Annotated in this window: 38 protein-coding genes and 1 pseudogene; 28 read left to right on the top strand and 11 right to left on the bottom strand. The window is 60.5% G+C overall.

Annotated elements, in window-relative coordinates; all coding sequences use genetic code 11:
• Nucleotides 1–491: 491 nt before the first annotated feature.
• The 5 genes from cobJ to ACQKPC_RS26230 all read right to left on the bottom strand — a co-directional run bounded on the left by cobJ (nt 492) and on the right by ACQKPC_RS26230 (nt 5,648).
• On the bottom strand, nt 492–2,195 hold the full coding sequence (cobJ, locus tag ACQKPC_RS26250) for a precorrin-3B C(17)-methyltransferase (RefSeq protein WP_427627401.1): 1,704 nt from the start codon (nt 2,193–2,195) through the stop codon (nt 492–494).
• Nucleotides 2,195–2,926 carry a precorrin-2 C(20)-methyltransferase gene (locus tag ACQKPC_RS26245; protein ID WP_030128260.1) on the bottom strand — a complete coding sequence of 244 codons (732 nt, stop codon included), beginning with the start codon at nt 2,924–2,926 and terminating at the stop codon, nt 2,195–2,197. The genes cobJ and ACQKPC_RS26245 overlap by 1 nt, the downstream gene beginning before the upstream one ends.
• Complete coding sequence (locus tag ACQKPC_RS26240; RefSeq protein ID WP_427627399.1) at nt 2,926–3,552, bottom strand: precorrin-8X methylmutase; 627 nt, start codon at nt 3,550–3,552, stop codon at nt 2,926–2,928. The genes ACQKPC_RS26245 and ACQKPC_RS26240 overlap by 1 nt, the downstream gene beginning before the upstream one ends.
• Nucleotides 3,545–4,846 (bottom strand): precorrin-3B synthase, encoded by a 1,302-nt coding sequence (cobG, locus tag ACQKPC_RS26235; RefSeq protein WP_427627397.1) that lies wholly within the window; start codon nt 4,844–4,846, stop codon nt 3,545–3,547. Before cobG ends, ACQKPC_RS26240 begins: the two co-directional genes overlap by 8 nt.
• Before the next feature lie 145 nt (nt 4,847–4,991).
• Nucleotides 4,992–5,648 (bottom strand): hypothetical protein, encoded by a 657-nt coding sequence (locus ACQKPC_RS26230; RefSeq protein ID WP_427627395.1) that lies wholly within the window; start codon nt 5,646–5,648, stop codon nt 4,992–4,994.
• A gap of 241 nt (nt 5,649–5,889) precedes the next feature.
• Here ACQKPC_RS26230 and cbiE point away from each other — a divergent pair, with 241 nt between their 5' ends.
• The 25 genes and pseudogenes from cbiE to ureC all read left to right on the top strand — a co-directional run bounded on the left by cbiE (nt 5,890) and on the right by ureC (nt 29,553).
• Nucleotides 5,890–7,101, top strand: a complete 1,212-nt coding sequence (cbiE, locus tag ACQKPC_RS26225) for a precorrin-6y C5,15-methyltransferase (decarboxylating) subunit CbiE (RefSeq protein ID WP_427627393.1) — start codon at nt 5,890–5,892, stop codon at nt 7,099–7,101.
• On the top strand, nt 7,094–8,191 hold the full coding sequence (locus tag ACQKPC_RS26220) for a cobalt-precorrin-5B (C(1))-methyltransferase (protein ID WP_427627391.1): 1,098 nt from the start codon (nt 7,094–7,096) through the stop codon (nt 8,189–8,191). The genes cbiE and ACQKPC_RS26220 overlap by 8 nt, the downstream gene beginning before the upstream one ends.
• On the top strand, nt 8,188–8,916 hold the full coding sequence (locus ACQKPC_RS26215; RefSeq protein WP_427627390.1) for a cobalt-precorrin-6A reductase: 729 nt from the start codon (nt 8,188–8,190) through the stop codon (nt 8,914–8,916). Before ACQKPC_RS26220 ends, ACQKPC_RS26215 begins: the two co-directional genes overlap by 4 nt.
• 194 nt (nt 8,917–9,110) lie before the next feature.
• Nucleotides 9,111–9,413, top strand: coding sequence for a type II toxin-antitoxin system RelE/ParE family toxin (locus tag ACQKPC_RS26210; protein ID WP_008011206.1), 303 nt, complete (start codon nt 9,111–9,113; stop codon nt 9,411–9,413).
• Between the two features lie 3 nt (nt 9,414–9,416).
• On the top strand, nt 9,417–9,707 hold the full coding sequence (locus ACQKPC_RS26205) for an addiction module antidote protein (protein ID WP_074873403.1): 291 nt from the start codon (nt 9,417–9,419) through the stop codon (nt 9,705–9,707).
• Between the two features lie 99 nt (nt 9,708–9,806).
• Nucleotides 9,807–10,205, top strand: coding sequence for a DUF2946 domain-containing protein (locus ACQKPC_RS26200; RefSeq protein ID WP_427627387.1), 399 nt, complete (start codon nt 9,807–9,809; stop codon nt 10,203–10,205).
• Nucleotides 10,206–10,253: 48 nt separating this feature from the next.
• Entirely contained in the window at nt 10,254–10,733 is a 480-nt protein-coding gene (locus tag ACQKPC_RS26195) for a copper chaperone PCu(A)C (protein WP_427627385.1), read from the top strand.
• Between the two features lie 21 nt (nt 10,734–10,754).
• Nucleotides 10,755–11,198, top strand: coding sequence for a DUF2946 domain-containing protein (locus ACQKPC_RS26190; protein ID WP_427627383.1), 444 nt, complete (start codon nt 10,755–10,757; stop codon nt 11,196–11,198).
• Between the two features lie 265 nt (nt 11,199–11,463).
• Nucleotides 11,464–13,581: a TonB-dependent copper receptor gene (locus ACQKPC_RS26185; protein WP_427627381.1), complete on the top strand. Its 2,118-nt coding sequence runs from the start codon at nt 11,464–11,466 to the stop codon at nt 13,579–13,581.
• A gap of 124 nt (nt 13,582–13,705) precedes the next feature.
• On the top strand, nt 13,706–15,085 hold the full coding sequence (locus ACQKPC_RS26180) for a PepSY-associated TM helix domain-containing protein (RefSeq protein ID WP_427627379.1): 1,380 nt from the start codon (nt 13,706–13,708) through the stop codon (nt 15,083–15,085).
• Nucleotides 15,086–15,322: 237 nt separating this feature from the next.
• Entirely contained in the window at nt 15,323–16,111 is a 789-nt protein-coding gene (locus ACQKPC_RS26175; protein WP_427627377.1) for an ABC transporter ATP-binding protein, read from the top strand.
• On the top strand, nt 16,108–17,055 hold the full coding sequence (locus ACQKPC_RS26170; RefSeq protein ID WP_427627375.1) for an ABC transporter substrate-binding protein: 948 nt from the start codon (nt 16,108–16,110) through the stop codon (nt 17,053–17,055). Before ACQKPC_RS26175 ends, ACQKPC_RS26170 begins: the two co-directional genes overlap by 4 nt.
• On the top strand, nt 17,052–18,062 hold the full coding sequence (locus ACQKPC_RS26165; protein ID WP_427627373.1) for a FecCD family ABC transporter permease: 1,011 nt from the start codon (nt 17,052–17,054) through the stop codon (nt 18,060–18,062). Before ACQKPC_RS26170 ends, ACQKPC_RS26165 begins: the two co-directional genes overlap by 4 nt.
• Nucleotides 18,063–18,489: 427 nt before the next feature.
• Nucleotides 18,490–18,862: pseudogene (locus tag ACQKPC_RS26160) on the top strand (DUF6124 family protein).
• Between the two features lie 406 nt (nt 18,863–19,268).
• On the top strand, nt 19,269–20,534 hold the full coding sequence (gene urtA, locus ACQKPC_RS26155) for an urea ABC transporter substrate-binding protein (protein WP_007907378.1): 1,266 nt from the start codon (nt 19,269–19,271) through the stop codon (nt 20,532–20,534).
• Nucleotides 20,535–20,674: 140 nt separating this feature from the next.
• Nucleotides 20,675–22,177, top strand: a complete 1,503-nt coding sequence (urtB, locus tag ACQKPC_RS26150; protein WP_427627371.1) for an urea ABC transporter permease subunit UrtB — start codon at nt 20,675–20,677, stop codon at nt 22,175–22,177.
• The gene (gene urtC / locus ACQKPC_RS26145; RefSeq protein WP_427627369.1) at nt 22,177–23,256 is read left to right on the top strand and encodes an urea ABC transporter permease subunit UrtC; all 1,080 of its coding nucleotides are present in this window, start codon (nt 22,177–22,179) and stop codon (nt 23,254–23,256) included. The genes urtB and urtC overlap by 1 nt, the downstream gene beginning before the upstream one ends.
• A gap of 11 nt (nt 23,257–23,267) precedes the next feature.
• On the top strand, nt 23,268–24,137 hold the full coding sequence (urtD, locus tag ACQKPC_RS26140; RefSeq protein WP_427627367.1) for an urea ABC transporter ATP-binding protein UrtD: 870 nt from the start codon (nt 23,268–23,270) through the stop codon (nt 24,135–24,137).
• 168 nt (nt 24,138–24,305) lie between these two features.
• Nucleotides 24,306–25,004, top strand: a complete 699-nt coding sequence (urtE, locus tag ACQKPC_RS26135) for an urea ABC transporter ATP-binding subunit UrtE (protein ID WP_007907370.1) — start codon at nt 24,306–24,308, stop codon at nt 25,002–25,004.
• A gap of 30 nt (nt 25,005–25,034) precedes the next feature.
• Nucleotides 25,035–25,874, top strand: a complete 840-nt coding sequence (locus ACQKPC_RS26130) for an urease accessory protein UreD (protein WP_427627364.1) — start codon at nt 25,035–25,037, stop codon at nt 25,872–25,874.
• A 158-nt stretch (nt 25,875–26,032) separates the two neighbouring features.
• Nucleotides 26,033–26,335 carry an urease subunit gamma gene (ureA, locus tag ACQKPC_RS26125; protein WP_007907366.1) on the top strand — a complete coding sequence of 101 codons (303 nt, stop codon included), beginning with the start codon at nt 26,033–26,035 and terminating at the stop codon, nt 26,333–26,335.
• A gap of 9 nt (nt 26,336–26,344) precedes the next feature.
• Nucleotides 26,345–26,878 carry an N-acetyltransferase family protein gene (locus tag ACQKPC_RS26120; protein ID WP_427627362.1) on the top strand — a complete coding sequence of 178 codons (534 nt, stop codon included), beginning with the start codon at nt 26,345–26,347 and terminating at the stop codon, nt 26,876–26,878.
• Nucleotides 26,879–26,883: 5 nt separating this feature from the next.
• Entirely contained in the window at nt 26,884–27,417 is a 534-nt protein-coding gene (locus ACQKPC_RS26115; RefSeq protein WP_007907362.1) for a GNAT family N-acetyltransferase, read from the top strand.
• Complete coding sequence (locus tag ACQKPC_RS26110) at nt 27,417–27,725, top strand: urease subunit beta (RefSeq protein ID WP_427627360.1); 309 nt, start codon at nt 27,417–27,419, stop codon at nt 27,723–27,725. The genes ACQKPC_RS26115 and ACQKPC_RS26110 overlap by 1 nt, the downstream gene beginning before the upstream one ends.
• A 127-nt stretch (nt 27,726–27,852) precedes the next feature.
• Nucleotides 27,853–29,553, top strand: coding sequence for an urease subunit alpha (gene ureC, locus ACQKPC_RS26105; protein WP_427627358.1), 1,701 nt, complete (start codon nt 27,853–27,855; stop codon nt 29,551–29,553).
• Between the two features lie 68 nt (nt 29,554–29,621).
• Here the strand turns inward: ureC and ACQKPC_RS26100 are convergent, their stop codons facing one another.
• On the bottom strand, nt 29,622–34,880 hold the full coding sequence (locus ACQKPC_RS26100) for a dermonecrotic toxin domain-containing protein (protein WP_427627356.1): 5,259 nt from the start codon (nt 34,878–34,880) through the stop codon (nt 29,622–29,624).
• A 242-nt stretch (nt 34,881–35,122) separates the two neighbouring features.
• Between ACQKPC_RS26100 and ACQKPC_RS26095 the strand changes: the two genes are divergently transcribed.
• Nucleotides 35,123–36,250: a sensor histidine kinase gene (locus ACQKPC_RS26095; RefSeq protein WP_427627354.1), complete on the top strand. Its 1,128-nt coding sequence runs from the start codon at nt 35,123–35,125 to the stop codon at nt 36,248–36,250.
• 153 nt (nt 36,251–36,403) lie between these two features.
• Here the strand turns inward: ACQKPC_RS26095 and ACQKPC_RS26090 are convergent, their stop codons facing one another.
• Complete coding sequence (locus tag ACQKPC_RS26090) at nt 36,404–36,709, bottom strand: chaperone modulator CbpM (protein ID WP_427627352.1); 306 nt, start codon at nt 36,707–36,709, stop codon at nt 36,404–36,406.
• 23 nt (nt 36,710–36,732) lie between these two features.
• Nucleotides 36,733–37,680 carry a DnaJ C-terminal domain-containing protein gene (locus ACQKPC_RS26085; RefSeq protein ID WP_427627351.1) on the bottom strand — a complete coding sequence of 316 codons (948 nt, stop codon included), beginning with the start codon at nt 37,678–37,680 and terminating at the stop codon, nt 36,733–36,735.
• 297 nt (nt 37,681–37,977) lie between these two features.
• Between ACQKPC_RS26085 and ACQKPC_RS26080 the strand changes: the two genes are divergently transcribed.
• A complete protein-coding gene (locus tag ACQKPC_RS26080) occupies nt 37,978–39,252 on the top strand; it encodes an Hsp70 family protein (RefSeq protein WP_192345911.1) in 1,275 nt (424 codons plus the stop codon).
• A 137-nt stretch (nt 39,253–39,389) separates the two neighbouring features.
• On the opposite strand, the gene ACQKPC_RS26075 is transcribed toward ACQKPC_RS26080, so the two are convergent.
• The 3 genes from ACQKPC_RS26075 to ACQKPC_RS26065 all read right to left on the bottom strand — a co-directional run bounded on the left by ACQKPC_RS26075 (nt 39,390) and on the right by ACQKPC_RS26065 (nt 41,736).
• Nucleotides 39,390–40,403, bottom strand: coding sequence for an AI-2E family transporter (locus tag ACQKPC_RS26075; protein ID WP_063341719.1), 1,014 nt, complete (start codon nt 40,401–40,403; stop codon nt 39,390–39,392).
• Between the two features lie 166 nt (nt 40,404–40,569).
• Entirely contained in the window at nt 40,570–40,875 is a 306-nt protein-coding gene (locus tag ACQKPC_RS26070; protein WP_038978747.1) for a PsiF family protein, read from the bottom strand.
• 72 nt (nt 40,876–40,947) lie between these two features.
• Nucleotides 40,948–41,736 carry an AraC family transcriptional regulator gene (locus ACQKPC_RS26065; protein WP_008068941.1) on the bottom strand — a complete coding sequence of 263 codons (789 nt, stop codon included), beginning with the start codon at nt 41,734–41,736 and terminating at the stop codon, nt 40,948–40,950.
• A 97-nt stretch (nt 41,737–41,833) separates the two neighbouring features.
• On the opposite strand from ACQKPC_RS26065, the gene ACQKPC_RS26060 reads away from it, so the two are divergent.
• Nucleotides 41,834–42,351, top strand: a 518-nt coding sequence (locus ACQKPC_RS26060; protein ID WP_427627347.1) for a DMT family transporter, incomplete at its 3' end; no start/stop codon positions are given.

Raw genomic sequence — 42,351 nt, 5'->3', positions numbered from 1 at the left:
ATAAATAAAGCGAAGAAAGCGCCGCCGTTCCAAGACGGGCATCGAGCATCAATACATTTAGAGGTATATCGCCGAAGCGTCACACAACCTCTTTAAAATCGACCAACACCAATAAAGCACACGTTAAAACTAACCCGACACTCAATACCGCTCAACCAACAAGGAATTCAATTAATTACAAAACAAACATTACATCCAACGTTACAGACTTATGCACTTTTACTCGTTTAGTCATGACTCACAAGCCAAAATACTGGAAAGCCCTTTATAGGCCGGACCTCAGAACAAGCGCCTGAAATAATGATTCGTCACACCCTGAAAAATCCGGAAATCAAAGTAGAACGTCCTACAAAGCAGAATAAAAATTCTTCGTGGCAGGTAACAAAATCCCACTCAAACAACCGAACAGGCTTACACGCACAAATGCCGAAACAATCGAGAGAAATAACCGGACTGAGGTGATGAAGGCGGCCCGGGCGGGCCGCCAGATTTCAGCAGAGGGGTTTGCTGCCATACCAGCGCGGCGTGTACACCCAGTCACCGCCTTCGGCGCGGGGGAACACGCAAGTGGTGGACGAGCCGATCAGCACCATGGTGCGCATGTCCACTTGCTCCGGCGTGAGCGCGCCGAGTGTAGTGGTCCGCAGCGTCTGACCGGGCCGACCGATATCACGTCCCAGCACCACCGGGGTTTCAGGGGTACGGTGCTGTGCCACGATCTCCAGCGCACGGCCCAGCTGCCATGGCCGCGAGCGGGAGATCGGGTTGTAGAAGGCCAGCGCCAGATCGGCTTCGGCGGCCAGGTCAAGACGCTTTTCGATGATCGACCACGGCTTGAGGTTGTCCGACAGGGACATCACGCAGAAGTCATGCCCCAACGGCGCACCGGCCTGAGCGGCCGTCGCCAGTGAAGCGGAAACCCCCGGCAGAATCTCCAGATCGACGCTGTGCCAGGCCGGGTCAGTCGACTCGTGCAAGGCTTCCAGCACGGCGGCGGCCATGGCGAACACGCCGGGATCACCGGACGAGACCACGATCACCGACCGCCCCTGGGCCGCCAGTTCGAAGGCGTGACGGGCACGCTGCATCTCTTCGCGGTTGTCGGTGCAGTGCAGCACTTGATCCGGGCGAAACGGGCCGGCCATGCGCACATAGGTTTCGTAACCGAGCACATCAGTGGCTCTGGCCAGTTCAGCCTTCACCGCAGGCACCATCAATTCGGCAGCGCCCGGGCCCAGGCCGATCACCGCCAGTCGACCGCGTGGCTGGCCGATCTGCGCAACGTTCAGCGGCTGTTCGACGATTGCCAGCGCCAGGTTCGCGTCGATCGGGATAATCGTCGCGCCGGGAATAGCCTCGCGAGCCAACTCGCTGGCATCGCTGGCAGCCGACGCAAAACGCAGCGGCACACCCAACTCAAGCGCCGCTTCGCGCAACGTCGAGTTGGCCATCTCAGTGACCGGCGCCAGCAAGCACGCCAGCGATTGAACGGCGACTCGCGCCTGACGTAGCGCCGCGCGAATCGCCTGGGGCAAATCCGCCACACTGGCGCTGACCGCCAACAACACACTGCGCGGGTAGATCAACAGTTCATTGGCGGCCGGCGTCCGTTCGGCGCTGCCGACATGGATCGACAAATGAGCCTCGGGATCCTGCGGTAACTGTGCTTGCGCCAACCAGGGCGCAGCGCCTTCGATGCGCACGTGTTCGCCAGCCAGCAAGTCCGAGACAAAGCGCTTGCCCAGCTCCAGATCGCCCAAGGCATAGCCGCTGGGGGGATTGAGCAGGCACGTGCCGAAACGCAGCTCACCGCTGGTGGTAATCGCCGCCGCGACGTCGAGGCCGGCGGCAATCTCGCGCGCCATGACATTCACCCCACCGAGGCCGCCGAGCAGCGGCACCACGGCGCTGCCGTCTTCGGCCACGGCCAGCACCGGTGGCTCAGCACCTTTTTCCAGCAGCAACGGCGCCAGGGTGCGGATCACAATCCCGGCGGCGCACAGCGCGATGATCGGCGTGTCCTGTTGATAAAGCTCGCGCAGGGTCGCGCCGAACTCGTGATAAACAAGGTCCGCGCCATCGACCCGTTCGGCCAATCCATGGATCAATGCGCCCGGATACACCTGCTGAATTTTGCGTGCGGTCGCGAGGCTGCCATTACCGAGGATGACAATCGCCGGAGCGGAATGGGCCATCAGCCTTGCCACCTTTCACCAGGAACGATGATCAGCGAGAAATAAGGCGAGGACATCGGCTCGACCTGATCCAGCGGCACGATTTTCTGATTGGCCATGGTCGCGCGTTCCACGTACAGCGCACGCTCGGCCAGACCGAGTTCTTCGAGCACCTGACGGACCTTGGGAAAATTGCGCCCCAGTTTCATGATCACCGCGGCATCGGCATCGGCCAGCCGACGCTTGAGGTCTTCGTGGGGCAACACCCCCGACAACACCGACAGGCTCTGATTGCGATACACCAGCGGCGCACCGAGTACCGACGCACCGCCGAGCATCGAGCAGACGCCCGGCACCACTTCGGCTTCATAGCGTTCGGCCAGACGATCGTGCAGGTACATGTAAGAGCCGTAGAAGAACGGATCGCCTTCGCAAATCACCGCCACGTCACGGCCGGCGTCCAGATGCGCAGCGAGTTGTTCGCCAGCCGCATCGTAGAAATCGCTGATCACTTGTTCGTACGACAACGGCGCCGGCAGCGCTTCAGTGGTCACCGGGTAAACCAGCGGCAACAAGGTTTGTGCGTCCTGCAGGTGCGCTTCGATGATGCCGAAGGCGTTGCCCTTTTTGCCCTTGGCGACGAAGTACGCCACCACTGGCGATTCGCGCAACAGGCGCAAGGCTTTGACGGTAATCAGTTCCGGATCACCGGGGCCGACACCCAGGCCGATCAAACGTCCAGGTTGCTGCATCATTCGATCTCCGTAGCAAGGGCGTTGACGGCGGCGGCGGCCATGGCGCTACCGCCCAACCGGCCTTGCATGATGACAAAAGGCACGCCACGGCTGTCCGCCGCGAGCATCGCCTTGGATTCGGCGGCGCCGACGAAGCCCACCGGGAAGCCGAGGATCAGCGCCGGTTTCGGGGCGCCGGCGTCGAGCATTTCCAACAGATAAAACAGTGCGGTCGGCGCATTGCCGATCACCACCACGCTGCCTTCCAGGTGCGGGCGCCACAGTTCCAGCGCGGCGGCGGAACGGGTATTGCCCAACTCACGGGCAAGGTCCGGCACGCTGTCATCGCGCAGGGTGCAAATCACCGGATTGTTGGCCGGCAAACGCGCGCGGGTCACGCCTTCGCTGACCATCCGCGCGTCGCACAGAATCGGCGCGCCAGCCGCCAGCGCATCACGCCCGGCCTTGCCTGCGCCTGCGGAAAATTGCAGCCCGTCGATGGCCTCGACCATGCCGCAGGCGTGGATCACCCGCACCGCGAGTTTCTCCAGATCGGCCGGGATGCGCTCGAGGTTGGCCTCGGCGCGAATGATCGCGAAGGAGTTGCGATAGATCTCCTGACCGTCGCGGATGTAATCAAGCATCAAGGGAACTCCGTGGGCGGGCGTCGAGCAAGGCGCCGACCGCTTCAATAGTAAGATTGCGTGCGTGCAGGGCGCCGAAGCCCGGCTGCCCCGCATCGCGAAAATAGAGGTCGTAATAACCGGGGGCGACGGCCAATAACGTGACCGGCACCCCATGGGCGGCGGCGCAGGAACGCTGGCAACCGGACAAATGCACTGTTTGATCGTGGCGTTGCAACAGCGCAGCCAATTGCAAGGCGTCGCTCTTGGTATCGGCCAGGCCTTTACCGCAGCCAGCAGAACCAGTGCAGGCGATCAATCGTGACAAGGGCTGATCGGCGTCACACTGCAGGCCCAGTTGTTCCAGACGTCGAACGACTTCGGGCGCCCGTTCTTTTCCAACAGTGGGTAGCAACAGACTTTGCCATGGGGTGAAACGCAGGCTCCCGTCGCCGCACTCGCGCGCCAGTTGCGCCGCGCCTCTGAGCATGACGGGATCGAGCCGCCCCAAAGGAGGTACGGCACCGATATAGACATATTCGGTTCCAGCCTGCGGATGAGCGCCGATGTGCAGAGCATCCGGAGTCAACGAGCGCCGCCAATCCGTGATCGACTTCAAGGGCACACGCTCGGCCAGGCGAGCGAGAAAATCCGCGGCCGGGATTTCGGCCAGCACATGACGCATCCGTGTTTGATCGGGCCGCGCCAAATCGAGAAACAACTCCAGCACTGCAACGACCAACGCGTGTCCTTGCTCAAGTGACACTGAACCTGCGGGCGTGTCCGTGGGGCAACCCGCCAGACCGAATGCCAGCAACTGTTCGCCCTCTCGCTCAGCAGCAGACAACCACAAATCATGGGGGTGTTCGAGCATCGCCAACGCCTCGCCGCCGTCGAGTTGCACGGCAAACTTGGCGCTGAGCTCGTGGAAGCGTTCGTGGCTTTGCAGGGTGGCGAGAATCTGTTCAGCCAGCGGGCGCGTGTCGAACAGCATATGCCGATCAATCCCGGCGCTCGGGCTGAGCATCAGGTTGCGCACATCGTCGCCAGCGGCGGTACGCGGGCCCAATCCGGCGGCGAGCAGGCTGTCGATCAGTGCCGTCTGCTCGCTACCGATCCCGCGAATCTGCAGATTGGCCCGGTTGGTCGCCTCGATCACGCCCTCGGCAAACCGTTCGGCCGCGCTGGCCACCGCTTCAGCCTGGGCAGTGTTGATCGAGCCGCCGTTCAATTTGATCCGACAGATGCCGCCATCCAGTGCCTGGACGATACGCAGCAACCCCGGGCAGGCCGAGGGGCGTAAAGCGGTGGACATCGGGCGTTCGTTCAAAGGGGTGACCGGCTGGCTGGCAGCGCTGTGGTGGGCGAAAGGTCGCCATTATGCCTGCTTTGCCCGAGCGCATGAAAATGCCTGCCGGTCGGAAACTGCCAAGGCTACAAATTACGCAGCCTGGCGCTGTTCAGAGTTCGTACTCTTCGAGCTTGAAAGGGATCTCGCGAAGGGCCTGCTCGACGCTCGCTCGATGGGCATCCATCGCCCGGCGCTTGATCACCAGTTTTCTGGCGCGAATATCCAGTTGCGACATCGGCTGATGGATCTGCCAAAACAGATAGGTGGTATTGAGGACCATCTTGATAAACCGGATGTGACTGAGCACCACAACCAACTCGCCGCTGGCGTTATAACTGATCGGCAAAATATGCGAGTTGAACGTCTTGCCACTCAGGGCCGTAAACTTTTTCAGGATCGCCGCATCGTTTTCCAGCGCTGCAAGTCCTGCTTCAACTTGTGCCAGTTGGGAACGCGCGAGCAACGGCGCCGCCAACTTTCGCCATGCCTCCTGCACGCTTCCGGAGAATTCGCGCTGGACCAGAACGACGGGCTGTTCCTCAAGATTCCAGCCAAATGACCAGAGAATGCCGGCAAAGTGATCGAACCATTCAGCAGGCTGGGTACTGCTGTTGTAAAGTTCGTCCGCCTTGATCTGCGCGAGTAGAACGCAGTTCTTTACAAAATGGTTGTCGGCTGCAGTCTGACCCCCGATGCCTGTGAACAACATATTGTTCACAGCGATTGCATTGCTGCGGATGTTATCTGTGTTTGAATTGATATCCATATCTCTCCTGCCAACCTGGCAATCATTAAAAAGTAAAATGCTTCGTCGTTAAATCAGAACTTTCATTAAGCCCGACTTAAGCTGGAGCCAAACTAGCAAAAACACGCATTAAGCAAACCGCTTTTGCACAACATTAAGTTTCCGCTATCGGTTAAACATTCTCCGACAACCGACCCGCGTCAGATACCGGCAGCCGCGTTATCATGCCGCCCTTGAGATCAACCCTGGATTAAGGAACGGCATGACACCCTGGCTAACGGTTGTGGGAATCGGTGAAGACGGCTTCAAGGGCCTGGGCAAGAATGCCCGGCGCGCCCTGATGGCCGCCTCGCGGATCATCGGCGGCCAGCGCCAACTGGACTTGCTGCCGGTGTGCATTCGCGGCGAACGCCAGCTCTGGCCCAGTCCGTTTACCCTTGAGCCGTTACTGGCGCTGCGTGGCGAGCCGGTTTGTGTACTGGCCAGCGGCGACCCGATGTTCTTTGGCGTCGGCGCCAGCCTTGCGCGGCAACTGCCCGGCGCGGAAATGCTGATCCTGCCCGCCCCGTCCTCCGTGTCACTGGCGGCAGCTCGCCTGGGCTGGCCGTTGCAGGATGTGGTGATACTGTCGGTGGTCGCCCGCCCCGTCGCCGCGCTCAACGCCCATCTGTTCAGTGGTGTGCGCTTGCTGGTGTTGAGCAACGACGGCCAGACTCCGGCGGCCATCGCGGCATTGCTGCGCGAGCGCGGTTTCGGGCCGAGTCGCCTCACCGTGCTGGAACATCTGGGCGGCGAAGCCGAACGACGCATCGAGGGTGTTGCCAACGACTGGAATGAGCCGGTGATCGCCGATCTGAACCTGATCGCCATCGAATGCATCGCCGAACCGAACACGCCACGCCTGTCGCGACTGGCCGGCCTGCCGGACTCCGCCTTCCAGCACGACGGCCAACTGACCAAACGCGATGTGCGCGCCATTACCCTCGCGCGCCTGGCCCCGGTTCCCGGCGAACTGCTGTGGGACGTCGGCGCCGGCAGCGGTTCGATCGGCATCGAGTGGATGCGTGCTCATCCGAGTTGCCGGGCACTGGCCATCGAAGCGGATGAAGGGCGGCAGTTGTTGATCGAACACAACCGCGATGCCTTGGGCGTACCCGGTCTGCAATTGATTCGCGGCAGCGCGCCCCAAGCCCTGACCGGACTCGAACGCCCCGACGCGATTTTCATCGGTGGCGGCGTCACCCGCGAAGGCGTACTCGACACTTGCTGGGCGCAACTCAAACCCGGTGGTCGACTGGTGGCCAACGCCGTCACCCTGCAAAGTGAAGTGACCTTGATGGCCTGGCGCGAACGGCATGGCGGTGAACTGACCCGCATCCATGTCGCTCAGGCGCAGCCGCTGGGCGAGTTCGACACCTGGCGTCAGGCGCTGCCGATTACTTTGCTGGACGTGACGAAGCCCCTCGATGCGTGACGAAACCGCCGAACAACCCGCCCCGCTGCGCAGCGGCCTGACCACTGGCAGCTGCGCCACCGCCACCAGCCTCGCGGCGGCACGCCTGCTGCTCAGTGGCGTGGAAGCAGACGCCGTCGAGATCATTCTGCCCAAAGGCAAACGGGTGCAAATGCGCCTGGAATTCTGTCGGTTGATGAACGACGGCGCCGAAGCCGGAACGATCAAGGACGCCGGCGACGATCCGGACGTGACCCACGGCGCCCTGCTCTTTTCCCAGGTGCGCTTGCACTGTGAGCCGGGCATTCGCTTCAGCGCCGGTCGTGGGGTGGGCACCGTCACCCGACCAGGGTTGGTGCTGAACGTCGGCGAACCGGCGATCAACCCGGTGCCGCGCAAGATGATCAGCGAGCACCTGACGCTGCTGGCCGAAGAACTGGATTATCAGGGCGGCTTCGAGGTCACGGTGAACGTCGAGGACGGCGAAGCCCTGGCACTGAAAACCATGAACCCGCGACTGGGAATTCTCGGCGGCCTGTCGATCCTCGGCACCAGCGGCATCGTCCGGCCATTCTCCTGCGCGGCCTACATCGCCTCGATCCACCAGGGCATCGACGTTGCCAAAACCAACGGTTTCCTGCACATCGCCGCGTGCACCGGCAACGCCAGCGAAGACACCATGCGCCGGGTCTACGACTTGCCGGAAATCGCCCTGATCGAAATGGGCGACTTCGTCGGCGCGGTACTCAAGCACTTGCGCAAAGTACCTGTGGATAAACTCAGCCTGTGCGGCGGGTTCGGCAAGATCAGCAAACTGGCGGCCGGGCACATGGATTTGCACAGTCGGCATTCAAGCATCGACCTGCCGCAACTGGCCGAATGGGCAGCAGCGGTCGGCGCCGATGAGGCGTTGCAACAGGCGATCCGCGAAGCCAATACCAGTCAACAGGCATTGGCCATGGCCAGCGCTGCCGGGATCGCACTCGGCGACGCGGTGTGTCAGCACGCTCTGAACTTTGCCCGCAGCGTGGTGCCGGCGCAGGTTCAGGTCGAAGTATTCGCCATCGATCGCCAGGGCGGGATTGTCGGCCATGCAGGAGTTTTTCCATGAAGCGCGTGTTGTTGCTCGGCGGCGTCACTGAGGCCCTGGCCATCGCCCGAACCCTGGAGCCGGAACACATCTATAGCCTGGCCGGTGTCGGTCGCGTGCCGACGGATCTGGACTGCCAGGTTCGGGTTGGCGGCTATGGCGGCGCTGAAGGTCTGGCGCAGTTCATTCGCGATGAAGGCATCGACCTGCTGCTGGATGCGACCCATCCCTACGCGGCCCAAATCAGCCAGAACGCCGCGACCGCCGCGCAATTGAGTGGCATTGCATGCTGGGCCCTGCGGCGTCCGGCCTGGCAACCACAAGCCGGGGATGACTGGCGCGAAGTCAGCGATTGGGCCGAATTGATCGAAGCGTTGAAACCGTTCCGGCGACCGCTGTTTACCCTTGGTCGCGAGCCATTGCAGCACCTGCACGAAATCCCGCCGGAGCAATTCTGGACGTTGCGTGCGTTGGACGCTTATCCCGGGAATGAGCGCTGCGAGGTGATTGGCGCGCGTGGGCCGTTTCTGATCGAGGATGAACGCGAGCTGTTCGAACGGCGGCAGATCGATGTGCTGATCAGCAAGAACAGCGGCAGCACCGCCACCGAGCCGAAACTGGAAGTGGCGCGGGAACGCGGAGTGCCGGTGCTGGTGTTGAAGCGGCCGGTGTTGCCTGGGGTTGAGCGGGAGTTTTGGGCGGTGGATGACGTCTTGGCGGCTTTGTCAGTGTCAGACATTTCCTGAACCTGCACGAGCTTGCGACTTTGCCGACAACTTTCCAGGAGAGGACCGACTGTTCCCGGCAAGCGCTTCAACTCTATATTCGATTCCCCTGATCCTAGCTAGCAACACCACCCATGCCACTCATGGGTAAGGCCTCCCATTGGGCCGAGAAAAGTGTGGCTTGCCAACTTGTATCCCAAGGAATACGATCCAATATGATCGACTTCGAACGATCTCGTGCGTTTGCCGATTGGCTCGACTCACTGAGGGACATCATCGGTAAAGCTCGCATTATCGCCAGGCTCAGAGCTGCCGAACACGGTAATTTCGGTGATTGTGAACCCATAGGCGAGGCTGTTTATGAAATGCGTGTTCATTACGGCCCCGGCTACAGGATGTATTTCACTCGTCGAGGGGCAGTGGTCTATCTGCTGCTGGTGGGCGGTGACAAGTCGACTCAAAAGCGAGATATCAAGCGCGCTCTTCAAATGGCGCAAAACATCGGTAATGAGGAGTAAGTCATGGCCGAACAATTCACCCGATTCGACGCCGCCGAGTTTCTCAAAACACCAGAAGAAATGGCCGCTTACCTGGACGCCTGCTTTGAAGAAGATGCAGGTGACGGAGTTCTCATACGTGCCGCACTCAACGACATAGCGCGTGCAAAAGGCATGACACAGATTGCCCGTGATGCCGGGCTGGGTCGTGAGAGTCTCTACAAAGCATTGGGCAGCACTGGCAACCCGGAATTCGCGACTATCATGAAAGTGATGAAAGCATTAGGCCTGCGGTTGCATGCCAGCGCTCTCTGATTGCACTGCGACACCACACCGCACGCGGCCTTTTTACTTATCGCCCCTGATCAGGCTAAATAGCCGCGCCTGATCGCCCACTCAACCGGATCTGTCCTCATGTCCCGACAACGGCTCGCATTTGCCTGGATCGCCTGCTTTGCAGTGCTGTTCAACATGCTCGCCATGCCGATGTCCGGAGCGATGGCGCAGACGGCGAAATCGCCGGCCGAACAGTTGCTGTGGGGCAGTTTCTGCTCTTCCAACGGCACTAAACTGGTAGCGATTTCCCTGGGCGATATCGAGCAGAAAGCTCCGCAGAGCGACGATCATTCCAACATGCAGCATTGCTGGTGCTGTTCGGGCTCTGCGCCATTGGTGACGTTGCCGGGGCATACGCCGCAGCTGTATTTTGCGCGTTTCGAGGCCAATCGAAGCCTGCCGCCGGCCACGCTCGACACCCCTACACCGCGACAGCAATGGCCGAGTCTCACCCCCCGCGCATCCCCTCTGGTGTGATTCCTTCTCGCAATTGACCTGCGTTTTGAATCGTTCTGGAGAACTGCCATGTTGAACAAACTCATCGTTCTGGCTGTGTTGCTGCTGCCTGCCTGTTTTGCCAATGCTCACGAATACAAGGCTGGCGAGCTTGAGATCGCCCATCCGTGGTCGCAAGAGTTGCCGCCCAACGCGCCCACCGTCGCGGCGTATTTCGTGATTCACAACAACGGCAAAACCGCCGACCGACTGCTGAGCGTTGACTCGCCAATTTCGGGAAAGGCCGAATTGCACGAGCACGTGAAGCAAAACGACCTGATGAAAATGCAGCAAGTGCCAAGCGTCGAGATTCCGGCTGGCGGCGAAGTCACCTTCGCACCGATGGCCTATCACGTAATGCTGCTGGAGCTGAAAGACCGCAGCCTGTTGAGCGACGGCAAGCGCTTCGCGCTGACGATGCACTTCGAAAAATCCGGCGATGTGACGGTCGAGGTCGCGGTGCAGAAAAAGGCGCCTGACGGCATGCAAGAGCATATGCACGCTCAGTAATCGCCCACGTTGAAAACGCCCATGCGCCCGCTTGGCACCCGGTCATCCATGCACCGCCGTCAGCCAATGAGCCTGACGCGCGGCAGCTGGATCAGCCTGTTCGCCATGCTGATGATCTTTATCGGCCCGCTGATTTCTCAGTCGATGCCGATGGATCAACGCGCCTCAATGTCCATGAGCATGAGCATGTCGATGGACATGCCCATGGACATGTCGGCCATGGAACATGGCGCGCAACCCGCCGCCGAGCACTGCCCACCCAAAGCCGACCATCACGCACTCTGGGAAAAATGCGGCTATTGCAGCCTGCTGTTCAATTGCCCGGCGCTCACTGGCGGTCTGTCCTTCGTCGCCTTCGACAGTCCACAGACAACCACTTTCAGCACTCCCGCCACCCGCCTGGGCCACGCCCGGCAAACCTTCTTCCCCGGCGCCCGTACCCGCGCACCGCCGATCGTCGCGTAAACACCCACCTCCGATCTCACACGGTCCGCAAGATGGCCATAGCTACCTGTGGGAGCGAGCTGTGTGGTGAGGGGGCTTGCCCCCGTTCGACTACGTAGCAGTCGTAAAACGTTGCACGCCGTGTACCTGATACACGGCGATCGCAGGTTTTGGGGCCGCTTCGCGGCCTAACGGGGGCGAGCCCCCTCGCCACAGGAACTCGCTCCCACAGAGATTTGCACAGGCTGCCGGCCGTGTCGTTTACGACTGTTCGATGGAAATTGTCATGTCCAGGTTTTCTGCTGACACACGTTTGGGCGCTGCCCAGGCTTCTTTTGCCCTGAACGAATCCCGCGTTCGTTTCAGGCACGCCACCGCCGTTCTTTGCGGCGTGCTGCTGACACCGATGGTGCTGGCCGATGAACACACCGGCCACACCGAAGAACTGAGCCCGACGGTGATCACCGCCATCGCGCCGAGTTCGCCGCTGACCATCGTCACCAACCCCAAGGACCCGCGCCAACCAGTGCCGGCCAGCGACGGTGGCGACTATCTGAAAACCATCCCCGGCTTCGCTCTGGTGCGTAATGGCGGCACCAACGGCGATCCGGTGCTGCGCGGCATGTTCGGCTCGCGACTGAATATCCTCACCAACGGCAGCATGATGCTCGGCGCCTGCCCCGGCCGCATGGACGCGCCGACCTCGTATATCTCACCAGAAACCTACGACAAACTCACCGTGATCAAAGGCCCGCAAACCGTGCTCTGGGGCCCCGGCGCATCGGCCGGCACCGTCCTGTTCGACCGTGAGCCGGAGAGCTTCGGCGAACTCGGCACCCGGGTGAACGCCAGCGTGCTGGCCGGTTCCAACGGCCGCTTCGACAAAGTAGTGGACGCCGCTGCTGGCGGGCCGCTGGGTTACGTGCGCGTGATCGGCAACACCGCGCATTCCGACGATTACAAGGACGGCAACAACGACACCGTGCCCTCGCGCTACGACAAATGGAACGGAGATGTAGCGCTGGGCTGGACGCCGAACGCCGACACCCTGCTGGAATTGACTGCCGGCAAGGGTGACGGCGAAGCCCGTTACGCCGGGCGCGGCATGGACGGTTCGCAGTTCTTGCGCGAAAGCCTGGGCCTGCGCTTCGAACAGTCAAACATCGGTGAGGTGCTGGATAAGGTCGAGGCACAGGTCTACTACAACTACGCCGACCACGTGATGGACAACTACACCCTGCGCACGCCGTCCGGCACCGGGATGATGGCCGGCCCCATGGCCTCCAATGTCGACCGTCGAACCCTCGGCGCGCGGATCAAAGCCACTTGGCGCTGGGCCGATGTGCAACTGATCAGTGGCCTGGACGCGCAGACCAACGAACATCGCCAACGCAGCGCGATGGGCGTCGACGCCTACAAGGATGTGCCGCGCAACAAGGACGCCGACTTCCACAACTACGGCGTGTTCAGCGAACTGACCTGGTACGCCGCCGACCGTGATCGGTTGATCACCGGTGCGCGCCTGGATCGCGCGTCGGCCAAGGATTATCGGCAGACCATTGGCTCCGGGATGATGGCCCGCCCCAACCCGACGGCCGACGACACCCGCGCCGACACGCTGCCCAGCGGTTTCGTCCGTTACGAGCATGACCTGGCCGACAGCCCGACCACGCTGTACGCGGGCCTCGGTCACGCCCAGCGTTTCCCGGATTACTGGGAACTGTTTTCACCCAAGTCCGGCCCCGCCGGTTCGGTGAATGCGTTCGACTCGATCAAACCAGAGAAAACCACCCAGCTCGACTTCGGCCTGCAATACAAGACCGAAGACCTCGAAGCCTGGGCCTCGGGTTACGTCGGACAGGTGCGTGACTACATCCTGTTCAACTACACGCCGGGGATGATGGGCATGACCTCGCAAGCCGAGAACATCGACGCGCGAATCATGGGCGGCGAACTCGGGGCGGCCTACAAGCTGACAGCCAACTGGAAAGCCGACGCGACCCTGGCCTACGCCTGGGGCAAGAACAGCAGCGACGGCAGCGCCCTGCCGCAGATGCCACCGCTGGATGCCCGTTTCGGCCTGACCTACAGCGAAGACAACTGGAGCGCCGGCGCTTTGTGGCGGGTGGTTGCGGCGCAGAACCGCATCGACCGGAACAAGGGCAACGTGGTTGGCAAAGACTTCGACACGAGCTCTGGGTTCGGCGTGTTCTCGCTCAACGGTGCGTACCGGATCAACAAGAACTGGAAGGTCAGCAGCGGCGTCGACAACCTCTTTAACAAGGCTTACGCCGAACACTTGAACCTGGCGGGCAACGCCGGTTTCGGCTTTCCGGCCAATGATCCGCAAGCCATCAACGAACCGGGGCGCACGCTCTGGACCAAGGTGGATATGCGTTTCTAAAAGCATCGCGAGCAGGCTCGCTCCCACATGGACGGTGTTGAACCTGTGGGAGCGAGCCTGCTCGCGATCGGTTGCGCAGCAACCGCACTAAACAACAAAAACCTACGCCTGGCGGAGCACACAAATGAAACAGCCCAAACCGAATTTCTACAACCTGGCCTGGCGCTGGCATTTCTATGCCGGCCTGTTCGTCGCGCCATTCATGGTGATGCTGGCCCTGACCGGCATCATCTACCTGTTCAAACCGCAACTCGATCCGTTGATGTACGGCAGCCTGCTGAACGTCCCGGCCGGTCATCACACCGTCACCGCCGACGACCTGCTCAAACGGGTGAAAGAGGCGTACCCACAAGGCCAGATCAAACAATACCTGCCACCGGCCAACGCCGAACGCAGTGCGCAATTTGTCGTCATCGATAAGGGTCATGAACTGAACGTGTTCATCGATCCGTACCACGGCGACATCCTTGGCGAGCAAGACGCGAAGAAGAATCTGCAAGCGATTGCGCGCTCGATTCACGGCGAATTGATGATCGGCACCGTCGGCGATCGGCTGGTGGAACTGGCCGCCGGTTGGGGCGTGGTGCTGGTGGTCTCCGGCGTCTTTCTGTGGTGGCCGCGTGGCCAGTCCGCCGGGATTCTCTGGCCTCGCTTGAACAGTCGCGGCCGAGTGCTCTGGCGTGACCTGCACGCGGTGACCGGGTTCTGGGGCGCTGCATTGCTGCTGGTGATGCTGCTCAGCGGCATGACCTGGACCGGGTTCTGGGGCAAGCAATACGCCGATCTCTGGAACCGCTTCCCGGTAGCCATGTGGAATGACGTGCCGAAGTCCGACGTCGAGGCCCGCAGCCTCAACAGCGCCACGCGCCAGACCGTGCCGTGGGCCATGGAAAACACGCCGATGCCGATGTCCGGCGACCACGCCGAACACATGGCTCACACCGGCACGCAAGCCGGCTCGGCAGCGCCCACCATCATCCTGCAAGACGTGCAAAACATCGCCGTGCAACGAAAGGTCGAACCCGGCTACAGCATCACCTTCCCCACCACGGCCACCGGCGTGTTCACCATCGCCTTGTTCGCCAACGACCCGCGCAACGACGCCACCTTGCATGTCGATCAGTACAACGGCGACGTCCTCGCCGACGTGCGCTGGAAGCATTACAGCAATGTCGCCCGGGCCACGGAAGTCGGCGTAATGCTGCACGAAGGCAAGATGTTCGGCCCGTTCAATCAGATCATTGTGCTGCTGATCTGCCTGATGATTTTGCTCAGTGCGGTCAGCGGTGTGGTGATCTGGTGGAAGCGCCGGCCACAGGGCAAGTTCGGTGTACCGCCGTTGCGTCACGACCTGCCGAAATGGAAAGCCGCGATGGTCATCATGTTCGGGCTGGCAGTGATGTTTCCGTTGGTGGGGGCTTCGCTGGTAGTCGTGTGGGTGTTGGATCGGGTGCTGCTGTCGCGCTTTAGCCGGCAAACTGAATCCACTTCAGCTTCATCATGAAGCAGGTGAGATGCGTGTTTTAGAGGGATCTATAGACTTCTGGCGATTATCTCTGAAGCATAGGGCCTCTTCGCGGGCAAGCCTCGCTCCTACCAGTCCTGTGTCGTATGTGTGATTTGATCGTTCCCACGCTCTGCGTGGGAATGCAGCCCGGGACGCTCCGCGTCCCAAAAGCGGACGCAGAGCGTCCATTGATGCCTTCCCACGCGGAGCGTGGGAACGATCGTTGGGAATGAAATGACCTCGCTGAACCTCTCCAACCTCGCCTGGACACCCCTGGGCCACGGCCATTGCCATCACCAGTTCCAGCTGCGTGACGCATCGTTGCACGTGGCCGCGGGCGAGTTCGTCGGGTTGATCGGTCCCAATGGCAGCGGCAAGACCAGCCTGTTGCGTTGCGCCTATCGCTTCAGCAAACCGGAAAGCGGCGAGGTAAAGCTCGACCACAACAACGTCTGGAAGCAATCCTCACGCTGGTGCGCGCAACGCATCGCCGTAGTGTTGCAGGAGTTCCCCGACGCCTTCGGCCTGACCGTGGATGAAGTGGTCGCCATGGGCCGCACGCCGCACAAAGGGTTGTTTGATGGCGACACCCTTGAAGACCGAAAACTCGCGACCCACGCCCTCGAATCGGTCGGCCTCAAGGGCTTCGAAAACCACGCCTTCGCCACCCTTTCCGGCGGTGAAAAACAGCGCGTGATCCTCGCCCGCGCCCTGGCCCAGCAACCGCAATTGCTGATCCTCGACGAACCGACCAATCACCTCGACCCGCGCTATCAGCTGGAGCTGTTGCAACTGGTCAAGCGTCTGCAGATCGGCACGCTGGCGAGCATCCATGACCTCAATCTGGCGGCAGCTTTTTGCGACCGGCTGTACGTGATCAATCACGGGCGCATCGTCGCCAGCGGTCCACCCAAAGAAGTCCTGACCGCCCAACTTTTGCACAACGTGTTCGGCGTCGACGCCCTGATCGACGACCATCCCTTGCACGGCTACCCACGAATCACCTGGATAACCCAACCATGACTTTGCGTTCCCTGCTGTGTCTCACTCTGTTGCTGGGCAGTGCCCAAGCCTTCGCCGAGGCCACGAAATACCCGCTGACCGTCCAGAGCTGCAACCGCGGAGTGACGTTCAAGCAAGCGCCAAAACACGCGGTCAGCCATGACATCAACATGACCCAGATGATGCTCGCCCTCGGCCTCAAACCGCAGATGGCCGGCTACAGCGGCGTGACTGGCTGGAAGTCGGTGACGCCCGAGATGCAGACCATCCTTGATGGCCTGCCGGAACTGGCGGCCAAGTACCCGTCGGTGGAAACCCTGCTCAACGCCAACGTCGATTTCTTCTTCGCCGGTTGGGATTACGGCATGCGCGTCGGCGGTGATCTCACGCCGCAAACCCTGCAGCCGCTGGGTATCAACGTTTACGAACTCACCGAGTCTTGCGCCTTCGTCATGAAGCGCCCACCGGCCAGCCTGGAAGACACTTACAACGACCTGCGCAACCTCGGGAAAATCTTCGACGTGCAGGATCGCGCCAATGCCGTGATTGCCCAGATGCAGGCGCAAGTCGCCGAGGTACGCAACGATCTGCCGACCGACAAACCTCGGGTATTTCTCTACGACAGCGGTGAGGACCGGGCCATGACTTCCGGGCGTCTCGGCATGCCTCAAGCGCTGATCGACGCGGCGGGCGGGCGCAACATTCTCGATGATGTCGAGGCGAGCTGGACGCGGGTCAATTGGGAGAACGTGGTCGAGCGCAATCCGCAGGTGATCGTGATCGTCGATTACGGCGAAGTTACCGCGGAGCAGAAGGAGCAATTCCTGCTGAACAACAAAGCCCTGCAATCGGTGGACGCGATCAAGAATCAGCGCTTCATCGTCATTCCTTACGTACAGGCCACGCCGGGGATCGATAACGTACTGGCGGTCGAGACCCTGGCCAAGGGTTTCCACGGCGAATGATCGATCGTCGCTATGCCCTGTTGCTGACCGTCCTCGGCGCGCTGTTGCTGGTGTCGTGCGTGGTGTCGCTGGGCGCAGGCCCGGCGCGGGTGCCGGTGGACGTGGTGTGGCGAATATTGCTGCACAAGATTTTTGGTTTCGGTGTTCCGGACTGGACGGCCGGGCAGGAACACATCGTCTGGCTGATCCGCGTGCCGCGCATGTTGCTCGGTGCGCTGGTGGGCGCCGGCCTGGCGTTGATCGGTGCGGTGCTGCAAGCGGTGACGCGCAATCCGTTGGCTGATCCGCACCTGCTCGGGGTGACCTCCGGCGCGACCCTCGGCGCAGTGATCGTGGTGTTGCATGTTGGTGAGATCGCAGGCTTGCTGACCTTGCCGATTGCGGCGTTTATCGGTGCGTTGTTGAGCATGTTGATCGTGCTGATGATCGCCAACCGTCATGGGCGGCTGGACAGTGATCGGCTGCTGTTGTGCGGCGTGGCGGTGTCGTTCGTGATGATGGCGATTGCCAATTTGCTGTTGTTTCTTGGCGACCATCGCGCGAGTTCTGCAGTGATGTTCTGGATGCTTGGCGGCCTTGGCCTGGCGCGTTGGGAATTGCTTGTGGTGCCGGCGGCGAGTGTGTTGCTTGGGTTGGTGTTGTTGCTGGGGATGGCCCGGCCGTTGAATGCGTTGATGGCCGGTGAACAGACGGCTGTGACCCTCGGCTTGAATGCTCGCACCGTGCGCTTGCGGGTGTTTTTGATTGCGTCGTTGATGACTGGGGTGTTGGTGTCGATCAGTGGGTCTATCGGGTTTGTAGGGCTGATGGTGCCGCACATTGCCCGGCGACTGGTCGGGGCGGAACACCGGCGACTGCTGCCGGTGTGCGTGTTGCTTGGCAGTCTGTTCCTCGTCTGGGTCGATGTCGCCGCCCGCACCCTGATCGCCCCCGAGGACTTGCCCATCGGCGTCGCCACCGCGGCCATTGGCGGATTGTTCTTCATCGGCCTGATGCGCCGCCGCTGATCCATTGTGGGAGCGAGCAGGCTCGCTCCTCTGCACCTGTTTGATCGTTCCCACGCTCTGCGTGGGAATGCCGCCAGGGACGCTCCGCGTTCCGCTTTTGAATGTTTAACGGATGTGTCAAAACACGGAACTTTCCCACGCCTTTTTTCAGGTTGTTCGTCGGACGCGGGCCCTCTAGTCTTGGGCTGTCGCTGACAACTCAGCGATCGGGTGTGAGAACCCGGTAGCCCTGTTAATCCAACATCAGTACCACCATAATTGCCGCCAGCTTATCCGCTGTCTGCAATACTCTATGGCGGCTGTGTGCGGGCGGACTTCGGTCCGGCCGGGTTTGGGTGGTGACCGGTTTCTCACTCCGCACATAGCTGCCACCCCTTCGTCGCGTGAGAAACGACAAAGGATGGCTCCAATTAAGAGACAACACCCGATGAGCAAGAAGATAGTTCCCGATCCACCCATCGATATCACCACTCCCGAAGCCGAAAAATCGCGCGACGACGACCTCCTCAAAGATCGCGAAGCCATAAAACGCGCCCTCGACTACTACCTCGATCCCCCCGGCGCAATACACCGAAAAACCCCGTCGCCCCAGCACCCTGTTCCTGGTTGCCCCGGATGCCGGCACCGAAAGCCTGCTGGCCCACGCTTGTGAGTCGTTGGCCTCGGCAAGTGTCCTGGCCAGCGATTTCGCCAACAATCTGATCGGCCCGCAGCGCCATACGGCGATGGCGATTCAGCAGGTCATCATGCTGGCGGAGCTGGCGGTGAACCGGGCGCTGGACAACGTCGACCCGGCGTAATCCCCCGCTCTTTGGGAACGAGCCTTTGTGGCGAGGGGGCTTGCCCCCGTTGGGTCGCGAAGCGGCCCCAAAACCTGCAACTGCGGTGTATCAGGTACACCGCGTGCAATGGTTTTACGACTGCTTCGCAGCCGAACGGGGGCAAGCCCCCTCGCCACAGGTTTTGTATTCACAGCGCCTTACCTTAACTGACCGGCATTGGGGCAATCCTTCGCCCCAATGTGGCGCATCTTCTCGCACCAACGCGCCATACGCGATCCTTCATGGTGCGTCGCCCACACCCCGCAACCGCTCTAATACGACATTTCCTTGCCCTTCCCCGACCGGGCACAGCCCTTGCTAAAGACCCTTCAGTCGTCCGCATCTGCCAACCATAAAAAACTTTAACGTTCATGGAGATCGCACAATGAAGCGTCGCAGTTTGATCAAGGCTTTCACACTATCGGCAAGCATTGCCGCGATGGGCATGGCCTGGACGGTCCAGGCCGCCGAGACCATCAAGGTCGGTATTCTGCATTCGTTGTCCGGCACCATGGCGATCTCCGAAACCTCGCTCAAAGACATGGCGTTGATGACCATCGACGAAATCAATGCCAAGGGCGGCGTCAACGGCAAGATGCTTGAACCGGTGGTGGTTGACCCGGCATCGAACTGGCCGCTGTTCGCCGAAAAGGGCCGGCAGTTGCTGACCCAGGACAAAGTCGCCGTGGTGTTCGGTTGCTGGACGTCGGTGTCGCGTAAGTCGGTATTGCCAGTGTTCGAAGAACTCAACGGCCTGCTGTTCTACCCGGTGCAGTACGAAGGCGAAGAAATGTCGCCGAACGTGTTCTACACCGGCGCAGCGCCGAACCAGCAGGCGATCCCGGCAGTGGAATACCTGATGAGCGAAGAAGGCGGCAGCGCCAAGCGTTACTTCCTGCTCGGCACCGACTACGTCTACCCGCGCACCACCAACAAGATTCTGCGCTCGTTCCTGCACTCCAAAGGTGTGGCGGACAAGGACATCGAAGAGGTCTACACCCCGTTCGGCCATAGCGACTATCAAACCATCGTGGCCAACATCAAAAAATTCTCCGCCGGAGGCAAGACGGCGGTCATCTCCACGGTCAACGGCGACTCCAACGTGCCGTTCTATAAAGAGCTGGCCAACCAGGGCCTGAAAGCCACCGACGTTCCGGTCGTGGCGTTCTCCGTGGGTGAAGAAGAACTGCGCGGCATCGACACCAAACCGCTGGTGGGCAACCTCGCGGCGTGGAACTACTTCGAGTCGGTCGAGAACCCGCAGAACAAGAAGTTCGTCGCCGACTGGAAAGCCTACGCCAAGAAACACAACCTGCCGGGCGCCGACAAAGCGGTGACCAACGACCCGATGGAAGCCACCTATGTCGGCATCCACATGTGGGCGCAAGCAGCCGAGAAAGCCAAGTCCACCGACGTCAACAAAGTCCGCGAAGCCCTGGCCGGCCAGACTTTTGCCGCGCCGTCCGGTTACACCCTGACCATGGACAAGACCAATCACCACCTGCACAAACCGGTGATGATCGGCGAGATTCAGGCCGACGGTCAGTTCAACGTGGTGTGGCAGACCGAAGGGCCGATCCGCGCCCAACCGTGGAGCCCGTTCATTCAGGGTAACGACAAGAAGCCGGACTATGCGGTGAAGAGTAACTGATTCACCCCGCTTAGCCTGATCGTTCCCACGCTCTGCGTGGGAATGCCTCAACGGACGCTCTGCGTCCGCTTTGGGACGCGGAGCGTCCCGGGCTGCATTCCCACGCGGAGCGTGGGAACGATCAATACAGGACACTCGCTATGCCCACTGCCCTTTACCGTCTCATCCTCGCCCTCGCGCTGTTATTGCCGATGGCCACCCACGCCGGCGACGCCGAAGACTTCGTCGCGGCCAATCCCGTGCAGCAAGCCAAACTCCTGGAAGCCTGGGCCGCGCAGCCCGATCCGGCCCGTATCGAATTGATCAACGCCCTGCAACAAGGTGAGTTGACCATCGATGGCCAACCAAAAACCCTGCGCCTGAACAATCGCCTGCGCGGTCTGATCGATACCGCTTTGGCCAGCCACCAGTTGCTTGCCGCCGAGGCCAAAATCCGTCTGGCCGCCGCGCAGCAATTGCAAAAAAGCGCAAAACCGGCGCAGTTGAAATTCCTCGACCAGCAACTGGCTGGCGAAAAAGACGAAACCGTTCACGCCGCCCTGAGCCTGGCACTGGCCAACCTGCAACTGGTCGACACCGATCCCGCCGTGCGTCTCGCCGCTGTGCGCTTGCTCGGCGAAACCGGCGACCCGCTGGCCCGCACCCGCCTCGAAGGGTTGCTCGAACCCGGCGTCGAAGCCGATGCCAATGTGCGCACCGCCGCCGAAACCAGCCTGGCCCAGGTCAAACGCAAACTGCTGATCGGCGAGATGCTCGGGCAGGCGTTCAGTGGTATGTCCCTCGGTTCGATCCTGCTACTCGCGGCGTTGGGACTGGCGATCACCTTCGGCCTGCTCGGCGTGATCAACATGGCCCACGGCGAGATGCTGATGCTCGGCGCCTACTCGACTTACGTGGTGCAGCTGATGTTCCAGCGCTTCGCCCCGCAAGCCATTGAGTTCTACCCGCTGATTGCCTTGCCGGTAGCGTTTTTTGTCACCGCCGGGATCGGCATGGCGCTGGAGCGCACGGTGATTCGTCACCTCTACGGCCGCCCATTGGAAACCCTGCTCGCCACGTGGGGCATCAGCCTGATGCTGATTCAGTTGGTGCGCCTGGTGTTCGGCGCGCAGAACGTTGAAGTGGCCAACCCGGCCTGGCTCTCGGGCGGGATTCAGGTGCTGCCGAATCTGGTGCTGCCGTACAACCGCATTGTGATCATCGCGTTCGCTTTGTTTGTGGTGGTGCTGACCTGGCTGCTGCTGAACAAGACGCGGCTGGGCCTCAACGTGCGCGCCGTCACCCAGAACCGCAACATGGCCGCCTGCTGCGGCGTACCGACCGGGCGCGTCGACATGCTCGCTTTCGGCCTCGGCTCCGGCATCGCCGGCCTCGGCGGTGTGGCGCTGAGCCAGATCGGCAACGTCGGCCCGGACCTCGGTCAGAGTTACATCATCGACTCATTCCTGGTGGTGGTGCTCGGCGGTGTCGGTCAATTGGCCGGTAGCGTATTGGCCGCATTCGGCTTAGGGATAGCCAACAAGATTCTCGAACCGCAGATCGGTGCGGTGCTGGGCAAAATCCTGATCCTCGCGCTGATCATTCTGTTCATTCAGAAACGTCCGCAAGGCCTCTTCGCACTAAAAGGACGGGTGATCGACTGATGAATCAGCCTCTGCTGCTCACGGCCACACAAAAGGCCGGCCCCAAGGTCACGATTGCTGTCGGTGCGGTAATCCTCGTTCTGTTGCTGGCGTTGCCATTGCTGTCGTTGTTGCCGGCGGACAGCACTTTTCATGTCTCGGCTTATACGCTGACCTTGGTGGGCAAAATCCTTTGCTACGCCATCGTCGCCCTGGCGCTGGATCTGGTCTGGGGTTACGCCGGCCTGTTGTCCCTGGGCCACGGTCTGTTCTTCGCCCTCGGCGGTTACGCCATGGGCATGTACTTGATGCGCCAGGCCTCGGGCGACGGCTTGCCAGCGTTCATGACGTTCCTGTCGTGGACCGAATTGCCGTGGTACTGGACAGGCACCAGCAGCTTTCTCTGGGCCATGTGTCTTGTTGTATTAGCGCCTGGACTGCTGGCGCTGGTGTTCGGTTTCTTCGCCTTCCGTTCGCGGATCAAGGGCGTGTATTTCTCGATCATGACCCAGGCCCTGACCTTCGCCGGGATGTTGCTGTTTTTCCGCAACGAAACCGGGTTTGGCGGCAACAACGGCTTCACCAATTTCCGCACCATTCTCGGGTTTGGCATCACCGAACCGGGGACGCGTGCGGTGTTGTTTTTCGCCACGGTGTTGCTGCTGGTGGCGAGCCTGTTCATCGGCTGGCGGTTGGCGCAAAGCAAGTTCGGCCGGGTGCTGACCGCGTTGCGGGATGCGGAAAACCGCTTGATGTTCTGCGGCTACGATCCACGCGGTTTCAAGCTGTTTGTCTGGGTGTTGAGCGCGGTGTTGTGTGGCTTGGCGGGTGCGCTATATGTGCCGCAAGTCGGGATTATCAACCCGAGTGAAATGTCGCCGACCAACTCCATCGAGGCCGCCGTTTGGGTGGCGCTGGGCGGTCGCGGCACGCTGATCGGCCCGCTGCTCGGCGCTGGTGTGGTCAACGGAATGAAGAGCTGGTTCACCGTGGCGTTTCCCGAGTACTGGCTGTTTTTCCTCGGCGCGCTGTTCATCGTCGTGACGTTGTATCTGCCTAAGGGTGTGATCGGTCTGCTGAAGAAAAGGGGCGAATCATGAGGCTTGTAGAAATGAGAACCACTGCAACGGCTGAATTCATGCTCGAACCGGCGTTTTTCCCCGTAGAGCCCAACAAAGATGCGGGCAGCAGCCGCGACGCCATCGGCCTCGGCCAACGCGTCGGTCCCGGCCTGAATACCCGCCACGGCACCATCCTGACCCTGGAAGACATCAGCGTCAGCTTCGATGGCTTCAAGGCGCTCAACAATCTGAACCTGTACATCGGCGTCGGCGAGTTGCGCTGCATCATCGGCCCCAACGGCGCGGGCAAGACCACGCTGATGGACGTGATCACCGGCAAGACTCGTCCAAGTCATGGCAAAGCCTGGTTCGGTGAAACCCTCGACCTGACGCAGATGAGTGAAGTGCAGATTGCCCAGGCCGGCATCGGTCGCAAGTTCCAGAAGCCGACGGTGTTCGAAGCCTTGAGCGTGTTTGAAAACCTGGAACTGGCGCAGAAAACCGACAAGTCGGTGTGGGCCAGCCTGCGGGCTCGTCTCAGTGGCGAGCAGAAAGATCGCATCAGCGAAGTGCTGGAAACCATCCGCCTGACTGCCTCGGTCAATCGGCCGGCGGGCTTGTTGTCCCACGGTCAGAAGCAGTTTCTGGAAATCGGCATGCTGCTGATGCAAGACCCACAACTGCTGCTGCTCGACGAACCGGTGGCGGGCATGACCGACGCCGAAACCGAATTCACTGCCGAGCTGTTCAAAAGCCTGGCGGGCAAGCATTCGCTGATGGTGGTGGAACACGACATGGGCTTCGTCGGCTCGATTGCCGACCACGTCACCGTGTTGCACCAAGGCAACGTGCTGGCCGAAGGGTCGCTGGAGCAGGTGCAGGACAATGAGCGGGTGATCGAGGTTTACCTCGGTCGCTGAGAGCTGTGGAGATGATCGTTCCCACGCTCTGCGTGGGAATGCCGCCGGGGACGCTCCGCGTCCCGCTGACAATGCAGGGCTCAAGTCCTGCGCACGGGTGACGCGGAGCGTCACGGGATGCATTCCCACGCAGAGCGTGGGAACGATCACTGGGGGAGGATTTTGAACATGCTGCAAGTCGACAAGCTGCACCAGTACTACGGCGGTAGCCACATCCTGCGGGGTCTGACGTTTGAGGTGAAGGTCGGCGAAGTCACCTGCCTGCTCGGGCGCAATGGTGTGGGCAAGACCACCCTGCTCAAATGCCTGATGGGTTTGCTGCCAGCCAAAGAAGGCGCGGTGAACTGGGAAGGCAAACCGATCACCACGTTCAAGCCGCACCAACGGGTACATGCCGGCATCGCTTACGTGCCTCAGGGCCGGGAAATCTTCGGCCGGTTGACCGTGGAAGAAAATCTGCTGATGGGCCTCTCACGGTTTCCCGGCTCTGAAGCCAAGGAAGTCCCGGCGTTCATCTACGAGCTGTTCCCGGTGCTGCTGCAAATGAAGCAACGGCGTGGCGGTGACTTGTCCGGTGGTCAGCAACAGCAACTGGCAATCGGCAGAGCACTGGCCAGTCGTCCACGGTTGCTGATCCTCGACGAACCCACCGAAGGCATCCAGCCGTCGGTGATCAAGGAAATCGGCGCGGTGATCAAGCAGCTCGCGGCTCGCGGTGACATGGCGATTCTGCTGGTGGAACAGTTCTATGATTTCGCCGCCGAACTGGCCGATCAGTACCTGGTCATGTCCCGGGGCGAGATCGTGCAACAAGGGCGCGGCGAAAATATGGAAGCCGAAGGTGTCCGTGGACTGGTTACGATCTAACCTGCAGCCTCCTGACGATAATTAGAAATCATGAATTTACCTGCCCCCATCACGCTGTTCACCCCCAGCTGGCATGCCGAGCTGGAACTCGGCTACGCCCGTTTCGGCGACAGCACACGCCCGGTGCAGCGCCGCCACAAAGGCCCGCTGCGGGTGCAGAAGCATCTGTACGCCGAAGGCCCCGAGGTGTGTCAGCACATCATCGTCCACCCGCCGGGCGGGATTGCCGGGGGTGACCGGCTGGACATCTCGGCCAGCGTCGGCACGCACGCCTGGGCGCAAATCACCAGCCCCGGCGCCGCCAAGTGGTATCGCGCGGCAGGGCCGGCTTATCAGAAACTCGACCTGCGCGTGGCCGCCGGTGCTACGTTGGAGTGGCTGCCGCAAGAGACGATTATCTTCAGCGATGCTCAGGCGGAACTCAGCACCCGCATCGACCTTGAGGGCGATGCGCGGTTGTTCTACTGGGATGTGGTGGCGCTGGGTCGCCCGGCCAGCGGTGAGCGTTTCGATCTCGGGCATTTTCAGGCGCATCTGGATATCCGTCGCGACGGCCAGTTGCTCTGGCACGAACGCCAGCGCATTGTCGGCAATGATGGTTTGCTGGATTCGCCGATAGGGCTGGACGGCCAACCGGTGTTTGCGACGTTGCTGGTGACGGGTGAAATTGATAGCGAATTGCTGCTGAAGTGCCGCTCGTTGCCCAATGACGTGCGCGGGGATCTGACGCAGTTGCCGGGGCTTTTGGTCGCCCGATGCCTGGCCAGTGAAGCGCTGTTGGCACGTGGTTGGTTGATTGATTTGTGGCGGTTATTGCGCCCGGCGTTGCTGGGGCGAGAAGCCGTCCAGCCAAGAATATGGGCCACCTGAATGATGCTTTTATGTGGGAGCGAGCCTGCTCGCGATGGCGATCGCACAGTCAACATCTTCGCTGGATGTGATGACCTCATCGCGAGCAGGCTCGCTCCCACAGGTAACTCGTTCACAAATCCGAATACCTTTTTATCTGCCCAGATGGATTCCAAACGATGGACCTGACCCCACGCGAAAAAGACAAGCTGCTGATCTTCACCGCCGGCCTCGTGGCCGAACGACGTTTGGCTCGCGGCGTGAAACTCAATTACCCGGAGGCCATGGCCTACATTTCCGCGGCGTTGCTCGAAGGCGCTCGTGACGGCCAGACCGTGGCCGAGCTGATGCATTTTGGCACCACCCTGCTCAGCCGCGAACAAGTGATGGAAGGCATCCCGGAAATGATTCCGGAGATCCAGGTCGAAGCGACGTTTCCCGACGGCACCAAACTGGTCACCGTTCACCAACCGATCGCCTGAGGCCGCGCCATGACTTACCACATCCGCGATGCGTTGCACGCCGACCTGCCAGCGATCCGCGACATCTACAACGACGCCGTACTCAATACCACGGCGATCTGGAACGAACAGGCCGTGGACCTCGGTAACCGCCAAGCCTGGTTCAGCGCCCGGCAAGATCAGGGCTATCCGGTGCTGGTGATCGTCGACGGCGACAACAGCGTACTCGGCTACGCTTCATTCGGTGACTGGCGCCCGTTCGACGGGTTCCGCCACACGGTCGAGCACTCGGTGTACGTGCGCAACGACCAGCGAGGCAATGGCCTCGGGCCGCAACTGATGGAAGTGCTGATCGAACGCGCCAAAGGCTGCAACAAACACGTGATGGTCGCCGCCATCGAAAGCGGTAACGGCGCCTCGATCCGGCTGCACGACCGGGCCGGTTTTGTCGTCACCGGCCAAATGCCGCAGGTGGGTACCAAGTTCGGCCGCTGGCTGGACCTGACCTTCATGCAACTGATCCTCGACCCGGGCGCAATGCCACCCGGTCCCCACAAGGAGTGATACCCATGAACGCCGCCCAACTGCGCCGCGTCAACGTTGAAAGCTTTGCGCACTATCGTCAGGGTTTGATTGATTTGTTGCTCGACGCCGTCGGTTATGGCGCCAGCGTCGGGTTCATGGCGGATCTGGATGCGACCCAGGCCCGAGCCTATTTCGATGAAGTCCAGGAGAACCTGAACAAAGGCAACGTGCTGCTCTGGGTGGTGGTCAAGGACGAACAGGTACAGGCCAGCGTGCAATTGACGTTGTGCCAGAAAGCCAATGGGCTGAACCGCGCCGAAGTGCAGAAACTGCTGGTGCGTGAACACGCCCGTCGTCGCGGCCTGGGCCAACAGATGATGCATGCCGTTGAGCTCGCGGCCCGCCAACACAAACGCGGCATGCTCTACCTCGACACCGAAGCCGGCTCCCCCGCCGAAGACTTCTACAAGGCTTTGGGTTACACCCGCGCCGGTGAAATCCCCGACTACGCCTGCGACCCGAACGGCCGCTACAAACCGACGGCCCTTTACTACAAGATTCTCCAAGGAGCCCATTGATGATTCCCGGTGAATACCAGATCCAGCCCGGCGACATCGAACTCAACGTCGGCCGCCGCACCCTCAGCCTGAAGGTGGCCAACAGCGGTGACCGACCGATCCAGGTCGGCTCGCATTATCACTTCTTCGAAACCAACGACGCCCTGACCTTCGACCGCGCCGCCAGCCGCGGCATGCGCCTGAACATCCCCGCCGGCACCGCCGTGCGCTTCGAGCCGGGGCAGAGCCGCGAGGTCGAGCTGGTAGACCTGTCCGGGCATCGCCGGGTGTTCGGGTTTGCCGGGCGGGTCATGGGCGACCTCGACTAACTGATCGTTCCCACGGTCCCCCGTGGGAATGCATCCCGTGACGCCCCGCGTCACATAACGGCGGACGCAGAGCGTCCATGGCGGCATTCCCACGCAGAGCGTGGTAACGATCAATGAAGGAACTGCAATGAAGATTTCCCGTCAGGCCTACGCCGACATGTTCGGCCCCACCGTCGGTGACAAGGTCCGTCTGGCCGACACCGAGCTGTGGATCGAAGTGGAACAGGACTTCACCACCTACGGCGAAGAAGTGAAATTCGGCGGCGGCAAAGTCATTCGCGACGGCCAGGGCCAGAGCCAGTTATTGGCCGCAGAGGTCGTTGACACCCTGATCACCAACGCGCTGATCATCGACCACTGGGGCATCGTCAAGGCGGACGTCGGCCTCAAGAACGGGCGCATCGCCGCCATCGGCAAGGCCGGCAACCCGGACATCCAGCCGAACGTCACCATCGCCGTCGGCGCCAGCACCGAAGTCATTGCCGGTGAAGGCATGATCCTCACCGCCGGCGGCATCGACACGCATATCCACTTCATCTGCCCGCAGCAGATCGAAGAAGCGTTGATGAGCGGCGTCACTACCATGATCGGCGGCGGCACCGGGCCGGCCACCGGCACCAATGCCACCACTTGCACCTCCGGGCCGTGGCACCTGGCGCGCATGCTTCAGGCCGCCGATGCGTTCCCTATGAACATCGGCTTCACCGGCAAGGGCAACGCCAGCCTGCCGGAACCGCTGATCGAGCAGGTCAAGGCCGGCGCCATCGGCCTCAAGCTGCACGAAGACTGGGGCACCACCCCGGCGAGCATCGACAACTGCCTGAACGTCGCCGACCTGTACGACGTTCAAGTGGCGATCCACACCGACACCCTCAACGAGTCGGGCTTCGTCGAAACCACCCTCGCCGCCTTCAAGGGCCGCACCATTCATACCTACCACACCGAAGGTGCCGGCGGCGGCCATGCCCCGGACATCATCAAGGCCTGCGGTTTTGCCAACATATTGCCGAGCTCGACCAACCCGACCCGGCCGTTCACCCGCAACACCATCGACGAACACCTCGACATGCTGATGGTCTGTCACCACCTGGACCCGAGCATTGCCGAAGACGTGGCCTTCGCCGAAAGCCGCATTCGCCGCGAAACCATTGCCGCCGAAGACATCCTTCACGACCTCGGCGCCTTCTCGATGATCAGCTCCGATAGCCAGGCCATGGGTCGGGTCGGTGAAGTCATCACGCGCACCTGGCAGACCGCCGACAAAATGAAAAAGCAGCGCGGCCCGCTGCCACAGGATGGCGAAGGCAACGACAACTTCCGCGCCAAACGCTACATCGCCAAATACACCATCAACCCGGCAATCACCCACGGCATCAGCCATGAAGTGGGCTCGGTGGAAGTGGGTAAATGGGCGGATCTGGTGCTCTGGCGCCCGGCGTTTTTCGGGGTCAAACCGACGCTGATCCTCAAGGGTGGAGCCATTGCGGCCAGCCTGATGGGTGACGCCAACGCTTCGATCCCGACGCCGCAGCCGGTGCATTACCGTCCGATGTTCGCCAGCTACGGCGGCTCGCTGCACGCCACCAGCCTGACGTTTATCAGCCAGGCGGCGCAGGAAGCCGGTTTGCCCGAAACGTTGGGCCTGAAAAAGAAAATCGCGGTGGTCAAAGGTTGCCGTGACGTGCAGAAAACCGATCTGATTCACAACGATTACCTGCCAAACATCGATGTCGATCCGCAGACCTATCAGGTCAAAGCCGACGGTGTGTTGCTGTGGTGTGAACCGGCAGAAACCCTGCCGATGGCTCAGCGCTACTTCCTGTTTTGAGTCGCTGGATACGTCACAAGCAAAGGCCTCGAACATCTGTGTCGAGGCCTTTGCTTTTGCCCGCATTGCTAACGGTGTGCAACCCCAAACAGCGCTAAGCGGGCCCGATCCATCGCTTGCCGGGTCAGTATTCTCAACCGTTGCCTGATTTGCTGATCGATGTCCTCCAGCGCCTGGGTGTAGTCATCGTCACTCATGAGCTGACCCTCGGCGAAGTCGTTTTCGTCGTTGCCCAACTCGCGACACAACTGGTTGACCTGCACATCCAGGGCAGACTTCGCCTTCGGGGCAACCGCCTCGGCCCGACGTAGCAACGCCTCCTGTAACTCGGTGGTGGCGTCAATCCGTCGTTTCAAGCCATTCAGTTCATCAGGGTACGAAGTCTCCAGCCAGGTTTTCCAGACAGGTTGCTCAAGCAACCGATCCGGCAGCAGATCACCTTCCTCCAGCGCCACGATCCGCTCGAACGCCGCGTCGATCATCTGCCGGGTCACCCCGGCGATCTTGCGAAACTGCATGCCCCGGGCCTGCCATGGCAGAGACAGACGCTCGGCCAGGTCGGTCATGTAGGCCAAGTGGACTTCCACTTCATCGATCGTGCCGGTGACATTGTCATGTTCGTCAACCCGCCGGAACTGCTCGCCTGCCGCCACCCGCGCGGCGACCCGTTGACGGGCGATGGCGCCGATCTCATCGAGGCGAGACTTGCCCAGCGCCAGTTCCAGCAATTGTGGTTCGATCAGGTCCAGACGACCCAGGGCATAGGCCTCATGGATCAACACCTGCACCCCCATGGCGTTGAACAGTTGCGTCCCACCGTCCACGCATTCGGTGGGCGCGGCGGCTTCGGCGAACAACCTGACCCGCAGTTCGCTGTTCTGTGCCATGGCCTCGAGCATCCGCCAGACCTTGGCGGTCAAGTCCACCCGATAGGCGCCGCCGGCCGTGAAGTCGGCAGACTGGGTGAGCCTGCGGATTTCATTGAAGAACGGTAGCGAGTCGAACTCATCCTCAACGTCATACCAGACTTCCTGCGCGGCCAGCCATTGCGACTCCGTCAGCCCCTGAGACCACTCCAAACTGTCCAGCGTGCCTCGGGGCGGATACAGACGCTCGGGGTCCAGGCCGACCGACTCGATGTATAACCTGAGGGTGTTCAGATTGTCCGGCGAGATCCAGCGCGGCTCTTGACTGATCAATGTGCGCGCCAACAATTCGGCGCGAAATGAGCCGGGAGCGACATCTGGTACCCGAGTGATCGGGTTATAGCGCAAATCCAGATGAATATTGTGTGGGCGCGGCTGGGAAAACAGACCCACAGGCCAACTGTCCAGACCCGTCTCGCTTAGCAACAGTGTCTGCAGGCCCGGCATCCGACTGACGTCAGGGTTGATCTTCAACGGGTTGCCGCTCAAGTCTAAAGACCTCAGGCGGGTCAACCTCTTCAGACGTGCGACCGCCAGCACATCCAGTTCAATGCGGTTGTCATTGAGGTACAGATCGGTGAGATGGCTCATGTCACTGACCGCCTGCGGAATAGTGGTCAGCCGATTGCCTTGCAGGTTGAGCTGCCTGACCCGATGGAACGCCTCCAAAAAAGGCTCAGCCTGCGCAGTGAGCTCGCCATTGCTCAGGCTCAGCATGGTGACATGGTCAAAGTTGGCTTCCAGCTTCGGCAGGGTCGCCAGGTGGCGACCCATCATTGGAATGTTGTCCAGCAGCAATGCCTGGGGCAGAACCACACCCGCTGCCTCGGATCCCGGTGGCCCGGCTCGGCGCCAGCACTGCCTGATCGTTTTATAGAGCAGGTTTCGCGACCGCCCCTCCGCCAGACCCGCCGAGCTGAATCGAAACGAGGCGGTGGGCGATTTCAGCCAGCGTTGCAGCGCCCGGTTCAACTGATTGAACTCAACCTCCAGCGCTGTAAGACGCTCATGCGCCGAGCCGCCATTCTGAGTGAACCCCGCCAGCAACGTCTCGACCTGCTCTTGTGTGAACCCCGGATATAGCGAACAGGCTCGACGACGCAACCCCAAACCGTGCGGTGCTTGCTGCGCGTAACTTTGCATACCGCCACGAAGACGCATGATGGACGGATCATAAAAAGGCTTGAGAACAGGGTTTTCCAGCAATACAGGCTCAAATCGGTCGCGCACCAGCGGATGTGTCTGGATCCTGTTTTCCAGCCGTTGCGCCTCGTGGATATCAAAGCCCAGGGTTGTGCGCTGGGTATCGGGTAACGCGTGCAGCACCGCGGCATACAGTGTGTCGTCACCATGCAGGTGCTGATCGAGCGCATCCCTTGCCTGGTATTGGCCGTCTTCCCCGAGAATCAACAGCTTGCGCATCGGTGCGTCCACCGGGCCGATACTGTCGAATAACCGGCCTTGAGCCGAGTATTCGCGAATTTCCAGCCGCAGATCATCCGGCCAGCCTGGCAGGGTCTCAAGCGAGTGCAAGGCCAGCCGGGTCGTGTCGGTGCTGTACAGTTCTTTGAGGTATAGCCCTTCATAAGCGCGAGCCAAGCGTATTTGCTGCTCCGCGTGTCGGGCCTGTTGTGCCAGGTTCAGGGGCGTGCGTTGTTTCTCGTTCAAATGTTGCAAGTCCGCGGGATCGGCATGACGCAACAGATCCTCGGCCATGCTGATCGAGAGATCCGGATAGTCGCTTTTGAGCCGTCGCACCAACAGATTGTCCGAGCGTTCGCGACGCGAATACAGGTAATCGAAAAGTCGCCTTTGCGATTGTCGTGCCTGCCCGCCAAGCAGCTCTCGGGTGGCCTTGATACGCGCCTGACGGTCACCGCCCAGCCATTGGCCAAGGAGTTCACGAAGCTCATGCTCATCAAGGAACTCGACAACCCGCTCAGGTAACATTCCGGCGACAAGCTCTTGTCGGCTCATGCGCAATGTATGCGCCGGTAACGCACTGGCAAAACCCTCCTTGATCGACGGGCCTGACAGATTCGCTGCGTCGAAAATCTCGATGGCCTTGCCCTCGGGCCAGCCCCGCACCTCAGTCATGAACCGCGGTACAAGCTCAGCCCATTCGTCATCGATCCGATTGCCGAGAATTCGTCCTGCGCAATCCTCGGCATCGGCATACGCGTTAAAGCGCTTAAGCGTGTCGCGCAATGAGGCGGGCGGCGTTTCGTGCTCCACGTGGAGCCAGCGCAGCCTATCCTCATGCACGCCGCTGACGACCGATATGTGTTCCAGGGTTTCATCGGAGAACCTATCCACTGAAGCCCCCAGACGCCGGAGCAACCGGCTCTTGTCCCATTCAAGCGGTTGATCGAGTTCGGTCTTCCAGCTGCCGGCGCCGTTGTGCTCCAGCAGCGGCTGATAAGCATCGGGCCGGCTCGGATGCTGGAGGCGATGCTGCCCGGTCTCCGGATCCTGCATCAACGCATAGCATTTGTCGTCGAGCCGCAGCAGGTCCTGTTCTTGATACCGCAACAGGCCCTCTTCGCTGACCGGTGCATCCACCGGCAAGACCATCGCTTGTTCATAGGGTTTCAGGTCCGGGTTCCACAACCGCTCCTTGCCGGCCACCTCCACCGGTTTGAGATCTTCGACAAATGGCGAGATGTTGATCGGGGCCAGCCTGCCGCTGGGCAAAACGTGCCCGGCGCCCATGAGCGCCAACTGCGCAAAGTTGATCAACACGCCGTTGATGTACGCCGAGGCCTGCGCCTTATCACCCTTACTCCAGTCTTCGATGCCCTCGGCCAGTTCCGCGAGCATTTGCGCGACCATGATTCCCAGCATGGCTTCGCCAAGACCGGGCACCAGCATCGCGGTGAAATTGAAGAGGTTCCAGCCAACCGACAGATAGCTGGTCAAGCGTTTGAAGCGGGCGGTGGCGTCTTCGTCGTCGGTCGGCACGGCGATGCATCGCGCATCGGCAATGGCCTTGTCGCGGCGTTCGAGAAACAGTGTCTGCCACAACTCACCGGTAATGAGATTGGTGAATGGTTCTGCGTTGGGGTTCTCGACCGCCGTTTCGCGCCACCACGGGCCCATGTCGAGAGGTTCGCGCTGCTGCCAGGTGAAGGTCGTGAGGCGCTCGTTGACCCGGGCAAAAAAGGGCCCTTTATCTTTGTGTGCCACAAATCGGCTGAAAAAGGTCTGGTACCCGGTATTTCGCAACTGACCGAGCAGGGTTGTCATGAACGCGGCCAGCGATGGGTATTCCTTCAACGGCTGTTGCGGATCCTCCGGCACATAAGCGATCAGCGGACCGGATAAACGGCTCTGCCGGTAAATATCTTCTCTGCGCAACAGTTCATCGTCTACACCCTGCGCACCATTGGCAAAGAACGCCTGCAACAGTTTGTATTGCTCGTATTCTCGCCCTGGCAACACTGGAATGCGCTGCGACCAGTCCAGCCAGAACTTCAAGGTGACGGGGGTCAGGGCATCGATGGCGCGTTTGATCTGCGACGGTTCGCTGACCGCGCTGAACAACACGATGCCGGTCAACCTGAAACCCATCAGCGATAAACGATGAGCGTGCAACGGGCGGTCGTACAACGTGATACCCGCGCGGTTCTCACAGACATCGCACAGTTTGGCGTAGGCGTGATCGCTGATATCGCCCTTCAATCGGGCAACCAGCGCCGCCACCTGAAAGGCTGCCTTCTCGCTGGCGATTGAATCTTGCTGCAAGGTTCGCTGCGCCATGGGTGTTGCGGGCAACAGGATGGATTTGATGTGTTGCTGGTATTGCTCACCAATGTTCAGACTTCGGCATAACGACGCAAACCTAGGCAACGTGATCTGCGGGACCCGCGCAAGAACGCCACGGGCATTCTTGCGATAGATACCCGAGCTGCTGCGCCATGCATCTGGCCCGGTTTCAGACGTTTCGAAATTATGTAATGCCGCCTCCAACAAGGTAGATGAGCGGACGCGACTGGCACCGGTATCGATGCCAAAGATAATCTTGCTCGGCACTTCAAGTTGCACGACCCAATCATCAACGTTTTCGACCACATTAAAGTTTTCTTTTAATAACGAACCGAGCAGAGGCTCGGCGAATGTCTTTATCTCCTGTTGCAAATTAGCCAGCGTCTTGTCCAGCACGGCCTGCAAGCGCCAGCGCCGTTCAATCAGTGCTTTAAGCTGTTGGCGGTCAATGGCTCGCGCCTCGCCATACCAATCGGGAGTCTGTGGATCCAGTTCCGTCAGGGCTTTCAACCTCGGCGCCGATGCACGCTTGATTGAGTCCGGGATAACACCGAGTACGCGACTGTAATGCCTGCCGTTGTTTTCGATTTGAGATGCTTCAGATTCCAGCGAATTGCTTCCATGCAAATCAGCCACTGTTCAATCACCTTGCTGTCAGGTCGGGAATCAACAGCTTTATTCACCCTCGGCCAAAACAAAAGACGAAATATCGGGTAAGCCCCCCCTTGAAAAGCCACTGGAACCTTCGAAAATCATGTGGCCGAAAATACACAGATACCACCACGCAGCCGCGGGCCTATGCCAACCGGTGAGCGGTCTTCTTTTCGCAATCAAAAGCGCTACTATGCGACTCGCTGTCTCGCACTCAGGTAACCGCCATGCGCCTTTCCGAATTCATCGTGTTACACGTTGACCGCATCGTCGATGAATGGGAGCAATTCGCCAAAACCATCACCCCTGCCGCCGAATCCATGGACCGCACCGCACTGCGCGACCATTCAAGGTCGATCCTGCTGGCGGCTGCGCGGGACATGACCAAGCCCCAGAGCGCCAGCGAGCAGCTGGCCAAAGCCCGTGGCGAAGGCCCGGAAAAGACCCCGAGCCTGGACGAAGCCGGCGCCAGCCATGGCGAGCTGCGGCATACCGTGGGGTTTGACCTGGTACAGATGACCAGCGAGTTCCGCCATCTGCGCGCCTGCGTGATCCGCTTGTGGGTCAACAGCCTGGACACCCCCGACATCGCCTATTTCCAGGACATGATCCGTTTCAACGAAGCCATCGACGAAGCCCTGGCCGAATCTACGGCGGCCTATGCCGAGCAGGTCAATCACTCCCGGGACATTTTTCTGGCAATTCTTGGCCATGACCTGCGCGCACCGCTGCAAGCGGTGAGCATGTCCACCGAAATACTGATGCGTAAAACCAACCTTGAGGGCGACGCATTGACCTGTGCGCTCCACATCAAGCGTGGCACCCGCCACATGGCGGTGATGGTCGGCGATTTGCTGGAGCTGGTCCGCAGTCGCCTGGGCAAGAGCCTGCCGATCGAACCGGCGCCCATAAATCTGGCCGATACGGCGCGTGAAGCGATTGCCCAGGCCTGCGCCGCTCAGCCACAATGCGATCTGACATTGAGCGTCGAAGGCGATACCCAAGGTGTGTGGGATGGCCGAAGGCTGGATCAGATGCTGCAGAACCTGATCGGCAATGCCTTGCAACACGGTTCGAACAACAGCGCGGTCAAGCTCACCCTCAGGGGCGAAGCGGACAGCGTTCGGCTCACCGTGCACAACGACGGTGCGCCGATTCCACCCGAGGCGCTCCCCACGATCTTCGATCCGCTGGTACGCAGTGCCGACGAATCGCTCAACGGGCCGACCACCAGCCTTGGTCTGGGACTGTTCATCGTCAAGGAAGTGGTCAAGGCCCATCAAGGGACGATCGACGTCAGCTCCAATGAGGCCGATGGCACGATGTTTACCGTGGTGTTGCCCAGGAAGGGGTGAAGCAGGGGGACCGCGTTATCGTTCATCGCGAGCAGGCTCGCTCCCACAGAGGATCGTTGGTGTTCACAAATCCTGTGTTCGCAGCAGATCACCTGTGGGAGCGAGCCTGCTCGCGAAAGCAACCTGACAGGCAATGCAGAAGCATCAGAACGACTACTCGACCAGCAACCGCCCCAACCGCTGCCTGAGCATGCGGTTCTCTGCCCGCAGTTGCTGGACTTCTTCCAGCAGGTTCAGCGCCAGGGCGACGCCTTCCCATTCCAGCTCCAGATCGCGCCGCAGCTTGGCAGCGCGCTTGGCCAGTGCCAGTTCATAATCGGTGAAACGCCAATCCTTGGGCTGTGCTCCCTGAGGTTCGAGGATGCCGTGCTCAACGATCTCAATCACGTGCACCTCCGACAGCTCGGTTGCCTCACAGAATTCTGCCAGGTCCAATAGAACGATCACAGGGTCGCTCATGATTGGCTACTCCTATCTCTGAATCAAAAGTTCTCTCGCGGATCGAAAGCGGCTTTTTTCGCCAGCTCTTCCCACAACGCCTTGACGTCATGATCGAGTTTTTTCGGCATCACTGCCTTGAGCTGCACGAACAGATAGCCACGGTGACCAGCCTTGTGCAGCAGGCCGTGGCCCTTGGCGCGCATGCGCTGGCCATTCTGGCTGCCGGCCGGAACCTTGAGGTTGATCTTGCCGGTCAGGGTCGGCACCGCGACTTCGGTCCCCAGCGCCAGCTCCCACGGAGCCAGCGGCAAGGTGATGATCAGGTTCTCGCCTTCGACGTCGAATTTGGGGTGCGGCGCAAAACGGATGGTCAGGTACAAATCGCCATTGGCTCCGCCACCGATGCCCGGAGCGCCTTGGCCCTTGAGGCGGATGCGCTCACCGTCGGTCACGCCAGCGGGGATCTTCACGTTCAGGCTTTTGCTGGTGTTGCTGACATGCTGGCCGGCAGCGTTGTAATGCGGCACCTGGAAGCTGACCTTCTTCGATTCGGTCGAGAGGGTTTCTTCCAGAAAAACCGGTAATTCCATTTCCACGTCTTGCCCTCGACGCCCGGCACTATGGCCCGACCGTCCACCACCACTGAAACCCGGACCACGGTTGCCGAAGATCGAACTGAAAAAGTCCGAGAAATCGCCCGTGTCCTGACCACCACCCCCGAAACCACCGCGGCTCTGCCAACCCGGTGGGCCCTGAAAGGGCTGACCGTGGTGGCCGTATTTGCGCAAGTCGTCGTATTCGGCGCGCTTGTCGGCGCTTTTCAGCGCTTCATAGGCTTCCGAAGCGTCCTTGAATTTGGCCTCGGCGTCCTTTTCCTTGCTGACATCGGGGTGGTATTTGCGCGCCAGCTTTCGATAGGCGGCCTTGATCGCCTTATCGTCCGCGGTCGGCTCCACACCGAGAATCTTGTAATAGTCTTTGAAGTCCATCGAGGGAATCACCATCCATTATCGAAATCGCGCAGCCAGGCACAGCATGCTCTTGTTTGCAGCGTTTGGATTGACCGATCTCAAGGTTGTGACCGGGCAGCGCATCAGAAGTTTATCGGCAGCAGGGCGCGGTTCTTGCAGTCGCCCCAGGGGTTGCCAAGTCTATGCAGGGAAGTTTGGGGGTGATTGGGCATCTTTCAAGCGCTGAGCGCTGCGATTTAACGGATAGTCGGCCTACGAATCTTCGCCGCACTGACATACACTGCGCGGCCGTTTTTTAACCGGAACTTGAAAGACATGAAAAACGCATCTCCAGCCCGTGCCTGTGGTATCGACTTCGGCACATCCAACTCCACCGTCGGCTGGCTGCGCCCCGGCATGGAAACGCTGATCGCGCTGGAGGACGACAAGATCACCCTGCCCTCGGTGGTCTTCTTCAATATGGAAGAACGCCGCCCGGTGTACGGCCGGCTGGCGCTGCACGAGTACCTGGAAGGCTATGAAGGCCGGCTGATGCGCTCGCTCAAGAGCCTGCTGGGTTCCAAACTGATCAAGCACGACACCAGCGTCCTCGGCACGGCGATGCCGTTCAAGGACCTGCTCGGCCTGTTCATCGGCCAGTTGAAGAAGCGTGCCGAAGCCGCTGCCGGTCGGGAATTCGAGGAAGTGGTGCTGGGCCGGCCAGTGTTTTTCGTCGATGACGATGAAATGGCCGACCAGGAAGCAGAAAACACCCTGGTAGACGTGGCCCGCGCCATCGGTTTCAAGGATGTCTCGTTCCAGTACGAACCGATTGCGGCGGCATTCGACTATGAGTCGACCATCGAAAAAGAAGAGCTTGTCCTGATTGTGGACATCGGCGGTGGTACCTCGGACTTCTCGCTGGTGCGCCTGTCGCCTGAGCGCCGCAACCACGACAACCGTCACGACGACATTCTCGCCACCGGTGGCGTGCATATCGGCGGGACCGATTTCGACAAGCAGCTGAGCCTGCAAGGCCTGATGCCGCTATTTGGCTACGGCAGCCGGATGAAGAGCGGCGCCTATATGCCGACCAGCCACCACATGAACCTGGCGACCTGGCACACCATCAACTCGGTGTACTCGCAGAAGTCGACCCTGGCCTTGGGCAGCATGCGTTACGACATCGAAGACACCGGCGGCATCGATCGCCTGTTCAAACTGATCGACCAGCGCGCCGGCCACTGGCTAGCCATGGAAGTGGAAGAAACCAAGATTCAATTGACCCACGCCGACAGCCGCCATGTGCCACTGGATCGGATCGAGCCGGGTTTGAGCGTGGAACTGAGCCGGGCACTGTTCGAATCGGCCATCGACAATCTGCTGGAGCGGGTGCGCAACAGCGTGACCCAATTGCTGGCAGACGCCAATGTGCGGGTCGATCAGGTGGACACCGTGTTCTTCACCGGCGGTTCGAGCGGAATCCCGGCGCTGCGCAACAGCGTCTCGGCGATGTTGCCGAATGCGCGGCATGTGGAAGGGAACATCTTCGGCAGCATCGGCAGCGGGTTGGCGATTGAAGCGGCCAAGCGTTACGGCCCGATGGATTGACCTGAAATCCTGTAATGATCGTTCCCACGCTCTGCGTGGGAATGCCGCCATGGACGCTCTGCGTCCGCTGTTGAGGCTGTGACGCGGAGCGTCACGGGATGCATTCCCACGCAGAGCGTGGGAATGATCGGGCGGGGTTACACCATCCCCACCTGCTTCAACTCACTCTTCAGATACGCGTAATAAATCGGCCCCGCCACCACCCCCGGCAGGCCGAACGCGGCTTCGAACACCAGCATTGCCAGCAGCAACTCCCACGACTTGGCACTGATCTGCCCGCCAACGATGCGCGCGTTGAGGAAGTATTCGAGCTTGTGGATAACGATCAGGTAACCCAGCGCCGCCACCGCCACCCAGATCGACAGCGACAAGCCGACGATGGTGATCAACGTGTTCGAAATCAAGTTGCCGATCACCGGCAGCAGGCCGAGCAGGAAGGTCAGCACGATCAGGGTTTTGGTCAGCGGCAGCTTGATCCCGAACATCGGCAGGACCACCGCGAGAAAAATCCCGGTGAAGAAGGTGTTGAGCAGGGAAATCTTGATCTGGGCGAAAACGATGTTGCGAAACGCCTGGACCAACAGGTGCAAACGGTCGAACAGCGCCGCGGCCAACGGTTTGCGCTTGGTCACATCCGGAGCTCGCTGCAAGGCAATGATCGCCCCCAGCACCATGCCGATCAGCAGCGTCACGAACATGTGCGCCGCGTCCTTGCCCACCAGTTGCAAATCACTGAGGTGCTTGCTCATCCACTGACCGATGGCCACGCGAAACTCGGCGGCACTGGCCGGCAAATAAGCGTCGATGAACGGCGGCAACTGCCCGCGTGCGCGGTCGACCACGACCATGAATTTGTCGAGAGAAGCACCAGGGTTTTCCGCCTCGTGCAGCAGAAAACTGATCGCACCGGCAAAGATCAGCGCCAGCACGCTGACCACCAATGTCCCCAGCAACGCCACCGCCAGCCAGCGCGCACGGCGGCCTTCGATCAGCCGCTGCAATTGCGGCGTGAGCATGTTGACCAGTTCGAACACCAACAACCCGGCCAGCAGGCTGGGCAGTAATCGCAGAGGGAGCACCAGCAGCAAACCACCAAAAATGATGACCCAGCTGATAAGCAACAAGACCTGACGCTGAGAAAACGCTGACATACAGCCTCAAAACGAACGACGTAAAAGGATTGGCAGTCTGCCAGCGATCCGGCTCCGAAGCGAGCAAACACGAACCTGTGGGAGCGAGCCTGCTCGCGATAGCATCACCGCGGTCCTTCGTGATACTGAGTCGCCTGCATCGCGAGCAGGCTCGCTCCCACCATGCTTATTTTTTCTTCAGGCAATCGCTCATGAAGGTTTTACGTGCATCACCCGTGAGGGCCTGGGTGGCGGCGGTGGCGTTGCAGGTTTTCATCTTTTCTTGTTGAGGGGTCATGGGCTTGGCGGCATCGGCGGCCGGCGCGGCTTTGAGGCAGGTGCTCATGAAGGCTTTGCGCTCGTCGCCCTTGAGGCTTTTGGCGGTAGCGTCGGCATTGCAGGTGGTCATTTTGTTCTGCTGGGCAGTGGCGGCGAAACCCTGGGAGCAGAGCAGCAAACCGACCATCAACAACGGGGCACGCAACATCTTCATGGAGTGTTCTCCTTGTTACCGCACCGATGGATGCGGCCTTGTTTCGGAGTGTAGACAAAGCCTGTTACACGTTCACCTGCTATCGAGGTGGCTGCGTCGATATTGCTCAGGTGTGCACCCGGCCTGACGCTGAAACATCGCGATGAATGCCGAGCCGGTGCTGTACCCCATGTCGAAGGCGATTTCCTGAATGCTGCGCTGGCTATCGAGCGCTTCGATCGCCGCCAGAAACCGCAACCGTTGCCGCCACTCCCCGAAACTCATGCCCAACTCGCGGACAAACTGCCGGGCCAACGTGCGTTCGCTGACGTGAATTTGCGCGGCCCAGTGCGCCAATGGTCGGTTATCCCCAGGCTCGGCCTGCAAGGCCTCAAGAATTCCAAGCAACCCGGGACTGCTGGCGTAAGGCAAATAACACTCATGCATCGGCGCCTGTTGCAGTTGGTCCACCAACACTTGAGCCAGACGCTTGTCAGCGTCGTGCTCAGGAATTTTCACATCGCGGGCGGCGAAGTCTTTCAGGATCGCCTTGAGGATGTCGCTGATCGCCAGGGTGCAAGCCTGCTGCGGCAGATCACGGCACAGCGCCGGCGCAAGGCAGACCGCGCGATAGTTGATCGGCTGATTGCTATAGAAACTGTGCTCGGTCCCGGGCGGCACCCACACCGCGTATTGCGGCGGCGACATGAAGCGGCGGCTGCCGATTTCCATGTGCAAGACCCCATTGGCCGAGTACTCGAGAGTGCCCCAAGGGTGATGGTGGGCCGAGGCGTATTCATGGGTGTTGAAGTCGGCATAACGGAAATAGACCGGGGCCGGCAGCTCGCTGAAATCCAGCAGGTCGATGTGTTTACTGTTCATGCTGTCCGGAATCAGAGGCAGATTGTCTGGATCGAAGTATAGGCATTGATTCAGACAAGCGGATAATCACCCTTCATTAACGTTCTGGTTTTTCCCGATGCAATACGCTTATCCCCTGCTGGCCATTTTCATTTGGGCCGGCAACACCGTGATCAACAAACTCGCGGTCGGCGCGATCTTTCCCGCCGAAATCGGCTTCTACCGCTGGTTGCTGGCCGCAATGCTGTTCACGCCTTTCATGCTTAAACCGGTGATCGCTCACTGGCCGTTGATCCGCCCGAATCTGGGCAGGATTTTCATCCTCGGCGTACTCGGTATGGCGGTTTATCAAAGCCTGGCCTACTTCGCTGCGACGCTGACTTCGGCCACCAACATGGGGATCATTTTGTCGCTGATGCCGTTGATGTCGCTGGCCATGGCGATTGTCAGCCTCGGCCAACGCCTGACCGCCGGTGCACTGGCCGGCTCGGTGTTGTCGTTTGCGGGTGTTTTGGTGGTGGTGTCGTCCGGCAGCCTTGGCGCGTTGCTGGAACACGGGGTGAACCTGGGTGACGCGATGATGCTGATCGCCACGCTGGCGTATGCGATTTACAGCACCCTGCTGAAAAAATGGCA

It is taken from the genome of Pseudomonas sp. NPDC089918 (assembly GCF_050280605.1).
Taxonomy (GTDB): Bacteria; Pseudomonadota; Gammaproteobacteria; order Pseudomonadales; family Pseudomonadaceae; genus Aquipseudomonas.
The sequence above is the reverse complement of the archived record's forward strand: the minus strand, read 5'-3'. Positions and strand labels throughout refer to the sequence as shown.

Coding starts and splice junctions, on each gene's coding strand:
- cobJ (WP_427627401.1), bottom strand. CDS start 2,195: ATGGCCCATTCCGCTCCGGCGATTGTCATCCTCGGTAATGGCAGCCTC.
- ACQKPC_RS26245 (WP_030128260.1), bottom strand. CDS start 2,926: ATGCAGCAACCTGGACGTTTGATCGGCCTGGGTGTCGGCCCCGGTGAT.
- ACQKPC_RS26240 (WP_427627399.1), bottom strand. CDS start 3,552: ATGCTTGATTACATCCGCGACGGTCAGGAGATCTATCGCAACTCCTTC.
- cobG (WP_427627397.1), bottom strand. CDS start 4,846: ATGTCCACCGCTTTACGCCCCTCGGCCTGCCCGGGGTTGCTGCGTATC.
- ACQKPC_RS26230 (WP_427627395.1), bottom strand. CDS start 5,648: ATGGATATCAATTCAAACACAGATAACATCCGCAGCAATGCAATCGCT.
- cbiE (WP_427627393.1), top strand. CDS start 5,890: ATGACACCCTGGCTAACGGTTGTGGGAATCGGTGAAGACGGCTTCAAG.
- ACQKPC_RS26220 (WP_427627391.1), top strand. CDS start 7,094: ATGCGTGACGAAACCGCCGAACAACCCGCCCCGCTGCGCAGCGGCCTG.
- ACQKPC_RS26215 (WP_427627390.1), top strand. CDS start 8,188: ATGAAGCGCGTGTTGTTGCTCGGCGGCGTCACTGAGGCCCTGGCCATC.
- ACQKPC_RS26210 (WP_008011206.1), top strand. CDS start 9,111: ATGATCGACTTCGAACGATCTCGTGCGTTTGCCGATTGGCTCGACTCA.
- ACQKPC_RS26205 (WP_074873403.1), top strand. CDS start 9,417: ATGGCCGAACAATTCACCCGATTCGACGCCGCCGAGTTTCTCAAAACA.
- ACQKPC_RS26200 (WP_427627387.1), top strand. CDS start 9,807: ATGTCCCGACAACGGCTCGCATTTGCCTGGATCGCCTGCTTTGCAGTG.
- ACQKPC_RS26195 (WP_427627385.1), top strand. CDS start 10,254: ATGTTGAACAAACTCATCGTTCTGGCTGTGTTGCTGCTGCCTGCCTGT.
- ACQKPC_RS26190 (WP_427627383.1), top strand. CDS start 10,755: ATGCGCCCGCTTGGCACCCGGTCATCCATGCACCGCCGTCAGCCAATG.
- ACQKPC_RS26185 (WP_427627381.1), top strand. CDS start 11,464: ATGTCCAGGTTTTCTGCTGACACACGTTTGGGCGCTGCCCAGGCTTCT.
- ACQKPC_RS26180 (WP_427627379.1), top strand. CDS start 13,706: ATGAAACAGCCCAAACCGAATTTCTACAACCTGGCCTGGCGCTGGCAT.
- ACQKPC_RS26175 (WP_427627377.1), top strand. CDS start 15,323: ATGACCTCGCTGAACCTCTCCAACCTCGCCTGGACACCCCTGGGCCAC.
- ACQKPC_RS26170 (WP_427627375.1), top strand. CDS start 16,108: ATGACTTTGCGTTCCCTGCTGTGTCTCACTCTGTTGCTGGGCAGTGCC.
- ACQKPC_RS26165 (WP_427627373.1), top strand. CDS start 17,052: ATGATCGATCGTCGCTATGCCCTGTTGCTGACCGTCCTCGGCGCGCTG.
- urtA (WP_007907378.1), top strand. CDS start 19,269: ATGAAGCGTCGCAGTTTGATCAAGGCTTTCACACTATCGGCAAGCATT.
- urtB (WP_427627371.1), top strand. CDS start 20,675: ATGCCCACTGCCCTTTACCGTCTCATCCTCGCCCTCGCGCTGTTATTG.
- urtC (WP_427627369.1), top strand. CDS start 22,177: ATGAATCAGCCTCTGCTGCTCACGGCCACACAAAAGGCCGGCCCCAAG.
- urtD (WP_427627367.1), top strand. CDS start 23,268: ATGAGAACCACTGCAACGGCTGAATTCATGCTCGAACCGGCGTTTTTC.
- urtE (WP_007907370.1), top strand. CDS start 24,306: ATGCTGCAAGTCGACAAGCTGCACCAGTACTACGGCGGTAGCCACATC.
- ACQKPC_RS26130 (WP_427627364.1), top strand. CDS start 25,035: ATGAATTTACCTGCCCCCATCACGCTGTTCACCCCCAGCTGGCATGCC.
- ureA (WP_007907366.1), top strand. CDS start 26,033: ATGGACCTGACCCCACGCGAAAAAGACAAGCTGCTGATCTTCACCGCC.
- ACQKPC_RS26120 (WP_427627362.1), top strand. CDS start 26,345: ATGACTTACCACATCCGCGATGCGTTGCACGCCGACCTGCCAGCGATC.
- ACQKPC_RS26115 (WP_007907362.1), top strand. CDS start 26,884: ATGAACGCCGCCCAACTGCGCCGCGTCAACGTTGAAAGCTTTGCGCAC.
- ACQKPC_RS26110 (WP_427627360.1), top strand. CDS start 27,417: ATGATTCCCGGTGAATACCAGATCCAGCCCGGCGACATCGAACTCAAC.
- ureC (WP_427627358.1), top strand. CDS start 27,853: ATGAAGATTTCCCGTCAGGCCTACGCCGACATGTTCGGCCCCACCGTC.
- ACQKPC_RS26095 (WP_427627354.1), top strand. CDS start 35,123: ATGCGCCTTTCCGAATTCATCGTGTTACACGTTGACCGCATCGTCGAT.
- ACQKPC_RS26090 (WP_427627352.1), bottom strand. CDS start 36,709: ATGAGCGACCCTGTGATCGTTCTATTGGACCTGGCAGAATTCTGTGAG.
- ACQKPC_RS26085 (WP_427627351.1), bottom strand. CDS start 37,680: ATGGACTTCAAAGACTATTACAAGATTCTCGGTGTGGAGCCGACCGCG.
- ACQKPC_RS26080 (WP_192345911.1), top strand. CDS start 37,978: ATGAAAAACGCATCTCCAGCCCGTGCCTGTGGTATCGACTTCGGCACA.
- ACQKPC_RS26075 (WP_063341719.1), bottom strand. CDS start 40,403: ATGTCAGCGTTTTCTCAGCGTCAGGTCTTGTTGCTTATCAGCTGGGTC.
- ACQKPC_RS26070 (WP_038978747.1), bottom strand. CDS start 40,875: ATGAAGATGTTGCGTGCCCCGTTGTTGATGGTCGGTTTGCTGCTCTGC.
- ACQKPC_RS26065 (WP_008068941.1), bottom strand. CDS start 41,736: ATGAACAGTAAACACATCGACCTGCTGGATTTCAGCGAGCTGCCGGCC.